This window comes from Bradyrhizobium sp. Ghvi (genome assembly GCF_900115265.1).
In the GTDB taxonomy this organism is placed as follows: Bacteria; Pseudomonadota; Alphaproteobacteria; order Rhizobiales; family Xanthobacteraceae; genus Bradyrhizobium.
This window is the reverse complement of record NZ_FOVU01000010.1, coordinates 173,015-230,685: the sequence shown is the minus strand read 5'-3', so window position 1 is coordinate 230,685 and position 57,671 is coordinate 173,015. Positions and strand designations below refer to the sequence as shown.

The 57,671-nt window shown below is 60.3% G+C and carries 53 protein-coding genes (2 of these 53 running past the window's edge); 20 read left to right on the top strand and 33 right to left on the bottom strand.

The features are described 5' to 3' along the window. From BM374_RS30285 to BM374_RS30270, 3 genes are all read right to left on the bottom strand, one after another. Positions 1-310: the 5' end (the start) of a WcaI family glycosyltransferase gene (locus tag BM374_RS30285; RefSeq protein ID WP_092301199.1), read on the bottom strand. 998 nt of this gene lie to the left of the window's left edge; 310 of the gene's 1,308 nt are visible here — the first part of the coding sequence; the start codon lies at positions 308-310; the stop codon falls past the left edge of the window. 58 nt (positions 311-368) lie between these two features. Further along, complete coding sequence (locus tag BM374_RS30280) at positions 369-1,343, bottom strand: GDP-L-fucose synthase family protein (protein ID WP_092301196.1); 975 nt, start codon at positions 1,341-1,343, stop codon at positions 369-371. A gap of 754 nt (positions 1,344-2,097) precedes the next feature. After that, on the bottom strand, positions 2,098-3,129 hold the full coding sequence (locus BM374_RS30270; RefSeq protein WP_244552752.1) for an ABC transporter substrate-binding protein: 1,032 nt from the start codon (positions 3,127-3,129) through the stop codon (positions 2,098-2,100). Between the two features lie 355 nt (positions 3,130-3,484). Between BM374_RS30270 and BM374_RS30265 the strand changes: the two genes are divergently transcribed. The 8 genes from BM374_RS30265 (at position 3,485) to BM374_RS30225 (ending at position 13,616) form a co-directional block, all read left to right on the top strand. After that, complete coding sequence (locus BM374_RS30265; protein ID WP_244552751.1) at positions 3,485-4,852, top strand: undecaprenyl-phosphate glucose phosphotransferase; 1,368 nt, start codon at positions 3,485-3,487, stop codon at positions 4,850-4,852. An 81-nt stretch (positions 4,853-4,933) separates the two neighbouring features. Further along, positions 4,934-6,121 carry an AGE family epimerase/isomerase gene (locus tag BM374_RS30260; protein WP_177248630.1) on the top strand — a complete coding sequence of 396 codons (1,188 nt, stop codon included), beginning with the start codon at positions 4,934-4,936 and terminating at the stop codon, positions 6,119-6,121. A gap of 37 nt (positions 6,122-6,158) precedes the next feature. After that, positions 6,159-7,571 (top strand): D-glycero-beta-D-manno-heptose-7-phosphate kinase, encoded by a 1,413-nt coding sequence (gene rfaE1, locus BM374_RS30255; RefSeq protein ID WP_244552750.1) that lies wholly within the window; start codon positions 6,159-6,161, stop codon positions 7,569-7,571. Positions 7,572-7,867: 296 nt separating this feature from the next. Further along, the gene (locus tag BM374_RS30250; protein WP_177248629.1) at positions 7,868-8,623 is read left to right on the top strand and encodes a glycosyltransferase family 9 protein; all 756 of its coding nucleotides are present in this window, start codon (positions 7,868-7,870) and stop codon (positions 8,621-8,623) included. A 140-nt stretch (positions 8,624-8,763) separates the two neighbouring features. Then, positions 8,764-10,017, top strand: coding sequence for a lipopolysaccharide biosynthesis protein (locus BM374_RS30245; RefSeq protein WP_143270279.1), 1,254 nt, complete (start codon positions 8,764-8,766; stop codon positions 10,015-10,017). Continuing rightward, positions 10,014-10,724, top strand: a complete 711-nt coding sequence (locus tag BM374_RS30240) for an SGNH/GDSL hydrolase family protein (protein ID WP_092301075.1) — start codon at positions 10,014-10,016, stop codon at positions 10,722-10,724. The genes BM374_RS30245 and BM374_RS30240 overlap by 4 nt, the downstream gene beginning before the upstream one ends. 230 nt (positions 10,725-10,954) lie before the next feature. After that, entirely contained in the window at positions 10,955-12,175 is a 1,221-nt protein-coding gene (locus BM374_RS30235; RefSeq protein WP_092301072.1) for a glycosyltransferase, read from the top strand. A 1,174-nt stretch (positions 12,176-13,349) separates the two neighbouring features. Further along, positions 13,350-13,616: a hypothetical protein gene (locus tag BM374_RS30225; RefSeq protein WP_092301069.1), complete on the top strand. Its 267-nt coding sequence runs from the start codon at positions 13,350-13,352 to the stop codon at positions 13,614-13,616. On the opposite strand, the gene BM374_RS30220 is transcribed toward BM374_RS30225, so the two are convergent. From BM374_RS30220 to BM374_RS30185, 8 genes are all read right to left on the bottom strand, one after another. Further along, positions 13,613-14,872 carry a hypothetical protein gene (locus BM374_RS30220; protein WP_210188606.1) on the bottom strand — a complete coding sequence of 420 codons (1,260 nt, stop codon included), beginning with the start codon at positions 14,870-14,872 and terminating at the stop codon, positions 13,613-13,615. The genes BM374_RS30225 and BM374_RS30220 overlap by 4 nt on opposite strands. A 104-nt stretch (positions 14,873-14,976) precedes the next feature. Then, the gene (locus BM374_RS30215) at positions 14,977-16,914 is read right to left on the bottom strand and encodes a right-handed parallel beta-helix repeat-containing protein (RefSeq protein ID WP_092301066.1); all 1,938 of its coding nucleotides are present in this window, start codon (positions 16,912-16,914) and stop codon (positions 14,977-14,979) included. A gap of 486 nt (positions 16,915-17,400) precedes the next feature. Continuing rightward, positions 17,401-18,201, bottom strand: a complete 801-nt coding sequence (locus tag BM374_RS30210; protein ID WP_092301065.1) for a hypothetical protein — start codon at positions 18,199-18,201, stop codon at positions 17,401-17,403. Further along, positions 18,201-20,450 carry a polysaccharide biosynthesis tyrosine autokinase gene (locus tag BM374_RS30205; protein WP_092301063.1) on the bottom strand — a complete coding sequence of 750 codons (2,250 nt, stop codon included), beginning with the start codon at positions 20,448-20,450 and terminating at the stop codon, positions 18,201-18,203. The genes BM374_RS30210 and BM374_RS30205 overlap by 1 nt, the downstream gene beginning before the upstream one ends. A 260-nt stretch (positions 20,451-20,710) precedes the next feature. Further along, a complete protein-coding gene (locus BM374_RS30200) occupies positions 20,711-21,328 on the bottom strand; it encodes a hypothetical protein (protein WP_092301060.1) in 618 nt (205 codons plus the stop codon). A gap of 148 nt (positions 21,329-21,476) precedes the next feature. Then, positions 21,477-22,955 (bottom strand): O-antigen ligase family protein, encoded by a 1,479-nt coding sequence (locus BM374_RS30195; RefSeq protein WP_092301057.1) that lies wholly within the window; start codon positions 22,953-22,955, stop codon positions 21,477-21,479. A 66-nt stretch (positions 22,956-23,021) separates the two neighbouring features. Next, positions 23,022-23,504: a hypothetical protein gene (locus tag BM374_RS30190; RefSeq protein ID WP_244552749.1), complete on the bottom strand. Its 483-nt coding sequence runs from the start codon at positions 23,502-23,504 to the stop codon at positions 23,022-23,024. Between the two features lie 292 nt (positions 23,505-23,796). Beyond that, complete coding sequence (locus BM374_RS30185) at positions 23,797-24,999, bottom strand: polysaccharide biosynthesis/export family protein (RefSeq protein ID WP_092301051.1); 1,203 nt, start codon at positions 24,997-24,999, stop codon at positions 23,797-23,799. A gap of 302 nt (positions 25,000-25,301) precedes the next feature. Here BM374_RS30185 and BM374_RS30180 point away from each other — a divergent pair, with 302 nt between their 5' ends. The 3 genes from BM374_RS30180 (at position 25,302) to BM374_RS30170 (ending at position 27,634) form a co-directional block, all read left to right on the top strand. Then, positions 25,302-25,841, top strand: a complete 540-nt coding sequence (locus BM374_RS30180; protein WP_244552748.1) for a hypothetical protein — start codon at positions 25,302-25,304, stop codon at positions 25,839-25,841. A gap of 75 nt (positions 25,842-25,916) precedes the next feature. Continuing rightward, positions 25,917-26,192: a hypothetical protein gene (locus BM374_RS30175; protein ID WP_092301045.1), complete on the top strand. Its 276-nt coding sequence runs from the start codon at positions 25,917-25,919 to the stop codon at positions 26,190-26,192. Between the two features lie 179 nt (positions 26,193-26,371). Continuing rightward, positions 26,372-27,634 carry a hypothetical protein gene (locus tag BM374_RS30170; protein ID WP_092301042.1) on the top strand — a complete coding sequence of 421 codons (1,263 nt, stop codon included), beginning with the start codon at positions 26,372-26,374 and terminating at the stop codon, positions 27,632-27,634. 12 nt (positions 27,635-27,646) lie between these two features. On the opposite strand, the gene BM374_RS30165 is transcribed toward BM374_RS30170, so the two are convergent. Beyond that, on the bottom strand, positions 27,647-28,276 hold the full coding sequence (locus tag BM374_RS30165) for a transglutaminase-like cysteine peptidase (protein WP_092301039.1): 630 nt from the start codon (positions 28,274-28,276) through the stop codon (positions 27,647-27,649). A gap of 192 nt (positions 28,277-28,468) precedes the next feature. Here BM374_RS30165 and BM374_RS30160 point away from each other — a divergent pair, with 192 nt between their 5' ends. Together BM374_RS30160 and BM374_RS30155 are read left to right on the top strand one after the other, a co-directional pair. Continuing rightward, complete coding sequence (locus BM374_RS30160) at positions 28,469-29,206, top strand: metallophosphoesterase family protein (protein ID WP_092301036.1); 738 nt, start codon at positions 28,469-28,471, stop codon at positions 29,204-29,206. Positions 29,207-29,383: 177 nt separating this feature from the next. Further along, positions 29,384-29,929 (top strand): hypothetical protein, encoded by a 546-nt coding sequence (locus BM374_RS30155; protein ID WP_244552747.1) that lies wholly within the window; start codon positions 29,384-29,386, stop codon positions 29,927-29,929. A 33-nt stretch (positions 29,930-29,962) separates the two neighbouring features. Here BM374_RS30155 and BM374_RS30150 read toward each other — a convergent pair whose 3' ends face one another. Together BM374_RS30150 and BM374_RS38105 are read right to left on the bottom strand one after the other, a co-directional pair. Beyond that, positions 29,963-30,388 carry a hypothetical protein gene (locus BM374_RS30150; protein WP_244552746.1) on the bottom strand — a complete coding sequence of 142 codons (426 nt, stop codon included), beginning with the start codon at positions 30,386-30,388 and terminating at the stop codon, positions 29,963-29,965. A 169-nt stretch (positions 30,389-30,557) separates the two neighbouring features. Next, the gene (locus BM374_RS38105) at positions 30,558-30,797 is read right to left on the bottom strand and encodes a hypothetical protein (protein WP_143270277.1); all 240 of its coding nucleotides are present in this window, start codon (positions 30,795-30,797) and stop codon (positions 30,558-30,560) included. 502 nt (positions 30,798-31,299) lie between these two features. On the opposite strand from BM374_RS38105, the gene BM374_RS30140 reads away from it, so the two are divergent. Further along, the gene (locus BM374_RS30140) at positions 31,300-32,358 is read left to right on the top strand and encodes a hypothetical protein (RefSeq protein ID WP_092301031.1); all 1,059 of its coding nucleotides are present in this window, start codon (positions 31,300-31,302) and stop codon (positions 32,356-32,358) included. A 40-nt stretch (positions 32,359-32,398) separates the two neighbouring features. On the opposite strand, the gene BM374_RS30135 is transcribed toward BM374_RS30140, so the two are convergent. The 4 genes from BM374_RS30135 to BM374_RS30115 all read right to left on the bottom strand — a co-directional run bounded on the left by BM374_RS30135 (position 32,399) and on the right by BM374_RS30115 (position 35,579). Continuing rightward, a complete protein-coding gene (locus tag BM374_RS30135; protein WP_244552745.1) occupies positions 32,399-32,740 on the bottom strand; it encodes a hypothetical protein in 342 nt (113 codons plus the stop codon). A 28-nt stretch (positions 32,741-32,768) separates the two neighbouring features. Further along, positions 32,769-33,185 (bottom strand): hypothetical protein, encoded by a 417-nt coding sequence (locus BM374_RS30130; RefSeq protein WP_092301174.1) that lies wholly within the window; start codon positions 33,183-33,185, stop codon positions 32,769-32,771. Positions 33,186-33,236: 51 nt separating this feature from the next. Further along, complete coding sequence (locus tag BM374_RS30125) at positions 33,237-33,518, bottom strand: hypothetical protein (RefSeq protein WP_092301028.1); 282 nt, start codon at positions 33,516-33,518, stop codon at positions 33,237-33,239. A gap of 1,419 nt (positions 33,519-34,937) precedes the next feature. Next, positions 34,938-35,579, bottom strand: coding sequence for an NUDIX hydrolase (locus tag BM374_RS30115; protein WP_092301022.1), 642 nt, complete (start codon positions 35,577-35,579; stop codon positions 34,938-34,940). 391 nt (positions 35,580-35,970) lie between these two features. On the opposite strand from BM374_RS30115, the gene BM374_RS30110 reads away from it, so the two are divergent. After that, positions 35,971-37,563, top strand: coding sequence for an EAL domain-containing protein (locus tag BM374_RS30110; protein WP_092301019.1), 1,593 nt, complete (start codon positions 35,971-35,973; stop codon positions 37,561-37,563). Between the two features lie 177 nt (positions 37,564-37,740). Beyond that, entirely contained in the window at positions 37,741-38,106 is a 366-nt protein-coding gene (locus tag BM374_RS30105) for a VanZ family protein (RefSeq protein WP_092301016.1), read from the top strand. 50 nt (positions 38,107-38,156) lie between these two features. On the opposite strand, the gene BM374_RS30100 is transcribed toward BM374_RS30105, so the two are convergent. The 13 genes from BM374_RS30100 to BM374_RS30040 form a co-directional block, all read right to left on the bottom strand. Further along, positions 38,157-38,603, bottom strand: a complete 447-nt coding sequence (locus BM374_RS30100; protein ID WP_092301013.1) for a CHRD domain-containing protein — start codon at positions 38,601-38,603, stop codon at positions 38,157-38,159. Positions 38,604-38,895: 292 nt separating this feature from the next. Then, the gene (locus tag BM374_RS39575; RefSeq protein ID WP_244552744.1) at positions 38,896-39,042 is read right to left on the bottom strand and encodes a hypothetical protein; all 147 of its coding nucleotides are present in this window, start codon (positions 39,040-39,042) and stop codon (positions 38,896-38,898) included. 106 nt (positions 39,043-39,148) lie between these two features. Further along, the gene (locus tag BM374_RS30090) at positions 39,149-39,595 is read right to left on the bottom strand and encodes a hypothetical protein (RefSeq protein ID WP_092301010.1); all 447 of its coding nucleotides are present in this window, start codon (positions 39,593-39,595) and stop codon (positions 39,149-39,151) included. 150 nt (positions 39,596-39,745) lie between these two features. After that, positions 39,746-41,464 (bottom strand): methyl-accepting chemotaxis protein, encoded by a 1,719-nt coding sequence (locus BM374_RS30085; RefSeq protein ID WP_092301007.1) that lies wholly within the window; start codon positions 41,462-41,464, stop codon positions 39,746-39,748. A 5-nt stretch (positions 41,465-41,469) separates the two neighbouring features. Next, positions 41,470-42,558, bottom strand: a complete 1,089-nt coding sequence (locus BM374_RS30080) for a protein-glutamate methylesterase/protein-glutamine glutaminase (protein ID WP_092301004.1) — start codon at positions 42,556-42,558, stop codon at positions 41,470-41,472. A 17-nt stretch (positions 42,559-42,575) separates the two neighbouring features. Then, positions 42,576-43,430: a CheR family methyltransferase gene (locus BM374_RS30075; protein ID WP_092301001.1), complete on the bottom strand. Its 855-nt coding sequence runs from the start codon at positions 43,428-43,430 to the stop codon at positions 42,576-42,578. Positions 43,431-43,567: 137 nt separating this feature from the next. Further along, a complete protein-coding gene (locus BM374_RS30070; protein ID WP_092300997.1) occupies positions 43,568-45,367 on the bottom strand; it encodes a methyl-accepting chemotaxis protein in 1,800 nt (599 codons plus the stop codon). A gap of 67 nt (positions 45,368-45,434) precedes the next feature. Further along, complete coding sequence (locus tag BM374_RS30065) at positions 45,435-45,917, bottom strand: chemotaxis protein CheW (RefSeq protein ID WP_092300993.1); 483 nt, start codon at positions 45,915-45,917, stop codon at positions 45,435-45,437. Between the two features lie 34 nt (positions 45,918-45,951). Further along, a complete protein-coding gene (locus tag BM374_RS30060; protein WP_092300990.1) occupies positions 45,952-47,652 on the bottom strand; it encodes a methyl-accepting chemotaxis protein in 1,701 nt (566 codons plus the stop codon). A 39-nt stretch (positions 47,653-47,691) separates the two neighbouring features. Continuing rightward, entirely contained in the window at positions 47,692-48,153 is a 462-nt protein-coding gene (locus BM374_RS30055) for a chemotaxis protein CheW (RefSeq protein ID WP_177248628.1), read from the bottom strand. Beyond that, a complete protein-coding gene (locus tag BM374_RS30050) occupies positions 48,153-50,297 on the bottom strand; it encodes a chemotaxis protein CheA (protein ID WP_092300985.1) in 2,145 nt (714 codons plus the stop codon). Before BM374_RS30050 ends, BM374_RS30055 begins: the two co-directional genes overlap by 1 nt. Next, the gene (locus tag BM374_RS30045; protein WP_092300982.1) at positions 50,294-50,659 is read right to left on the bottom strand and encodes a response regulator; all 366 of its coding nucleotides are present in this window, start codon (positions 50,657-50,659) and stop codon (positions 50,294-50,296) included. Before BM374_RS30045 ends, BM374_RS30050 begins: the two co-directional genes overlap by 4 nt. Continuing rightward, positions 50,659-50,982: an STAS domain-containing protein gene (locus BM374_RS30040; RefSeq protein WP_092300979.1), complete on the bottom strand. Its 324-nt coding sequence runs from the start codon at positions 50,980-50,982 to the stop codon at positions 50,659-50,661. Before BM374_RS30040 ends, BM374_RS30045 begins: the two co-directional genes overlap by 1 nt. Before the next feature lie 287 nt (positions 50,983-51,269). Here BM374_RS30040 and BM374_RS30035 point away from each other — a divergent pair, with 287 nt between their 5' ends. The 3 genes from BM374_RS30035 (at position 51,270) to BM374_RS30025 (ending at position 55,424) form a co-directional block, all read left to right on the top strand. Continuing rightward, a complete protein-coding gene (locus BM374_RS30035; RefSeq protein ID WP_092300976.1) occupies positions 51,270-52,346 on the top strand; it encodes an HD-GYP domain-containing protein in 1,077 nt (358 codons plus the stop codon). A 239-nt stretch (positions 52,347-52,585) separates the two neighbouring features. Continuing rightward, a complete protein-coding gene (locus tag BM374_RS30030) occupies positions 52,586-53,254 on the top strand; it encodes a hypothetical protein (protein WP_092301171.1) in 669 nt (222 codons plus the stop codon). Between the two features lie 19 nt (positions 53,255-53,273). Then, on the top strand, positions 53,274-55,424 hold the full coding sequence (locus BM374_RS30025; protein ID WP_092300973.1) for an adenylate/guanylate cyclase domain-containing protein: 2,151 nt from the start codon (positions 53,274-53,276) through the stop codon (positions 55,422-55,424). Between the two features lie 41 nt (positions 55,425-55,465). On the opposite strand, the gene pobA is transcribed toward BM374_RS30025, so the two are convergent. Continuing rightward, positions 55,466-56,638 carry a 4-hydroxybenzoate 3-monooxygenase gene (gene pobA / locus BM374_RS30020; RefSeq protein WP_092300970.1) on the bottom strand — a complete coding sequence of 391 codons (1,173 nt, stop codon included), beginning with the start codon at positions 56,636-56,638 and terminating at the stop codon, positions 55,466-55,468. 50 nt (positions 56,639-56,688) lie between these two features. Here pobA and BM374_RS30015 point away from each other — a divergent pair, with 50 nt between their 5' ends. Further along, positions 56,689-57,591, top strand: coding sequence for a helix-turn-helix domain-containing protein (locus tag BM374_RS30015; protein WP_092300967.1), 903 nt, complete (start codon positions 56,689-56,691; stop codon positions 57,589-57,591). 4 nt (positions 57,592-57,595) lie between these two features. Here BM374_RS30015 and BM374_RS30010 read toward each other — a convergent pair whose 3' ends face one another. Next, positions 57,596-57,671 carry the final stretch of an SPW repeat protein gene (locus BM374_RS30010; protein WP_092300964.1) on the bottom strand. It continues 314 nt past the right edge of the window, so 76 of the gene's 390 nt are visible here — the last part of the coding sequence; the start codon falls outside the window, past its right edge; its stop codon occupies positions 57,596-57,598.

The window sequence follows — 57,671 nt, the reverse complement described above, 5'->3', positions numbered from 1 at the left end:
GCGCCTCGAAAAGCACTGGCGCCGCGCTCGTAAGCGCGAATGAAGCGTGATGGACCAGTCGTCTAACGCCAGAGGGATGTCCGGGCACATAAATCGGCGTACGCGTTACTCGAACTCCGTCGACATCTCTCGATCTGAAGTACGAAGATTTGAACGCCGCAGGGATTTTCCAGGCGGGATAGTAGGGCGGCGCAGTAATAACCCTGACTTCATGGCCCTCTCCGACGAGGCTCTCACAAAGCTCGGTGTTGTACTTCGCCACGCCGATGAGATCCGGCGCATAATTGATGCCGACCAGCAAAATGCGCATCAAGAACAATCCAAATTGAAAACTAAACTATACACGGCCCCAACGGCCCCACATTCGATCAGCTGGCCGCCGGGACCTCCAGATGGCGGCCATACCCTTTCAGAAAATCTTCGTACGCGCTCGCGAGCCCGGAGCGCAGCGAGGTGTTTGCACGCCAACCAAGCGCACGAATCCGCGAACTGTCGAGCAGCTTGCGCGGCGTGCCATCAGGCTTCGACGTATCGAAAAGGAGTTTGCCCTCGTAGCCTACGACTTCCGCCACAGCTGCAGCGAAGTCTGCAATCGTGAGCTCATTGCCACTGCCGACATTAATCGGCAGATCGCTCGAATAATTCTTCAGAAGGAAAATGCAGGCATCTGCAAAATCGTCGACGTTGAGAAACTCGCGGAGCGGCGTGCCCGTGCCCCAGACGGTGACTGTCGGCGCCTTGGCAAGCTTGGCCTCATGGAAGCGCCGGATCAGCGCCGCGGGTACATGGCTGTGGTCGGGGTGATAGTTATCGCCACGACCGTAGAGATTGGTTGGCATCACCGAGATGAAATCATCTCCATACTGCCGGCGATAAGCCTGGCACATCTTGAGGCCAGCGATCTTAGCAATCGCATACCATTCGTTGGTCGGTTCAAGCGGACCGGTCAACAGTTCGCTTTCAGCAATCGGCTGCTTGGCATACTTGGGATAGATGCAGGACGAACCGAGGAATAAGAGGCGCTGCACACCAATCGTGTGGCTTGCTCGGATGACGTTGAGCTCTACCTCAAGGTTATCGCAAAGGAACTCGACGGGAAAATTGTTGTTGGCTGCAATGCCGCCCACCTTCGCAGCGGCGTGGACCACGACTTCGGGGCGATTGGCTTCGAGCCACCTCAGCGTGGGCTCCTCCTTGGTAAGATCGAGCTCGCGTCGATCTGCGATCAAAACGGTGCAATTTTCGGACGCAAGCCGTCGGACCAGCGCTGAACCAACCATGCCGCGATGTCCCGCAACGAATACGCGCTTACCCGCAAGATCGTAGTTTGAAACCCCTGTCATCAAGCCCTCTAGCGACGCTCTTCCGCTGAACACCACGTCACGCGTGATATCCAAATTCGGTAGGCGCCGTGCAATCACATTACAGCCTCAGCCCAGGCAACCCGGTAACACAATCTTCACCGTGCGGCAGCCTATCCCACCCCGCGATAGTATTCATGGTGAACGCAGGTCACGCGCACAAAAGAACGGCACGCGATGAAGCAAAAACGAGCAAGGCAGCTACGCTAACTACGCAGCTGCCTTGACAAAGCGATGATACGGCCAGCCGCTGGTTAGTAAGCCCGACGCAAGACGGGGCCAATCGGCGCGCAGACGCGCTCCATGTACCAGCCATAGGGTGTTTCGACGCGCACGAGCGGACAATGATGCCGCGGGACAAAACCGTAAGGGTAAGGTTGCGCCCAGAAAGTAATCGGGGTGACATGGCCCTGGCCAGTCAACAGAGCCGCTGGCGCCGGCATCTGCATTGCCGCGCTCGCCCCGCTCGCAGCAAGAAACGAAAGAGTCGCAGCAAAAAGCCCCGCCTTCATAATCGTTTTGAACATAGCCAAAAGCTCCTCGACCCTGCGGAGCTACTCCATGACCGCAATTTCCTCGTCAGGAACGTCCTGACGGGCCACGATCGGTGGAGCACACCGCGAACCAGCCCAAATAACTGATTAACACTAGCAAGGGTACAGGCGGGATGGCAACTGAACGAGTTCGACAGATGGCGCTTTGAGGCGATATGGCGCAGAACTGTGGCTTCTCGGCCCTACTTCTCCCCGCTCCAGGCCGCCGGCGTCCCGAGGTCAGGTGAACGGCGGTATACATCCCGGAGAAATTGGTAGTCGACCGTTTGAGCCAGGGGCACTTCTTCTTCGCCCAGTTTAGCGAAAATGAGGATGTCCCGCAGGGTTCTCCAGCGGCTTTCGTCGTAATCAGCAATACGCCCCCCCGTTGGCAACACCAGGGCTCGCTGCTGCTGCAGCTCGAACCTCAGTCGCGCGGAATTCAGCCTCACGGGGTCAGCACCGGCGAGAACGGGCACGCTGCGTGCATAGTCTGAGTAGACAAATTGCCATCCGCGGATGAGGCCCTGCAGGACGTCGGCAATTATGGATGGCCGTTCATGGACGACATCATTGCTAGCGAAGTACACCAATCCAGGGACATGGATGCCGTAGTCTTGTGGTTTGATGACATTCAGTTTGACGAAGGCCGGACTAGCGGGATCCGGTTGCTGGTCGATCGCAGCGATGATCGCATCCACATCCCCGGCCCGCAAGGCATCAAAGCTATCGCGCTCGGGCACCTTGGTGATCTGGCTTCGCGGGAGCCCGAGCTGCGCCATCATGGCATCGAAAACGACATCTCCCTCGCTCGCCCTGCGATACCCCACCCGCTTCCCCACCAAATCGGCGGGCCGCCGCAATCCCGAACTTTCGAGGGTGAAGATTGCAACAGAAGTGTCCAGAAAGCTCGCGGCGAAGGCAGTCACGGGAACACCTCGCCAAGTTGCCAGCAGAAACTTCTGGCCGCTCGTCACGCCGATGGCATGTTGGCGTGCAATGGTCTGGACGAAATCAGGGTCTTCGGGTTGGGCGGCCAATTCAATACGGGAGGAAAAGTATCCCTGTTTGGAAGCGCTGAGTTCGCCGGCAAATCGCGCCCCGTATGGCCCATCCAGCAAAAGCTTGACCTCCGCGGCCTTGGGAGCGGTCGGTGCCTGGATTGGTCCCACGTCGGGTCGCAGAAGGAGAAGTACTGTCCCCACCAGCGCCAGGGCAACAAGGCCAATGGCCAAGGAGCGACTTCCGAGCGGCCGGGATCGCCGCCGTGACTTGGTTCGAGGCAACGCGAAATTCCTAACGGGTTGTGAAATTTAACATATCAACCGGGGCGAGATGGGCTACAATCGGGCCTGTGGGGTAAGGTTAATTTTTCCTACTCATTGTTTTAGCAGCGATTTTGCCCGATAGCACGGCGGCATTGGACAGTGAATTTTTAGGTCAAATGGATTTGGCAGGATGACAATTCTTTCCACTCGACCGGTCCCACTCCCTGATTCTGAGACGGAAATTCGCGTTCTCAAGCAAGCGCCGCTTGCTTCCACAGGCTTTTCACTGAATTGGCTGCGCCCTGTGCTTGTCGAGCGACTGGTGGCGATCATCGATGCCGCTTTGATTGTGATCAGCGGCATTGGGTGTGCGATCGGTTACCACCTCGCAACAGCCGGCACCGTCGGCAAGGCCGACGTCTATGCGGCGGCGAGCGTGCTGGTTGCAATAAATTTCACCCTTCTAACTATCGTGCAGCACGGCTATCGCCTGAAGACCGTCACCAACCTGCCGCGCAGTTTCCGGATGACGCTGACGACGTGGACTGGCGTGTTCGGCGCGTTGCTGGCGATCGCCTTTACGATGAAGGTCAGCGAGGAATTCTCCCGCGGCACCACGATCTCGTTCTACCTGATTGGCCTTACCATGCTGCTGGCCTGGAAGGCCGCCGCGGCGCGCTGGACGGCGAGGGCCTTGCGTACCGGCGCCTTCGCCAACGGACGGGCGATCATGATCGCCGAATTCGGCTTGGCCGCGTCCTCCAATACGATCTCCGACCTCGGCCGACACGGCTACCGGCTGATGCGGATCATGGAGATCCGCGCCAAGGATCTCGCTTCGCCCCTGCTGCTCTCCTCGCTCGCGCCGCGCTTCGAGGAACTGGTCGCCTATGCGCGAGAGGAGCGGATCGAGCACGTCTTCCTCCTGATGAACTGGAGCCGGCAGCATGCGATCGACAGCATTCTGGACGCGCTGAAGATCCTGCCCTTGCCGGTGCATTTGGTGCCGGACGCGCACGCCGCGCGCTTCCTGCGCTATCCACTGGTGAGCACCGGCAACACTTTCACGGCCGAGCTGCGCCGCGCGCCCTTGTCCTGGAAGGAACGCGCGCTGAAGCGGGCGCTGGATCTCGTGGGAGCAAGCCTCGCGCTGATCGTGTTCGCGCCCGTGATGTTGATGACTGCGATCATAATCAAGCTCACCTCGAAGGGCCCAGTGTTCTTCCGGCAGACCCGCAACGGGTTCAACGGCCGCGCCTTCAAGATCTTCAAATTCCGCACCATGCGCGTGCTCGAGGACGGCCCGACCATCGTGCAGGCACAGAAGAACGACCCACGTGTCACCGCCATCGGCAAATGGCTGCGCAAAACCTCGATCGACGAGCTGCCTCAACTCTTCAACGTGCTCAAGGGCGACATGTCGCTGGTCGGCCCCCGCCCCCACGCGGCCGCCCACAATTCGGAATATGAACAGATCATCGGCAATTACGCCTTCCGCCACCACGTCAAGCCCGGCATCACGGGTTGGGCCCAGGTTAATGGTTATCGCGGAGAAACCCAAAGCTTGCAGTTGATGGAGAAGCGGATCGAATACGATCTGTGGTACATCAACAATTGGACCCTGTGGTTGGACTTGATCATACTTTTCAAGACAACCCTCGTAAGTTTCGGCCAGCGCGCGGCCTATTAAAAAATCACAGAGGATCTCGGCACGTCGGTTTGCTGTCAACAGCAGCCAAACGACCTGCCAGTAATGCAAATGTGTAGCACTTTGATCAAACAAGCCGAGAAGGGGCGAGACTGGGTTGTGAATTGTGCCGCGCCCATCTGGTTCAACAACGGAATCGATTGGAAGCAAGGCGGCTTCTATGATGCGCTTGAGCTCACGACGCTCGCAAACGGTGCGAGCCGAAAACGCCTAAGAACCGCGACGCGACAGATCTATGTCTTCTCCGAGGCCTGCCGGATGGGCTTCCATGAAGGAAAAGCTGCTGTCGAACACGGTTTGGAGTTCTTGTATTCCAAAGCACAAAGTCCATCCGGCGGCTATCTCTCGCATTTTGACTTGGACTGCCAACCACGGTCGAAAGACCAGGACACCTACGATCTAGCTTTCGTGCTGTTCAGCCTCGCCCATTCCTATCGGCTGCTGAAGCGAGAACGAGAGCGCCAAGAGGCACTTCTCCTCGTTGAGCATCTCAACACCCACCTCCGTCACCCGATCGTTGGTTTTCTGGAAGGTTCGCCGCATCAGGAACCAAGGCGGCAAAATCCACATATGCACCTGCTCGAGGCGAGCCTTGCTTGGCTTCCGTTCGACGAAACGGGAAGCTTCAGGCGCCTGGCCGACGACCTCGTGTCCGTGTTCGAGCGGCACTTTTGGGACCCGGCTTCAGGAGCAATCGGTGAGTACTTCGACGACTCGCTATCGCGCCACTGGGCCGCGTGCAAGGTCGTAGAGCCAGGCCATCTGTTCGAGTGGATCTGGCTTCTCACGCAATATCAGCAGGCGACAGGAAAGCCTCAGTCCCACTTGGATCAGATCTATCGATTTGCTCATTCGTCCGGAAAAAACATAAAGACCGGTCTCCTGTTCGGAGAATTGGGCATCGAGGGGAATGCGCCCGGGGCAACTGTAAGGCTGTGGCCTCATGCCGAGTGGATCCGCGCAGAAGTCAGCGTTTTGGAAAGTGCATCGTCCAACCACACGACAATGCTCGAACAAGCAACCACCGCTCTGTGGCGCTTTCTCGATGCCGCTCCTGCGCCCGGGCTCTGGGTGGAACGGCATGACGGCTCTCGCGATCAGTTCATCCTTGAGCCTGCGCCCGCAACCTCCCTCTATCACATCGTGGGCGCATTTTCGGCGCTGGCGGACTCTGTAGCAGCACACATCCCAAAACCAGGCTATCACGCCGCTCCTCAGGAGATTCAGGCATACGATGTCCACAGTAGATAAGTTTTCATCCGTACGAGTGTTGTGCATAGGCGACGTGATGCTCGACCGCTTCATCGGCGGGGACATCAAGCGGATCTCTCCAGAGCGCCCCGTTCCGGTGATATCGATCAGGAAGTCTGAGAAGATCCCCGGTGGCGCAGCCAACGTCGCCCGAAACATAAGCTCTCTCAGCGGCTCCTGCACGCTGATCGGCTTGATCGGCGATGATGAGGCCGGCAGGACACTCATGGGTGAACTCGAGCGCGACACGCGCATTTCGGTTCAGTTCGTGGCATCTGCCGCGCGTCCGACTACCGAGAAAGTCCGCTACGTCTCGCAAGGACAACATGTCATTCGCGCCGACATCGAGAGCGACGAAGATCTGCCGCAAGCTTTGGAGCAAGAACTGCTCAATCTTATCTCGCGGATACTGCCGGGCCACGATGTGATCGTGCTCTCGGACTATGCGAAGGGCGTCCTGACCGACACTGTAATTCGGCGAACTGTCCAGCTTGCACAAGAAGCAAAGATACCAGTCCTGGTCGATCCCAAATCGCAGCACCTCGAGCGATATTCGGGCGCGACCGTGATCACGCCTAATTCCAAGGAACTGCTTGCTGCAACCGGCATCGACCCTGCACTCGACCACGACTCCGCCGTTCGGGCCTGTCACAAGGTCTTGAGCAATACGACCATCGAAAGCATACTCGTCACCCGTGCCGAAAAGGGCATGACGCTCCTGTCCCGCAAGAAAGAGCCGGTCCACATCAGCGCTACGGCGCGCGAGGTGGCCGACGTGGTCGGCGCCGGCGACACCGCAATTGCCACGCTATCCTTGGCCGTCGGCGCCGGCGCCGAACTGGACGAAGCGGCGGCGATTGCAAACTGTGCTGCCGGGGTGGCGGTTGGCAAACACGACACCGCTACCGTCACGAGAAGCGAGCTTCTCGAGGCACTTTCCTCCACCCAACAATTCTCCGACAATGAAACATCACAGCGTCTTTTCCCCCTCAACGACGTCAAGTCGCGCGTCGCGCTGTGGAAGCGAGACGGTCTGCGAATTGGCTTTACAAACGGATGTTTCGATATTCTTCATGTCGGGCATCTGAAGCTCCTTAACTTCGCAAGGTCAAGTTGCGATCGCCTCGTCGTCGCCGTGAACAGCGACGAATCAGTTGGACGCCTGAAGGGCCCCACTCGACCAATCAACAACGAGACTGACCGGGCTCTTCTACTCGCCTCATTGAAGATGGTGGATGCCGTCGTGATATTTGAGGAAGATACGCCCCTCGAGATCATCGAATCCATCTGCCCTGACGTGCTAGTGAAGGGGGCGGACTACCAGATCGACCAGATCGTCGGCGCATCATTTGTGCTTGCCAACGGCGGTTCTGTCCTACGGAGCGAGTTCGTGCCAGGACGCAGCACCTCGAGCGTCATCGCGCAAATTGCCAGCGAGAGCACGAGATGATCGCAAGGCCTACTGTCCCGATGACTACGCCCCCTGACACTTTACTCGTGTACAGATTGGGAAGTCTTGGCGACACTATCGTTGCGCTTCCTTGCCTCCACAAGATTGCTCAGACCTATCCAAACGCCAAGAGGCTTCTGCTCACAAATATACCAGTGTCCACTAAGGCGGCTCCCGCCCAATCTATTGTCGGCCCAAGCGGTCTGATTCACGGCTTTCTATCTTATCCCGTCGGGATCAGATCCGCTTCAGCCCTGTGGCAACTATCAAAGCAAATTCGCGCCCTTAAGATCGACATGATGATCTATCTCATGCCGGCCCGCGGCCGGCTAAACGCATTCCGAGATTGGATCTTCTTTCGCCTTTGCGGTATTCGCAAGATCGTTGGACTTCCCACTACAGTTGACCTTCAAAACAACCGGATCGACCCCGAAACGGGCTTTCAAGAGCGAGAATGCGAAAGGCTTGCGCGCACGCTTTCTGCATTAGGGTCAATTGATCTTGCGAAAGCGGCATCATGGGATCTCCTACTAACTGAGCACGAGCTTAAGATTGGCGACAGGACCATCTCCAAACTGAACCATCCTTTCATTACAATCAACATGGGAGGAAAGGTGCTAGAAAATGATTGGGGAGCAGCACGCTGGCGCGAACTCATCGAAAGACTCTCCGGGCTATATGAAAACCATGGGTTACTCATTGTCGGCGCAGCCGAAGATGCCGAGCGAGCAAAGCTGGTTGCCTGCAATTGGCGCGGCAGTACTGTTAATGCCTGCGGTAAGTTGATGCCGCGAGAAACGGCTGCCGCCATGCGGTCAGCGACATTATTTATAGGCCACGATTCTGGCCCCCTACATCTTGCAGCTGCGATGGGGGTTCCTTGCTTGGGATTGTTCAGCGCACACAACCGGCCTGCGAAATGGCATCCATATGGCCAACAACATCGCTCCATTCACAGCATGAGCGGGATATCAGCAATAGGCGTAGATGAAGTCGTTCAAGCTGTCGTAAGCATGATGTCTGCACGAGTGCTAAACGAGCATCGCGCGTAGTAGACGTCCAATCCTGTCGCCCGGTGATCTCCTTGAGCCCCCTTACAACGTTTAGCCAAGTCAACACGAACCCCGCCCGGGGGCGATCATCATTCAGCCGACTGGCGTCCACGTTTGGAGCCCAGATCTACAACCAAGCGGTGACAGTAGGCATCCAGCTCGCGCTTGTCCCTGTGCTGCTGCACTATTGGGGCGCTGAGCGCTATGGCGTTTGGCTTCTGTTGTCCGCGATCCCGACCTACCTGACGTTCGCCGATTTCGGCTTCACGATGGCCGCCAAGAACGTCATGACAATCAAAGTTGCCGGCGGAGACCGATCCGGAGCGCTGGTGACCTATCAAAGCATCTTCATGCTGCTCAACGCGGTGGTGACAGGCATCCTCATCGTCCTCCTGCTCGGACTTCCGGCAATCAGGATCGACGCATTCTTTTCGCTGGTCTCGGTCACTGAAGCGACAGCCAAGATCGTTCTCTTCCTGCTCGCCACCAATGTCCTGCTTACCCAGTATCTGCTCTTGCTGGCGAGCGGCCTAAGATGCATCGGGAAACCCACGGAAGAAGTCGCATGGGGAGCATCCGCCAGATTGATGGAGGGCGTTGTTACGGCGGCGGCGGCAGCCTTTGGGGGCGACATCGTCGCCGCGGCGGTCGCGATCGTCGCCAATCGCCTGACATTCAACCTCGCCACCTGGGCCAGGTTGAGGGTCCTGGAGAGGTGGCTGGTTCTCGGCCGGCAACACGCGTCACTGGATGAGGCAAGGCGGCTGTTTCATCCATCGCTGAGCTTCATGCTGGTTTCGATCGGACAGGCCCTGACCATTCAAGGGCCCGTTCTTATCCTTGGCGCGATCGGAACCCCGGTGCAGGTAGTTATTTTCTCGACCGCACGAACGCTGGCGCGGCTCGGGACATCCGCCATCAACATGATCAACTTCGCCTTCACGCCGGAATACTCGCGCCTGTTCGGCATAGGGAAGCTTCAACAGTTTGCCAAGCTCGCCCGACTTCATCTTTGGGCGACCCTTGGATTGAGCGTTCTGTACATCGCTGCACTGAGCCTGACCGGACAGTGGATCATCGCGCTTTGGACCTCCGGAAAGGTGTCGGTGGATCAGACCTTCTTTGTGGTGCTACTTCTTGCCGTCGCTGCCGAGATGATCTGGAGTGCGGGGCTGATGCCGCTGGCGTCGATCAATCGGCACGTGGCCCTGTCTCGCGCGTTTTCAGGTTTAAGCCTCGTTGGGCTCGGATTTTGCTATTTTGCGGGCCAACACTACGGCAGCCTGGTCGCTATCGCTGCGCCGCTCATGGGACTGCATGTTCTTATGGTCATCATTACGGGTCTCCAACTGCTGTCATTTTCCCGCCTGATCGAATTGCGAGTGAATGAATGATGAAGTACGCGCGCCTCCCCGTAGTGGCATTGCTGCTCGTATCAGTTTCAGTAAATTGCGTGCTGGCCGGAGCCATTGGTTTCGGCATCACGACAAGGGCAGCCGCCTCGGCTCTCGTACATAAGATCAAGAGCACTGCAGGTGTTTGGGATGAGAGAGCCAACGATATTGAACAATCGAGCATTGCATGCTGGGGGGACAGCTTGACCGCCGGGACGGGTGCTAGTCTCCACGAAGATTATTGTAGTGTCTTAGCCAACCTTCTCTACCGCAACAGTTACAACGGTGGGGTCGGCGGAGAGACTTCGGGGCAAATCCGCAAGCGCATGCTCGAACGACCGGACGGGCTCGACGGTGGAATAACGATCATTTGGGCGGGACGAAATAACTATATGGAAACGCGAGAAGTCATAAACGACGTCTCGGCAATGGTGGCATCGTTGCCGAGGCAGGCGCGCTTTCTGGTGCTCGGAGTTATTCGCGGAGAATATCCTGGCGAACTCTCTGGACAATTGGGAGACACCAAAATTTCGGAATTGAACCGAGAGTTGGCCCACGCGTACGGCACTAGTTTCCTGGATATCCAACTACAATTCCCCCTCGCAAATGCTTCGACATATAGAGCAGATCAAATTCACCTAAATCGACTTGGATACTCGAAAGTCGCCACCGCGGTCGCTCAGATCATTCTCGATCGGAACTGGTAGTTGGAAATTCGCTCCATCCGCGGAGCATTCTTCGCTACCACTATTGCAGGCCGCGATGGCTGTATCCCGACGCGTCAAAGCTGGCCAATTGCCCGCTACCGCGATTTAAAGGCGACCAAATGAACATCACGCACAGTACAAACCTAAATTGGTCCGGATCTTGCGATCACAACTCTAGTGCTCGTGGCTGCGCAACTTTCCGTTAATAGAAGGTGAAGTGAGTAGATTCCTTGAGAATACTCCATATTATTGCCACAGCTGATCCACGCTACGGCGGACCCCTTGAAGGGATCATAAGGTCATCTGCTGCGTTGGAAAAGCTCGGCCATTTCCGAGAATTGGCTACATTCGACCATCCTTCCGATCCCTGGGTAGCATCCTTTCCGATCCGCGTTCATGCATTGGGTACACTTAAGAGCGAAATTCGAAGGCGATGGAAATGGTTGCCGTGGGTGCACTACGGCTTCACCACGAAGTTCGTTCCGTGGCTGAAACAGAACGCGAAAGGTTATGACGTCGTTATCGTAAATGGTATCTGGAACTTCACTGCGTTGGCAGCCCGACTCTCGCTCACATCATCCAAAGTCCCGTATTTCGTTTTCACCCACGGTATGCTGGATCCGTGGTTTCGGCGGGCGTATCCGGTCAAGACGCTACTCAAGCAGATATCTTGGTGGTGCAGCGAGGGTCCGCTACTTGCAAACGCTCAAGGAGTTCTGTTCACGTGCGAGGAGGAGCGCGTTCTAGCTAGAAACGCCTTTTGGCCTTACAATGTGAAAGAGTTTGTCGTCGGCTACGGCACTTCTGATGTTAAAGGGAACGCCGAAGCGCAAATTGCTGAATTTCGTGAACGAATTCCCGCTTTGACAAACAAGCGTTTCTTCCTGTTTCTCAGCAGAATTCATCCTAAGAAGGGCTGCGACCTTCTTATCCAAGCTTTCGCAAAGATTGCACCTCTGATCCCGGACATTGACCTTGTCATGGCCGGACCGGACCAATCGGGATGGGCGCCACAGCTAAAGAAGCAGGCCGCCGCGCTTGGCATCGCCGACCGTATTCACTGGCCGGGCATGTTGGAAGGCAACCGGAAATGGGGAGCCTTTCACGGCTGCGAAGCCTTTGTGCTTCCGTCACACCAAGAGAATTTTGGAATTGTCGTCGCTGAAGCACTTGCCTGCGGCAAGCCTGTCCTGATCACCGACAAAGTCAACATTTGGAGGGAAATCCAACAGGAAGGAGCGGGATTGGTTGCGAATGACGACCTGCCCGGGATCACCTCACTACTGGAAGCCTTTATTAGACTGTCTGACGCCGAACGAAACAAGATCCAAGTCTCGGCGCGCGACGCTTTCCTGAAGCATTTTGATATTGAACAGAACGTGACTAGGCTGCTGGATGTCCTTCGGCAGACGAGCGCGCCTGAAATGGCACCGCGCCCCCCAGAGAATTGAACGATGACATCATGCTGTTAGATGCAAGCCAAAGCAGACCAATGGAAGGCGGCCCGAGCTTTTCGCTCGGCAACCGCGTATTTCGGCTTTTTTGGATTCTTTCGTGGACCGTGCTGGCGCGCTGGACGCCTCCACCGCTTCACTGGTGGAGGAGACTCGTTCTCTGTTTCTTTGGAGCCAGAATCCATCCGACCGCACGAATTCACGCTTCAGTACGCGTTTGGTATCCTCCCCACCTCGAGGTAGGCGAAAATACAACCATCGGACCTCGCGTGATCTGTTATTGTCAAGATCGCATAACGATCGGAGATCGCGCGATCGTATCGCAAGGCGCTCACCTTTGTGCTGGAAGCCACGACATAAGCGACGAGCGCTTTCAATTGATAACCAAGCCCATCGTCATCGAAGATAGAGCCTGGATTGCCGCAGAATGTTTCGTAGGACCTGGTGTCAAAATCGGCGAAGGGGCCGTTCTGGGCGCAAGAGGAGTAGCGTTTAAGGACCTCAGTCCGTGGACAGTCTATGTAGGTAATCCTGCTCAACGAATAAAAGCACGAACGATTCAGGCCAAGCGCCGCTAGCACGCTCTGACTTGGGCTCGAGACCAAATGTGTTCGAAAAGCCGGCTTCTTTTTCTTATCAGACACCCCACGTTGCTCTTAGCCCCGGAAGATAGCAACTCGCTATCGCCCTTTGGGACACCCCGCTCAATATCAAGCCATTATCTTCCGCGGTCCTTGCCTGTTCTTGTCACTCCTGTTGAATTTCATTCTGGTGGCAGTGATTGAGTTCGGCGTGACATCTCGCGCATCTTTGCACCGCTTAACTCGATCGACCGAAGAGACGCTTCACTTCCGGCCCTCAGTCGTAAGCCTCGAAGAAGGAAGCGTACTCGCTTGCTGGGGTGACAGCATGATTGCGGGGATAGGAGCAGGGTTCAGAGAGGATAGTTGCGGCCTGTTGGCGGGGCTTTTGGGATTGACCCAGTAAATGCGGGAGTGGGTGGAAAAACTTCCACTCAGATCAAAGCTCGGTTTGACAGAAGACCGATGGGCCTGGATCACGGAGTGGTGCTGATCTGGACTGGACGTAACAACTACAGGGATTACGACCCTCAAGATGGATCTGCCCAACATGGTCAGCGGGTCTTCCTGATGGCGCGAGCTACTGAGTCATGGAAGTACTGAATGGAGACTATCCTAGAGAATACAGAGGTTCGGACGACTACAAAAGGCTGAGGCAGCTGAATTGGCCAACATCTTATAAGGACAGATTCATCAAGGTTCGCGAAGCCCTCATTGCCATTGCGTCGGCGACCGACGCGGATGACAAGTTGCGCGATTTTGTTCCGTTATCGCTGCGGCGTGACCATATTCTGAATGGTCGCGGCTATCACCGTGTTGCCGAAATCGCGGCCGAGCAGATAGGGGCTCGTCGCTAGCGCTGGGCGAGCCGAGTTTTCATATGCAGTCTCATCTGGAAGTGCCGAGCTACAGCCTGATCCAAGAGCGCAAGGCATATACCTAGATAGGGACTGCTGAAATACGTGATTGACGCTGACGCCGAATAGGCGATGCACACCACCAGATACAAAGCGCCGAAGAACACGACCGGCCTGCAGTTACGGGCGGAAACTGAGAAAAGATGGAGGGCGATCGTCAGCCACATCAGTGCATGGAGAGCCAGGCCAATCAGACCAAACTTGTGGAAGATCGCCACGTGCAGAAAGTGGACATTGTTGACCTTGTCCGCACCGGTGATTGAGGCGCTCTGGACCGAGTCGTCCCTGGACGCCGACATATCAATCGTTCGTCCCAGGCCGAGGCCGATGACATAAGCGATAGGCCCCGCCTCATTGACGTCGTCCATAACCTTATCAACTTCATAAAAGCGCTGCTGCGTGGCGACATGGCTCGATAGACTATCCCCCTGAATGAGAAGCACCGCTTCTCGGATATTTCGCGAAAAGCCATCGACGACAGCACGATCCAGCGAAAGAGCGACGAAATAGAGTAGTACGGGAACGATCGCGAGTGGCAGCAGCCGAACGAGCTGTCTCTGAAAAACTGCGGCCGCGAGTAATCCTACATAGATGGCAACGTAGCTAGCGCGGTTTCCCTCGAGTTGCCATGCGCCTGTTTCAGTGACCCCGATCAGAGACGAACCTAACAGAAGCCCCCCCAATAAGCGATATCGAGCAGGCAAAGGCCCGGAAAGAAAAAATACCACAAATGTCAACAGTAAAACGCTGTCCAATGATGAGGAAAGATCAAGAACCTTCGTCAGCAGCTTCACAATCAACATGAGAGCAGCACAGATCGCAAGAGCACTGACAAAGCGCTCGTCGGAGCCAGAATAGTCCGTATTCGAGTACGAGTTCTGTATCAGAACAGAAAGCAAGTTGACGGTAAAATAACCGAGCCAAGCCAAAATGTGGATGAGGCTGTTCTTCAACAGCAGTCCGATGATGGTCGCCACGACAACGAAAATGAAGTTTAACAGGTAAATCTTGCTCAGTGGCCCGCCCACCACGCCACGAACCCTTCCAAGAAAGAAACACTGAACGCTTAGCGCGGCGGCCGTCGTCGCCAAGTTGACGTAGGGAATAGACTCGAAGCCTCGAAGGTTCATCCCATAGGCGAGCACAAGACTGGAAAGAACACCGGTCATCGTTACGGCGAACAACATGTAACGCAAGAATTTCGTTCCGTCGCTCGACCCGACGAACGATTTTGGTTGAGAGATCATCGCACCTAAACCGTGTCCGAAATTGCGCTACCCATCGTGCCTAATCGAACTTACTAGTTAGCTTTGGAACGAAAAAGAAGACTTGAAAGCAATCTTTCCCTCGATACGGCCGCCTGGATTCTGTACTCGGAATCAGGATTCGGGCCTGTCACAACATTGTCTGTTGATTGCTCAACGTACTGAACCGCTTCACTCGCAACCTTCGAGATGGTGCCCCCGGCAATACTGTTCGCTCTAATCCGATTGCCCGTCGGGGCCCACATCCGGCGCTCGTCTATCCTCAGTGCCGGATAACGCTCCAGCGCTTCGGGCGAGCTGCTGATCACGCGCTGATAGCTCGACAGAAGAGCGCGGCCCGCCTCAGAGTTTGGTCCTTGCCACGTCAACCCTCTCCCGTCGATTGCCATCGCATAGGTGCCATCCATAATGAATTTGTTATCATGAACAAAATTGTCCTTCCCGCCCCCGATCAGGATGGGAGTCCTGCAGCGTTCAAATACATTGCCCTCAATTTCGACTCCACTAAATTGATCGTCCAAATATATTCCAATGACCAAGCTCTGGGCCGTACTTGGATTGCCAATATCGTGGATGTAGTTCTTCGCAATTACGTTACCTCTTCCAGTCCAGCTGCGGTCCAAGTACAGAGCTCCTACATCATCTGTCCACAAAGCAACGTTAGATATCTCGTTGCCTGTAATTCGATGGTCGTTGCCTTCCAATATGATGGCGGAGTGAGGTCCCCGCTCCACAATCGAGTTAATCACGGAATTTCCGACGCCCCGGATCTGGACGCCCGGGCGATAGCTGAAACTCTCCAAGCCGAAATCTTGGACAATCGATTCTTCGATCCTGTGTCCTGATGGCGTGAGCGTTTGATAGTCTCCGCCGATCACCGAGACTGCTGCTTCCGAGCTATCCCTGATGACGCAACGACGGATTACGTTGCTATGTCCGCCGTAAATGGAAATGGCGGTAGAACCCGAATGCCCTATGAAACAGCTTTCGAAGGTTATGTCGTCGGAATCGGAGATATCGACAACGTCTGCGAGCGTTTGCTCCATCGCCAGATTTTCGACTTTGATGTGCTTTGCATTCTTTATTACTATCAGAGTTTTGAGCATTGCAATTTCGTAAGATGCGTCAGGCTCACCGAGGATGATCGCTCTCTTCTGCCCCGCATCCAGAACGTAGGTATCTTTTTCGCTCAACAATCCAAGAGCGTTAAGTATTGAAAGACGAAACGAACCGCGCGTGGAGAGACCCGAGCCGCCAGATATCTCGTAGTCACGATCTGTCTCCGAGGCGACTAATGGAGCCGTCTCGTATTTCCAATCTGCGCTCCAGAACCCACCAATCCACACGTTCTTTTCATTTCGCAAGACATCGAACAAGACGTCAGGGAGTTTTAGATGCACGAGCTTGTCGACAGCATCGACGTGAGCTATCACTTCGCGGGTAAATCCAACTTGAGGCCATCGAGCGATCCTTAGGCGGTGACCCTCATGATACAGATCGAAGTTGCTCGATGCGCCTCTTTGATCCATGCCTCGCTTCGAGAGATCGATCTTGCCGATAAACCTGTTCACATCGAGCTCGAACAGACCAAGCTCCGGCTCGTGACCCAGCCATCGCTCCGGCCGACGAGAACTCGGTTTCAGACCAGCAACGACGATCGACCCTTTTAATTCCGTTTTCCCGCTCGCCGCTCCCCTTATGATCAGGGGAGCTTCCAGTGTTCCGGAGTCAGCGACGGATAGCTCCAACGGTGCTGTCAGCCGGATCGTGCTGGCCGGAAGATCCACGACAATCGCGTCAGCAGGGGTTTCGCGCCGATGTCTTCGGGCCTGCAATATTGCATCTCGAAGAGAGAGATCGCTCTGACGATCCGAAACATTGATATGGAACTCATCTGCCCGCACACTGATGGAGCCGCCAAAGAATGCTAGAAAGCCCCCAAGAATAATCAGCTGGTGTTTGACGCAAAACATCGGTTAGGCCTTGAAATTCCGTGGACCAGACATACGCAGGCGAGCCATGGCTCAAGAAGAACCGGCTGATCTAATTTTGAAAAAGACTGTACCGAAATGAGCTCTGATCGATCATGCTGCCTAGTATCACATCTTCGCGCCCAAATGACCCGACGCTGAAGGACTTGCAGCGATCGGTCTCAAGATAGCAAATCTTAACTCTGATCAGACGAGGACATCTGTTCTTTACACTCACCAGATGGTCGATCATCCGAGGATTCACCTTCTGCGTTCGAGATGCGGCCTCTACGTCCAAACAGGCTCGATTCAGAGCGTCGCGGATTACCTGATTGCTTGAAATCTCCGCTCCGCCTTGAATCCTGAGTCGCGCTGCTGAAGCGGGGGCGACACTCGTCTGAGCTGACACGGCCTCAAGGAAGGACGGAAGCACAGCCAACGTCAGGACCGCTAATTCTATAGTCCTTTTGCGAGGTCGAGTATTGTCCATTAGCGCCACAACCTCTCATCCAGATACACTCCGGGAACACTGACCTTCAGGCCCTCTCGCGATAGCTTCTTCGCAAACGCCTCCCGTGGAATGAGCTCCACATTCGCAAGGCTTCCCAAGAGACGATCCCTCTGCTCCCAACCCACGTCCATCAGGTTACGGGCGGCGGCTTCCGTAAAGTCGCTGTCGACCATCGCGGCAAACTCGGACACAACTGCAGCCTGCGACGCTTCGCTTAGGTTGTGAAATGCCGCGAGTGCCAAGCTGTTGCGCCGAAGGCTAATCCATCCCTCTAGGGGCCCGCTTGCGTAGGACTGGTCGAGAAAACCCGCCGTTCTGTTGTCGAAGCCGCTTCGCGTGATCTCCAAGGAATACAGCATGAGCCACAGAAAGGAGTCCGCCGGGTTGAGCGCCAAGGTGAACTTCAGCCGCTCATTGGCTGCGGCCGCGTCGCGGTCCGCCTGAGCCGGGTCCTGTCGCCTGATCGCCTCTTCAGCAATCCGTACCCGGACTAGGGTCTCCGCGCGCGGCAGATCACTGCGCTGGACGATCGGTTCGGGGCTAGCCAGCATCAACTCCAACAAGTCACTCAGCGTCGCCGATTTGAAGCGGTCGTCGGCCAGAATGCGCGCCGTCGCGTCTTTGGCCGGAGCTGCCGACCGGAAGGCCGGCAGCGTAATGGCAGACCAGATGACACCGGCAAGGCCGAACAACAGCAGCCAAGATCGTGCGCATACTTCGAGGCGCCAGCTTCGCAGGCTCCTCAGAAATAAGGGCTGGTTGCCCTTGGCGATGATCACTACTCCACACACCCATATCGGGCATAGTATTTCCGGTAGTAATAGCGGCCGTGGTAGGACTCATAGCGTGACAACAACTTGGTGTCGGCCTTGTTCAGCACGACGCCCAAGAGCTTGTCCTGGATTTCCGGCGCTCCGCGTAGGTTGTGCCGGACGACATCGATCTTGGTCTTGCCCCACTCTACCACGAACACGAAGGAGTCGACGAAGGGCGAGGTGACGCGAACGTCCACCACCGGCGCCATGGGAGGCATGTCGAGCACCACATAATCATATTTCGTACGCAAGACGGCCACGAGGTCGCGCATTGGCTTAGAGGCGAGGATCTCGTTGGTGTGCAGCAGTTTCGAGGTGGCGCCGGCGGGCAGCATCGCGAGCTTGGTCTGCGGATCGACGGTGATGACATCCTCGAGCTGCACCTTCTGCGCAACCACGTCGACGAGACCGGCCTGCGCCTCCGGCACCAGCGCGCGGGACAGCGAGGGATTGCGCAAATCGGCGTCGACCAGGATTACCCGCGCCCCGCCATGGGCAATCAGCTGCGCGAGGTTGGTCGAAAGCGTGCTCTTGCCCTCGTTGGGCAGGGTGGAGGTCACCGCCAGTACGCGGTTCTCGCGCACGATGGAGTTGAGGTCCACCGCCACTTTCAGCGAGCGCACGGCTTCCGAGAAACGCGATAGCGGATTGCCGACGACATAGCGCAAGAGATCTGGTTGCAGAGGGTCCTTCCTCGCGAGCTTGTCAGTGAGCGCCATGGAGGCGGGAACGCCGACGGCCGGCAGGATCGCGACGCAGTTAGAACCGAGCTGCTCCTCAATCTGTCCGGTGGTACGGAATACCCTGTCGGTGAGCTCGCGGGCCATCGCTGAACCGAACCCCAGCAACAGACCAGCGAGCACTGCTCCGGCAAGAACGATGAGGCTCTTCGGTGAGCTCTTGACCAGCGGCGCGGACGCCGCGCTGATCACGCGCGCCTCGGTGATCGGGAATGACTGCTGCTGCACGCTCTCCATGTAGCGCTGGAGGAAATTGTCATACATCGCCTGATAGCTCTGCGCGTTGCTCTCGAGCTCACGGAGTTGGATCTGCGCCTGGTTGGTAAGCTGCGATTCCGAGACGACGTTGGCAAGGCTCGACTTGATCGCCTCCTCGCGGGTCACCGCGATGTCGTAATCGCTTTTGTAGGATTCCTGGATGCGCTTGAGCTCATCCTGGATGTTCTTCTTGATCTCCGCCATCTGGGTGCGCAGGTTGACGGCCGCCAGATGGTCGCGGCCGTATTTGGCAGACCAGATCGATTCCTTGGAGGCCATGTCGACATATTGGCCGCGCAGCTTGACAATGGTGTCGTTCTTCAGCGCGTCGGTGACGTTGGCGTCTGGAACGTCCAGCTTGAGGATGTCGTTCAAGCGATCAAGGCGCGCCTTGGCCTCGGCGGTGGATGCATGCGCCAGCACCAGCTGGCTGTTCACTTCCGCGAGCTGCTGCTCGTTCATCAGCCGCCCGCCAGTGTCGACGATGTTGTTGGCGGTCTTGAAATCCACCACCGCCTTCTGCGCGACGGAAGCCTGCGTACGCAGCTCCTTGATGCGGTCCTGCAGCCAGACGCTGGCGCGGCGGGTGGCCTGATACTTCGCCTCGAGCTGGTCGACGATGTAGGCGTCCGCGATCGCGTTCGCGATCCGCGCCGCCTTGGCCGGATCCTTTGAGGTGAAGCCGATCTCCATCACATAGGTGAGGCCGAGACGCTTGATGGTGCGGCCCTTCTCAAAACGCTCCAGCGCCTTGCGCATCAGCTCGAACTCGGATGGTGCGCTGCTCGGGGAGAACAGGCCGATGACCGAGCCGACGACCGCACCAAGGAGCCCGCCGCCGCTCCCGGTAAACTCAGGATCCTCGATCAGGTGCAGATCGCGGATCACGGCCAGGCTGATGTTCTCGGATTTCAGGATCTCGACCTGCGTTTCGACGGTCGCGGGGTCGATCGCGACGTCGCCAAGCACCGATTGCTGCTGGAACAGCTGCACCTTGCGGGTGTCGATCACCATCGAGGCGGTTGATGTGAACATCGACGCGGCGGTGAAGAGGTAAAGCAGCGCCAGGATAATGCTGGCCGACACGATCGCGACTATAGTCGGAAACTGGCGGCGAATGATGTCGAGATAAAAACTCAGCGTCTGCGACGGGGAGCCATCGGCCTCGGGGAAATCACGGTTGATCTCCGAGGTCGGCTTGTTCACCTGCAACATCTAGCAATTCCTGAAATGAATCGATGTGTATGGATTGGAAGTCAACGGCCCCGCGGCGTGCGGAGCAAACCTGATGCCAAGCCCGCGCCACGTGAAAGCCTAGCATACCATCGCCGGTAGTTGAACGTCATTGATGCGACGCACAGTGCCAACGATTGCGTCATTTGCCGTGAACCTTAACGGCGCCAAAGCAAAACGGCGCCCAATGGCGCCGCTGTCGTAACGTCTCATGAGGCGGCCTTGAGGGCCCGGCTGGTCGATCAGTGCGGGCTCACGCTATTCGTTGTGCCGCCGACCGAACCGCTGCCGGTGCCGGTGCCGTTGTTCGCAGTCGTGTTGCTGCCGAACGTGACCCCGCCGCCACCGTTACCGCCGGTTGCGAAGCCGCCGTTACCGGTCGGCCCGCCTGCGCCGGTGCCGCCACCGCCGGCACCACCACCGGTCGCGGCGATCTGGACGTCGCCGGTCGCGGCCTGATAGGCGGCGATCACGTCGGCGTTGCCGGTGCCGGCAATCGCGGTCTGGATTTCATTGGCGAAGGCCTGGTCAGTTGATGCCGCCATACGCGCGACCTGGGCGAGACCGCCGACGATCGCCTTGATCTGGTCCTTGGTCGTGTTCGGGTCCTTCAAGAGCGCAATCAGGCCCGGGAGCGTGGTCGGATCGGAGGCGCCGAGGTCGCGCACACGCGAGATCATCTGCGGGCCACCGTTCGGATACAGCTGCAGCAAGCTCTGCGGCGAGGCCTTGAAGTCGGAAATGGTCTGAGCCGGCAGCTGGCGCTGCGGCGGATACACAGCGGCGCTTGCGGCTGTCGAAATCGTCGCGGCGAGGGCCGCGGCTACAGCCATGCGAAGCGCAATCTTAACAACGCTCATAAATACCTCCAAAAAATCAGCTGCCCCGATGTGCTTCCTCGGCTCGGGCAAATGGCTGTGCAGTGCAGGAAACTATCTGAAGGTGAGGGAACTGTCCACTTAATCTAAAGACTTCGTAAACACGCAACTGCTTCAAATCTAGACACTTTTATGAAGCTCGCGCCTCCGCCGGCAGGGCCCTTCGCCTCGCGCCATGGGCCCCCCTTCCCGCGGCTTGGCAGGCAATGGTCTCTTCGGTTGGGCGGACCTCAGCGGTGCGAAAGGACTGCGCCAGGCCCGCTCCGAATAGTGCAAAGAACGGAATGCTGTAGCCGGGGACCTGCAGGGTGAAGTCCAGGCAGGAATGCAGCAGCGAGAGGGTGGCGGTCGCTGCCGCCGCAAGGGGGATGATGGCGTCGCGTCGCCGCCCAAGCACGCCGTTCGCCAGGACCAACAGCATGATTGTCCAACCGGCTGCAACCAAAAGCGCCATGGGGATGCCGACCTCGGAGGCGAGTTCGAGCGGAGTGGAGTGCGCAGCATCCCAAACGCCGCGAATCGAGATATGGGGACTCCGGTACGGCGGGAAGGCCCATTGGAAAGTGCCCATCCCGGTGCCAAACCAGGGATTGTCGCCGATAATTCGAAGCGTGGATTTCCAGGCTTCGACGCGCCCCTCATCGACTAGGCCCTGGCTATCGAAGCGACTGGAGACCTGTCCGCCGAGCAGTTGGAGCAGCCCCAGCGCGATGACGACACCTGATCCGAGCGCAATCCAGATGCCAGTGCGCGGCGGCAGGTCCTTTCTGAGGAACACCGTTGTCGCAACGATCATCGCGAGCAGCGACAGGCCGACGCCGGCGCGCGATGTCGTCATGAACATCGCCATCAGGCAGATCAGCAGCGCCAGAAGCTGCGGCAGGATTTCCTTCGGCGGGATCTCACGCAGGTCGAGCGACAAGCGCCTCCATGCGATATGCCGTTCAGGAAGGCGGCGGCGGAAGTCCTCCAGGATCAACAGGATCCAGATCACGGCGCAGGAGCCGAAATATGCCGCCGCCGTGTTGCGGTTGATGAAGGTGCCGGTGACGCTGCCGAGATAGGCGGTCTTGTCCCGCCACAGGATCATCGTGGGCTCGATCAGGAACGACAGCACGCCGTAAAGGGCATAGAGCGCCCCTGATATCGCGATGACCCACAAGATGCGGCGGGCGCGCTCGCGCTCGGCGCCGACGCTGATGCCGAGGACGACTGCGAGGATGTTGGCGAGCGGTGCTCCCAGAGCAAAGAATGCCTCGTTCTTCACGATTGAAGCCGATGGCGCGATCGGCATCTGCAGGAGGTCTGAGGCCTGCTTCCAGATCGGCTGGAACGGCGCTGCCCAGGGATGATCGGACAGCTGCTCGTGCAGCACGAAAGCGTAGCCCGCGACGATGATTGCGATGCCCGCGAGCAGCCAGAGATGCGGCTTTCGCAAACTCCCCGTCGGCGCGAACATCGTGGCGACGCCAAGACACAGGCACCAGAATGCAATCGACAGATCATTGGTCGAGCCGAACGGAAACGGCGCGAACGCGACGACGAAGTACAGGATGAAGGCCGCAGGCAGGCTCCACGACCAGCTGATATGGGGAAGCCGAAGGCGCATTGGGTTCTTGGGCGGCGTTTCGCTTGTCGGCGTTGCTTGCTCGAGCTCGTATCCGAGCTTGAGCTCTTAGAGGAAACAATCGAACGGATAGATCTTCAGGTCCACGTTCAGGCGGCTGTTCCGGGTTTGCGCCCGGAAGGCGTAGAATACTCCAAGATCATCACTCCCCTGATCGAGTTTTATTCCAGGGGTTAATTCGTCGGGTGGCACCAGAAGCCCGATGTGCCTGACGATCGCAGAGATCTCGATCCGCCCCTCGCCCCCGCCAAAATGGCCGCCGAGCTGGGTGACCGTGACCTTCGGCAGACCGCGTCGTTGGTGACAGACCTCCTCCTCCCACAGCTTCGTCTGCTGGACCAGAAGTTTGTCCGCTTTGTCTGGAACGGTAATATCCAGGAAGAACGGGTGCAGCAGCCCGAAAAACCTGCTCTCCTTGGAATTCGCCGAGAGGCGGACGGTGAATGCGAGATCCCCCTTGGCGCCCTTGAGGTGCTGGAAAATCGGTGCGTCGGGCTCCGCGGAGACCACCACATCGATCCGGTGGCGCACGCCGAGCTCCCCAGGGGAGCCGAAGGCCTTCCCCAATGGGGCGAGCCCCAGGCCAATTGGGACGAGAGCCAGACAACAAGAGAATGCTCTAAAGCGCATGATGCCCCTTGCGACCGATGACGGGCGCGCCTTGCTCAGTGGCGCATTGATCCAAATCCCTGACCTCGCAATGCGATCAGTGTACCTCAGTCGAACCCGAGGCTTTGATCTCCGAACGAGCTCGGATCCCTAAACGAAAATGGCACCGGGACAAAACCCGGTGCCATCGATCGTAGTGCATCAGGTTGGCGTCTTACGGCGCCAGCTTGATGTTGTTGCGGAAGATCAGGGCATCGTTGGACAGGTTCACCGCATCCGAACCGGTCGCCATGATCACGCGCAGGTAGGTCAGGAACTTGGTAACTTCGACGTTGCGCGAGTTCGAGACGTAGATGATGTCCTGGTTCTTCATCATGACCTTGGTGGCGAGGAAGAAGCCGCCGGGGTCGCGCAGGTTTATGCTGAAGATGACCGGGATCGTCTCGGTGGTGTACTTGTTGACGTCGATACCGAGCTGGGCGGCGACATCACGCGGCTCGCGACGATAGAGGAACACGCCAGCCGGCTCGGCCTGACCATCGAGAAGACCACCGGCCTTGCCGACGGCTTCGCCGAGGTTGATGCGCCAGGCGTCGAAGTTGAATTCGCCGCTCTGACCGCTGGCGCCGAACGCCAGGAACTTCTGCTGCTCGCGGTAGACGTAGATGCTGTCATCCGGGCGAACATAGATGTTGTTCTCCGGCGCCATCACGAGGTTCTCGAACGGTACGGTCGCCCGCCGTCCGCCACGCTCCAGCATGACCCAGGTCTCGAAGCCCTGGCCCTTGATGCCGCCGGCGCGGGTGATGGCGTCGAGCACCTTGTCCTTCGCGCCCGCCGCGCTCGCCGGATAACGCGCCGGCGAATTGACCTCGCCCAGCACGCTGATCAGCTGCGTGCGCTGCGAGGCCATCGCCACGACGACCTGCGGCTCGATGGCGCGGTTGGAGATCTTGTCAACAATCGCGCGCTGGATTTGCACCGCGGTGAGGCCAGCGGCCTTGACCTGGCCGGCGTAGGGCACCGTGATAAAGCCGTCATTGTCGACGGACTGATCCGGGATGGTGACGAAGTTGCCGGGACGCACGCCGGCTTCCGCCGGAATGAACAGACCACCTGCGGCCGCTTCGAAGATGGTGACGCTGACCACGTCGCCGATCCCAAACACGATGCTGGCCGGAGGCCGCTTGTCCGTGAACGCACCCGCAAGCCCCTTCGGCTCGTGGGTGTGCAGGATGTTCACCGTGGCCGGATTGATCGGCACCAGCTCATAGGCTGGCGCATTCTCCGTCTGAACGTGATTGTTAACATCGTCGATCAGAGGGCCCGAGCCTGGATTGGTCGAACACGCCCCAAGCGCCAAAGCGATCGCCAGCAACGCCGGCTTCAACACATAGGTCTTGGCAATAGATGACATGAATCGCGCCCGAGGGTCCCCAATTGACGTAAATTGGTACGGCCTAGGGGGTGGTGCGACAAGTGTTCCCGGTGGTTAACGGAGCAATCGGTCGGCCACTGTGGCGCGCGGGCCACTGTTTGGGGCTTGGTTTAACCCTTTGTGACCATTTGTTGTATTTCGTGTGCCCGGTCGGTGAGCAAACCGCCCGACTCAAGGGCTTGGTGTGTTGATCGCAAGGCTTCCTGCGCTCGAGGCCGTCTGCTAAGTCTGGGCTGTTAAGGATAGGAACTCCCGTGTCTGGCCTCCTTCTGGCCCCGCTGTTGGCGGTCTCCCTCTTTGGCGCCGCCGATCGCGCATGGGCCCCGACTTGCCCTGGCAGTGCGGGGGCGTTCTGTCGCGGCGCTGCCGTGGTTGAGGTGGCCGCCCCTGCGTCCACATCCGTTTGGAAATTCACCCGGACGCAAGGGACCAAGGAGGGCGACACCTTTGCCGCCATCACCAAGACGGCCGACACAACCCAATCCGATCCGGACTTTGCCGGCCTGATCGTCCGCTGTGCGCCCAAGGGCAAGGTCGACGTGCTGGTGGCGTTGATCCGGCCCTTCCCGCCCCGGAGCCACCCCAAGGTCACGATCGCCGCGAGCAATGGCGGGACGCTGACGGTCGAGGCCAGCATGGCCGCGGCCGGCGCCGCTGTCTTGTTGCCCGACGAAGTCTCGGCCTTTGCATCCGGCAAATGGCAGACGACGCCCTCTCTGGCCGTCGCGGTCAAGGAAAGCGACAGCGAAATCAAAGGCGTGGTTAGCCTGACGGGCTTGCGCGAGGCCTACAACTCGCTAGTGGCCAATTGCAGCCAATAGGCCAAATTTAGCCATACACCTTAAGGGTCCTTTTAGGGTGGGGAACCTAAGCTCCGGAGCAGGGGAGTGCTTCGGATGACCGAGCTTTTGATTTTCAGCTTTCTTGCAGGCGCCGTCTTGGGCCAACGCTTTCGCGTGCTGATGCTGCTGCCGGTGACCTTTGTCCTGGTGCTGACCGTGCTTCCCGTCGGCCTGATGACCAGCCTCGGCTTGCTCGGAGGTTTGAAGGCCGCCGCATTCGCAGCCATTGCTCTGCAGGCCGGTTATCTGTTCGGCTCCGGCGCTCGCTTCGCCCTCGCGGCCACCAGGGCCGCCCGCGTGTTCGCGCGGCCAGCCAAAGCTGCGCGCTGATCCCCGTTAGCTGAGCTGCTCGATCGATCTCCTTTCCCTGGCCTTCACGATAATCCTTCGCGAGCGCGCGAAGAGTTTGAGGCGAAGCTGTTCGCAAAGGGGCAGACCTTCTGTTTGAAACCAGGCCGACCGCTTGTATGGTGACCTGACAGGTTCAGGAATCCTTTCGAGCGCGCCGTTTGTCCCTCGCTTATTTTGCCCTCATCATTGCCGTTGTTTCCGCATCATTTCTCGAAATTGCCGGTGCCAAGTTTGGTGCGCAGCTCGGGATGATGGCTGCGGCGCTGAGCTTGGTGTCGGCTGCCTCAAGCACACAGAAGTCCGACTATGAGCACTATCGGCGCGCCACGTCCTGGGGCCGGTGGCTTCTGGTCGCCATTCCGCTCGGCATTGCCGCGCAGCTCGTGCCTGTTTGGTTGGGCTTGGCGCATCCAATCTGGACCAGCACCCGTGATGCCCTGGGCGGTTTGCTGCTAGGGTCGATCACGGCCGATCTTGGGTTGACGCTGAACGCTTTGATGCAGGCCGTAGCTGCGGTCTCCTTGCTCGGGGTTACGATCGCAGTGGTCCGCGACCGCGGCCGCGCCGAATTGGTGCTATTCGTGCTGAGCGGAACGACAGCCGTCGCAGCCCTGGCCCTGGACCTTCATCGCCTCTCGCCTGGATTGATGCCGGCAACGCCCGCTGATCTGGCGACCACCATGGCCGGCTTCGGCATTATGCTCAATATGGCCGTCATGCAGCTCGCCGCCGAGCGGGCCGAGACGCGTCACTCGCTGCTGCGCTCCGTCGCGATCGGTCTTTGCGGTCTCCTCGGCGCATTGGTCAGCGCGATCGCGATCTTCGGCTTCTCCGGCGCCAACAGCGCGATCGCAGCCAGCTTCGGAATTGTGCTGATCCTGTTGATCCTGGTGATCCGCCGCCTGGACCTATCGGCATTGGCCGCGGGCGCGCTTGCTGCGGCCGGGTTGATCGGAGCCGCGATTGTGCTGACATTCTTGTTCGAACAGACCTCCGGACCCGTCCTGTTGCGCCTCGTCCCTGACGTCGGGACTGAAACCAGGGCTGCGCTGGAGCGGATGTTGTCGGACACGCGATGGTTCGGTGCGGGGGCGGGGACTTTTTCGGCCGTAGGTGCAATCTATCAGAGCGAAACGGCGGGGGCTCTGTCGGCACCGTCGACCGCAACGGCGATCTTCGCGGATATGGGCTGGATTGGCTTGCTGGTCGCCGGCGTGATGTGCCTACTGGCCTTGATCCGCTTGTTCACCGGCGCGTTGCAGCGCGGACGCGACTCGTTCTTTCCGACGACTGCCGCAGCCTGCCTTGTGTTTGCGCTCGTTCAGAGTTTTGCGGGTCCAGGATTGCTGCGTCCGGCAGCAATCCTTTGCTTTTCGATGATCCTGGGACTCGGGCTGTCGCAGAGCGTCAGCACGCGATAGACTAAGGGATCGTCACGCGTCGCGATCGCCGCTCAGTGACGCCCAATAGTACGGGTTCTTGGGCGTCTGGATCCGGACCCAGCGATAGGATTTCTTCGACCACGGCAGGATATGCGTGGTGAGGTTGTCCAGCACGAGATCACCTGAAGTCGTGCGCACCACCACGACGAGATGGTGTTCACCCCAGGGCACGATGACCTCGCTCAACAGCACCGAGCGCGCCGGGAAGCCCTTGGCAATCAGATCGTGGCGTTTTGTCACAGCATAATCGTTGCAGTCGCCGCTGGTGGGATGGAGCAACCACTTCTCCCCGCGCAACCCTTCCAAATTGGCCTCGGGGCGGATCGAGGCGTTGACGTCGCGGTTGACCTCTTGAAGCTGCGCCAGACGCTCGGGCGTCAGCTTCAGGCGACCGCCCCGGAACGCGACACGCTGCGTGGTCGGCTTACACTCGTCCTTGTACTTGAGGCAAAAGATCGTAAACGCCATCGGTGCCAGCGTCGGCTGGTCGAACTTGATGTGCTGGATCGCGCCCCGCAGCGCCGACGGGGCGCCAACAAAGGCCGCCTTCGCGCTGTGCTGCACCCCTGCAGTCACCGCAACAGCGGCCACGGCCGCCAGGAATTTTGCAACTTTGCGCATGTCGCGCTCCCCCGTTCTTGTTGGGGAGACGCTACGCGAGACCTCTTGAAATACGGCTCAAAGGCCGCGCGATCCTTTAATCAAAATGCGAGCGCATCGGTGGGAAACAATTAAGAATACCGATCTGTGACGTGTTCTGCTAAGAGCGCATACGATGACGCTCGTGACGGCAGATGCGATTCGACCGACCTGATGGGCCTTTCCAGACGCTTTACCAAGAAGATCAAGCCTCGGCTGCCCGATGGCGTGCGCATCTATGCGATCGGCGACGTACATGGACGTGCCGATCTGCTTCAGTCGCTGTTAACCGTCATCGACGCCGACCTTGCCCGATCCACCCCCGGGCGAGCGATTCAGGTCTTTCTGGGCGACTATGTCGATCGCGGCCCAGACTCGCGCGCCGTCCTTGATCTGTTGATCGAGCGCTCGAAATCACACGAGACGGTTTGTCTCAAAGGCAACCACGAGGTCTTTCTGCTCGAGGTCCTGAAGGATCCCGCACGTCTGCAGGAGTGGCGCCACTACGGCGGACTTCTGACGCTGGTGTCCTACGGCATCACGCCAACGATGAACCCCACGGCGGAACAGCAGACCGAGTTGATCGAAGCATTGAACCGCGCGATCCCGCCCGAGCACATCGCCTTCCTTCAACAGTTGCGCTCGTCCTTCACCTGCGGCGACTTCTTCTTTGTCCACGCCGGCGTCAAGCCCGGCGTCGCCCTCGACCGGCAAAAAGACGAGGACCTGCTTTGGATCCGCGAGGAATTTCTCGAATCCGAGCGGCGCTTCGGCAAATATGTCGTGCACGGCCATACACCGGTCAGCGCCCCCGACATCCGGCCGAACCGCATCAATATCGACACCGGCGCCTATGCCACCGGCAACTTGACGCTGCTGACCATCCAAGGCGATAGTCTGCTCGCAATTTAAGGGTGGTTGCCGCACTGCTGGTTCAGCCTCGCGGCATCGCATGGTTTTTCGGATTCGATTGTGAACCGCATCGTCCTGCTTCGTATGATCGGAATCTGCACCTCGCTTGTCCTGGCCCTTTATGCAGGCTTGGCCTTCTTCAGCGATCTCGTACGGCCAGAGTTTCGAGCGGGGGATTTGTCCTCAGCTGTGATTCCGGCCGACAACGCCAATTTGACAACCGCCGGGCTCGCAACCCCCTTCTCCTTCGACGGCGACCTGCTTGCGAACTTTGCCTCCGCGAAAGCTGCCAACGTTCTCCATCATCCGGCATCCGATGCGGCCAAACGAACCGAAGAGAACAAGGCGGCTCAGGATGCCGTCATATCAGCGCTGAAGCTCTCACCGATCCGTCCCGCATTGTGGCTCACGCTCAGTACGCTCGAGGCGCAAATGGGGGAGCCGACCACGCCTGCGTTGAAGATGTCCTATCTGACCGGGGCAGTGCCTGTTGACGTTGCGTTTTCGCGCATCCAAACGGTGACATCGAGCGCGGCTGCCGCCGACGATGAGATCAGGCTGCTGGCTCAGTCCGATATCCGCTCGGCGCTCGCCAACCGCGCTCGCTACGCTCCGCTTTTGATCGCTGCTTATGTGCAGGCAACCCCACAGGGCAAATCGTTCCTTTTGGAGTCCGCGCAAATGATCGATCCCAAGTTCAAGGAGATCTTGCTCCGGTACTGACCACCGAAGCGCGCGTTGATCCGCTCGCCGCCCTCAGCGTCCCGGCTTCGGCGCAACGGGCACGAAGTCCTGCTCACGACGCGGCTGGTCGGTGCGACCCTGATAGATGAACATGCCCTTTTTCGTGGTGACGATGTCGCCACGCTGCAGACTTTCGTCATTGAGAATACGTTCGGTCGCGACGAGATCGGGATCTTCCGGGACAGGCTTGTAGAGTTCTGGATGCTCGCGACGCTCTCGCGAGACTTCCCTGGCGCGCTGCCTGGCGTCCTCGATCCGCTGCCGCCATTGATCGCGCGTGAGCTCCGCCTCGCTGGATGGAAGGTAATCGTTGATGGAAGGTTCCGGCTCGTCTTGCGCCAGGCAAGACATCGGATCAACAAGACAAGCTCCGAGACCGCCTGATGTCCCGACGAGGACACCAAGCAGCGCGCTGCGGAGCGCTCCAATATTTAACAACAGATGACGCCGAGGGGGATGCACCGTGGTGTCTCCTGGAACTGATCACAAAATCAAAAATCGAAAAACAACCCCATGCACAGTAGCGGCAACACTCCGGGTCGAGAGGATACCGCTTTTCCGAAATAGATTGACCCGTCGGGCAAAACAGGTGCAGTATGGCATCGTCCTAATACCGAGCTGAGCCGCTGCCCCGTGTTCTATTCCCGTAGTAGGGGTGGGCGCGTCCGCCTCTGGTGATCGGCGGCTGAATCTGGCTCGGGATATTCGGCGTCGCCGTGGTGGGCGATGGCTGCGACGGATTGACAATAATGACGTTGCGATTGGGCGTCGACGGGTCATTGACACCCTGGGCCCAGGCGGCGGCGGGCACGACGAGCGCGATCGCGATCAAAGCCAAACGTTGCATGCGATATCTCCCGATCAGCAACGTCAGGGAGGCGATTACGGTTCCTTCACGGTTCCGCGGGGGCTTACTGCCGTGGCACGGCGACGAGCTTGCCATCCCTCCAAACGCCCTGCGCTGCTGTTCCGCTAGGCAAAGTGCCCGGCGCCAAATTCCGGATCGCAGTGGGCCGAGATGCCTCGGTTGTCTGGGTCTTCTTTGGGGTGGGGGTCGTGATGATGCTGGTGCTGGTCAGATTGGCCTTATCCTTGACCCCCTGCGCATGGGAAGGCTGCATCAGGAGGGCCAGAAACGTGAGTGCCAATAAATTGCCGCGCATGATCAAACACCCGAATGAGAAGCTCGCCGGAATGTCACAGGTTTTTGCCCAAAAGCAAGCGCCTTAGGCGTGGTCCGACAAAGGCTCTCGCAAGCTTGACTATGAGGGGGACCGCCTCGGAGAGGCCGGGTCTGACGCGGAAAAGCCTAGCGAAACAGCCTTATCCGGGTTACTTGATCGGCCGTAATGAGCGACCCCGGCGACACTGCGGCCAACGCCCCGAAGACGCGAGAGATCAAGGCCGGGTTTGTCCGCCTTCTGTCGGATCGAATCCGACAGACCGCCGCCGATCCCCAGCAGATGCGGGAGATCGTCTACGAGCTGGCCCGCGTCAAGCTGCTGGAGCAATTTACTCACGCCGAGGCGCGGGAATCACAGGATCTCCAGCAAATCCTCGAACGCGCAATCGAAGAGGTCGAGCGATCCTTCAAACTCAGCGGCGCAACAACGCGGCAAGAGGCCAAGCGAAGCGGAGGCTTCACATCTGTCGTTCGATTGGCCGTTCTGCTCTTGCTGATTGCGGCCGCAGGGATCGGAGTGGCCTCTTGGCCGAAGGTGAAGACACAGTTGGCCGCATTGTCGCAACTGGTGGGGCGACCGCCCGCGTCCCAGGATGTTCAGCCTCAGCAAGCGACGCCGCCGGCGCCACCCCAGAGCGAGACCGCGGAACGAACGCCGGATAGCCAAAAAGAATCGGCGCCGCCGGCACAACCCTCGATGCCGTTGCCAACCACGTTTGGGGTCTACGCCCTGAGCGAAGGCCGACTCCAGGAGCTCAAGTCAGTCCCTGGAAAAATCCCGGATCGACGCGTTGCGATATCAGCGGCGATCACCGCGCCGAGCGCAACCACGCTGCAGAGCGGGGACGTCAGGTTCATCGTATTCCGCGCGGATGGAGGGATGGATGCAAGTGTGACCGAGGTTCGGGTGGTTGCGAAAGTCTCACGAGCGATGGGTGTTGATGCCAACGGCAAGGCCGCCATGGTCAGCGCCGGCGATGCCTGGGTCATCCGCAGCATGTCCTACCCCTACAAGGTAGGACCCGTCGAGGATCAGCCAAGAATGCTGTTGCTGCAGCCCGAGCAGGACGGCTTCACGTTAGCTCCCGGCCGCTACGTCGTCGTGGTCAAGGGCATGGGCTACGACTTCACGGTGGCGGGCACCGTCACCGATCCCAATCAGTGCGTCGAGCGCATCAACGCGACGAACGGCGCGTTTTATTCCCCCTGCCCGCCACCTCGCTAGGCCAGGCGCGCCACGATGAGCGGCTTTCCGCGTATCCTGCCTATTTGGTAGACTTGCTGTCCTTGGGCGCATCGGCCGGCGCGTCGTCAACCTTGCCGTTGTTCGCGACACACTTGTTGAAATAGTCACGCCGCTCCTTCGCAGAGCCTTTGGCGCTGCCGGCGGCCGGATTGCCGACTTGCTTTGGAGGAAAAGCCTTCGCGGCCGCCGCGTCACAGGTGCGCGCCACTTCGGCGGTAATGGCCGACGCCGCCACGGGAGCAACCAGCGCGAACAGACACGCCAGTCCCAACAACCTGGGCATTTGTCTAACGGGCACCTGCTCGCTCCTTCGATTCATCAACGCGTGGCGGACCATATCAAAAGGGATCGAAACGCCCAACGACAAAACAGCCCTGAACAGATGAGCACTAGCTGTTGGGCTCTGGCGGCTTGAAATCGGGGAAGCGCGTCATCATTGCAGCCTTGACGAATTTCAGGTGCGAAATCGTGCTGGCGAGCTCTTTGAGCCTGCGCTGACCGTTGGAAATATCGGCGGCAAAGAGGTCCTGATGATGATTGTCCAGCGGCTCCCGCTCCAGATATTCGTCGGTGCCGTTACCAATGGTGACGGAAGCGCGGGCAAGGGCGTCATCGACACGCCGATTGAGGCCGGCCTGCTCCCTTTCCGCCTCCTGCAGGGCGGTATCGAGCGCTGTCATGATCGCCTCGATCCGGACGCGATCCGTCTCGGCGTCGCGCTCGGCCGAGCGGGCTTTGAAGCCCTTGTCCTCACGCCGGGAAGAGAGAAGGTTGTGCGCGCGCCCCCTCAGGAACAGCTGGAACATTTGGGCCATCCCACGTTCGGATTTAAAGCCGCTACCATCGGTCAAATACGGTTAATAAAGTTTGAAAGCTGTCGGCTGCTCGGCTCGACTTTGCGTGATCCAGGTCCGCCAAGCCCCCTCATGCTTGCGGTAAAGTTCGAGCCACCTCACCTCGTTTTCACCGGCGAGGCCTTGACCGATGTCACTGGTTGCCGGCGTCACGTCACCTTCGATCGACGACAGATCCAGCGCCTCAAATTCCGCCGTTTCGTCCGACGACAGCCCGATCAGAACGCGCCGCCCCTGCGCATCGACGAAATATCTGCGCGGCGCATGCCGCTTTTGCTCAATCATTGCGACGGGCCCTCACCAAGAATCCAGGGGCCGGAGAGTCCTTCGAGCCGTCGACTATAAATACTCACAAAAGCGATCAATGAGACTGCGCCAACAATCAGGCCCAGCAAGGCAACAAGATACGCCATCTACGATTCCTTACGCACGCCTCGCAATTCCAGACGTCTTCAATTCTCGCAATCGGCTTGTAAGCTCTAAACTCCTCTTCTGCCGCACTCAACGGGAGTGGTGAATTAACCTAACCGAGCGTGGTTTACGAGGGAGGGCTTCGGTCGGCGCCGATTGAAGCAGGAGTATAGGGCGCATAGAGCCGATACCGCGCCGATCTCCTGCGAGATCGCCATCCTCGCACGGCATAGCCACAGCCAAATCCGATCGCAAAGATCGACGACAAAAACAGAATTGCTATCATTGGAATGTTCCTTCGGTCTCGGAACGCTCCTCCCGCCGCATTTCATCGTGCAGACGTGACGACTTCAAGATCGGCATCGCTGAAACTTTTGTCAGATGACGCTGAAATTTGTGCAACAGGCCGCATCGAGATTACCCGCAACTGAGGGCGATGACGACCTGTTCAACCGGCGCGATGCCGGCCATCCGGAGATGCCCGCGGATCAACGAACCTAGCAACATTGAAAGCATGTCGATCACGGCATCCTCGACGTTCTCGCTGTGACTGCGCGACGAAGTCTCGGCCCGAGCCGCATTCGCGATTCGGCCCTCACCGCTTCGGGCCTGATCGTCTCGGCGGCTGCTCGAGCGCGGATGTGGCAAGGGCTGCACGCGGATGTTGGAGTGAAGTGACCGTCCCCGCGACAGCCCAAACCAACATGGCGATAGAACAGTCGCGGTTAGGAATGCTTGCACACGTGCAAACGATCCCGATCGAAGAAATTCCCGTGGTTGTACGGATCGCCAGGCGCCGATTTCATCGCGGTAAGGTTGAGTAGTTAGCTTAATTCTGGTTGTTTGTTGCGCGCTTCCCCTGATCGCATATGCATCTTCACACGGGCTCCCCCAAGCCCGGCCCCACCCAAGCAAAGCCGTCGAGCGAACATGGGTCCGCTTGGCGGTTTTGTCGTTAGGTCGATGCGAGAGGAATTTTTCGGTTATGGCGCGGAAGCCTTGGTCGTTCAAGGAAGACCGCCGGCTCATGGAGCTGGCCAAGTCTTCGACGTCACTGGAGGAAGCAGCGAAGCAACTCGGACGCTCGCCTGACGCGATCAAGCGCATGGCTTTGCGCCTTGGTCTGTCGTTGAAGCAAAAGACGCGTAGGAAAAGCTAGCCTTCGAAGCACGGCGCCCGGATGGCGTTGCGTCGTCGCCGTCTCGAGATCTGAGCCATTGCCAAACTTGCACAGCGGTGGTCGGCTTGGATGCGCAATGAGATCGGGCAGATCCGTGGCGCAGGTCCGACACGCTAAAAGGCCAAAAGCCCTCTTGCAGACGCCTGGGCCAGCACACCCAAATGAGTAAGCTCGCCGAACTCTCCCGATAGAACCAGCGGGCGAAGCTCGCTCTGCAGGACCGGGATGACCTGGACACCCGACTCTTCGACAAAACCAGCTGCACGATCGCCGGTTCTGACGAAGAACGAGTGCGTCGCATTGCTGATCCGACTTGAGCAGGTCGCCGATAGGCCGATGCGCTCGATACTGATGGTGGGATAGCCGGTCTCTTCCAGAAGTTCACGCGCGGCCGTCGCCTGCGGATCTTCGCCGCGGTCAACCATTCCCGCCGGCAATTCCAGCGAGAAGCGCTCGATCGCCGGACGATATTGGCGCACCAGGAGAATTCGCGAGTCGGGCGTGACGGCCAGGACGGCCACGTAGTCGGGTTGCGCAATCGCATAATAGGTTTCCGCGGCAGCCTCGCGCGAGAAACGCACCTCCCGAGCGATGACCTCCAACCATGGCGAGATCGTCGTACGTTCGGCCTTCAGAATTTTCGGTAGATCCCGGACCATCCGGCCTCCTTTGAAGACACAATTTGCAGTGGCATCGCGGTGCAGGCCTGGGCCCGACGGTAGATATTCGGATTCCAGCGCATCCGCCTGGAACATAGACGGCACTTCAGCGTTGACGCCAACTTGCTCGCGAGGTCCTGCCGTGCTGCATCTTGCCACTGCCGTGATACTGATATGGTTGGCTATCAATGTCGCCTTTGTGGTCTTGCGATTGCGGGCGCGGCGCCCCCCCCCCTGTTGGCGGCAAATTGAGCGGCACTGTCGCCCCCAGTTATCTGAAGCGATGATTTTTCACCGTCGCTCTGCGGCCGTAGGCGCCCTTAAGTGCATGAGGCCGCGGGGCTTTCTTCCTGGAACCAGAAGCGCCGATCAGTGCCGCGACTTCTTGGCGGACCCCATTCCTGAACTCCTCTGTTCGATTAAACCCTATCTTAGCGCGTCCTGACTAATATCCATCGGGAAGCCCCTCAATTTCCGCGCTGGCAGGATGAGATTACAGCGACCGACCTTTACGTTTGTGGCGCTTGTGCTTGCGAGCACGGTGGCGTTCGGGCTGGGTGGGCATTTCGCGGCAAAAGGCGTCATCAACCACCAGCAGGCCCATCAGCTCGATGAACTCACTGAGGTCGTGCTGCGGCGGGCCGAATTTGCGGTTGATTTTGCCGCTGCAAGCCTCGACCAACTCGCAAGGCGAGACCTGGCCAGCTGCGCGCCGGCGGCGTTGCAGGCTATCCGGCTCCTCGTCTACCAGAGCTCGACCATCAAGGACGTCCGTCTGGTCAATCCGGACGGCTCGGTGATCTGCTCAGCCTATTCCGAAACGCTCGAGTTCGACAAAGGATGGGTGGATCGCCGCGACATGCTCTCCTCGCGCGACAAGCAGCTGTCTCTGTTCCGTGTGGAGCAGTTCGGAGGCGACGCATTGGGCGTGCTGAGAGACATCAACGACAGCTCCGCCCTGGTCGCCATTGTCGGCATCAACGCAACCTTGTTCGACATCATGCCCGCCGAGCTGCGCGCGCACAGCGAGGTCGTCCTTGGCTTGAGCAATGGCGAGAAGCTCGGCGAATTCCAAGTGGATGCCGAAAGGTCTTTGCAAGAGCCGATCAGCTTCGACAAGAATTCGGCGCGCCTGCCACTTCATGCGACGATCCGGCTCGAAGGCGCAGTCCTCTCGAGCTGGAACAGCGAAGCCTACTGGCCCGCGCTCGCCCTAGCCCTTGGACTTGGCGCACTCTTCGGCTTCCTGCTGGCACGCAGCCGGAGGCTGGAAGGTCCGGTCGCAGATCTCGATCGGGGACTGGCCGCCCGCGAATTCAAACCATACTACCAACCGATCTTCGAGCTTACGACGGACGAGATCAGAGGCTGCGAGATTCTGGCCCGCTGGTTACGCCAGGACGGATCGGTGATACCGCCGATGAATTTCATTCCGCTCGCCGAATCCAGCGGACGCATCCAGGCGATGACCTGGCAGATATTGGAATCGGCACTCTCCGACCTGAAGCCACTGCTGAAGGCCAACAAGAATTTCAAGCTGTCATTGAATATCGTACCAAACCATCTCCTGAGCACAGGCTTCGTGGAGCGGCTTCGCCGCACGGTCCTGGCGGCAAAAGTATCTGCTCGCCAGATCGTCGTCGAAATCACCGAGCGCGACGAGCTCGACGATCTCGCGCGCGCCGCGGCCGTCGTGTCCGAACTGCGCGACCATGGCTTCCGCGTCGCGATCGACGACGTCGGCGTCGGCCATAGCGGTCTGTCGCGGCTGAAGGGATTGGGTGCCAACACGATCAAGATCGACAAGTTCTTTGTCGACACCATCACGGTGGATGCGTCCACGACGATGATCGTGGAAATGCTGGTGGCGCTCGCAAGGGACCTCCAGATGACCGTGGTCGCGGAAGGCATCGAGACGGAGGATCAACGCCGGGCGCTGATTGCATCCGGCGTGCAAGAGGGCCAAGGTTACCTCGTAGCGGCGCCACTGCCGTTTATGAAGTTCAGCGAACTGTTCGAGAAGCGTCGCGTTGCGCAGTCGGGCGAGGCTGTGGGCAACGATTCGGCGTTGGTGGCCTAAGCCTTCCGTGCGAACAGGGCGGCACGGCAAACGTCCGTGTTTCCTCCAGCCTTTGTAGACCGAGGCGCTTCGGCTTGAGACGATCGGTGGCGCCGCCCCCTGGATTGGCGCGAAGGGAGCTTAACGATATTTTCGTCTTTCGGAGCGGAGCATCTGTGAACCAGCTATGCTGGTATCATGCGTCGAAATCATTTCCTTGCAGCCGCAGGCATCTGCCTTGCGCTCATCGTCTACGCCACCCTGGCAAGGTTGGCGGGGCGACCCGCGCTGATGGGACATCACGAGGCCTACTGGGTCGTCGTGATCGAGCGCTTCAGTGCCTATGGGCTGCTCGGCTTTCTCCTTAGCTTCCTGTTGCCTGGACGGTTCGCTCTGGCTTGCTTTCTGGTTTTCGCCGTCGCTGGCGTGCTGGAGATCATGCAGGCATTCACGCCCGACCGGGATCCAGGCATTTTCGACGTGCTGCAAAAAGCGGCGGGCGGTACTGTGGGCGTCATACTTGCCCAGACGATCCTGGCCTTCTTGCCCCGGCCGCCATCATAAAGCGCACCGGCGGTTCAGGCGAGATGAGCACCGCCGCAAGGGATTGATCCCTACTTCACCATCTGCCCACGCAGCTCCCCACCGGGGTTCAGGCTGGTGTGGATGTTCGCGTACCACTTTCCGGCCAGTAGATCCGCCGCCTGATTTTCGGTGAGTGTTGCAGTGCCCTGGATCGGGCTCACGACTGTCTTGAAGGGCAGCGCGATGCCGGCGTTTTTGCCGGTTTCGCTGGGCCCGTGGAAGTGTGCCCCCATCGCGGGGCCCGACAGGCCGGCAAAAGTGATCGTGTAGGTCAGGGTTCTTGTTTCCGTATCATAGCTCGCTTCTGCCTTGCCCGAGCCGGATGAATTGTTCGGTGGCACTTCGTTGCTGCCCTTGAGGTCGGCTTGCAGCTTCACCACCTCGGCGCTTGCTGGAGCGGCCTTCGCGATCAGCAGCCCAAACAATGCGGCCGTCCCCAATAGCGTCGCGTAGATCCGATAGCCGCTTTTCCTCATGGCCCCTCCTACGGGCGCTTTGGCCCAGTTTGCGAGAACACCGGCCGCAGCCGGAAACTCCGGATGGGGATTTATGCCTGATTCGGAACAACCAACACGCGAATCTCAGGCCCAACGCCACAAAAGTCGGTCACACCAGAGCGCTGCGCAGCAGCTTATGCGACCCCGCGCCTGCCACAAGTCTCATTTGGCGTGAGAAGTTCCGCCATCTGGCGGTGCGTGGCCTGGAGCGCCTCGATCGCACGGTCGAGGTCAAAATCCGACTCGCGAATAGAGGCAAAGAACTTGGCCGTCAACGCCAGGTCAGTTTGACCCGCGTCGCACCATCCCGGCTCTTGCGGCGGTCGAGCGACAGATGGATGGCCCGCAATCTGGCCTCACTGCCGGTGCACTCACAAAGCGTCGCGAGTTCGTCATAGGTCATCCAGATCTGAGGCATTTGATTTCCATCATCTTGTTTGGCCGCAGACTAGGTTTCGATGCTTAAAAGCCTTTGTTGGCGAGGCGCGCTTTTGCGTTTTCGCTGCGATAGCGTCAACGCAAGACTAAGATGCGGGCGGCCTGGAGGGTGCGAATAGATGATGCGGCTGCGACCGGCCGTCGAGGCCCCGCGGCAGCTTGGCGGCGTTGAGCTGCACGATCGCGCACTTCGCGTCGGCTGGTCGCGCATCTTCCTGGCTGTAGATCAGAGTGGCCTCGAACTTGATATCCGGCGCCTCTTTGGCCCTCCCCGAGCATGTCGCCATGGCTCCGCTACATGCCCCTGACAGATCGACCTCGACCGCATCGGGGCCAAACACGCTCGGCGGGCCATCGGTGTGCCGTCTCACGGTCAGAACGGCCGTGAAGCGCTGCTGATCAACCTCATAAGAGCCGCCATAGGTGAAGAAGCTGTCGCTGCCCGAGATCCGCCCATCGACCAACTCCACAAGGCCCGTGCCCTGAGCGCGCGGCGTCCTGAACCAGACCGCGTATTTGCCGTCTCTCAGCATGAAGAATGTCCGCCGCAAATTTCAAACCTATTTGCGACCAACTCTGGGGGCGCGACAATGACCGATGCGCCGCGCATTTCGCAACGGTTAACGCCCTGCAAAGCCAACCCGTCAAATTGCCAGCGCTGAACGGACCGCTTCGGCGGCGAACTAAAACAGTTCTATGCCGTCATCTGCCGGCTCTATCGGCTCGGCCCGGCGTGCGGCAGCGCTCGACGCAAGCCCGAGGGACTGCAGAAACTCCCGGTGAACGTCGCGCTCGCGCTCCATCGTGTAGCGCGCGAAGAGATCGTCGAGCAGCGCCTCGTCCTGCGGCTGCGGTCGATGCGCGCCTGCGCTTGCGGCCTCGAGCCGCGCAGCGACGGCGGGCAACGTCGCAGAACTCTCACCGAGCGAACTCATCAAGCCTTGCGCCGAATTCAGCAGGCCTTCGAATTCGGCGCCTTCATCGACGAGCCGGCTCATCAGCTTGCCGAGCCGTTCATTGCCGGCCTCGACCTCGCGCAGCGCCTTAAGGATCTGCGGCTCGAGATTGGCGAGCCGGGTGGGATCGCCCTGGACGCGGAGCTCCTTCAATTCGTTGGCGGACCGCTCGATGCCATCGAGGACGGGCCGCAATCGTCCGGCGCCGGCCGAAACTTGGTCGGCAGTCGCCTTGAGCTCGTTGGCGATGACGACGAAGGCGCTGCCGCGGCTGCCGAGATGGCTCGCCTTGAGGCCCGCGTTCATTCCGATCAGCGTGATATCGACCGTGGCTTCGGCCAAGCCCGCAATGGCTTGCCGGAATTTCGCCAGCGTATCCTCGACGACGGCCAGTGCCTCGTCGACCGATCGGCCGGCGCTCTCGCAGGTGGCGATCAGGGTCGAGGCCTGGGCCAGCGTCTGTTTGATACGGGTCAGGAACGACGAGGAGCCGTTCTCGCCGCCAAACAGGGAGCGACCGTGACCGACGACCTTGCCCGCGTCATCGAGGATATCCGACAGCGTCCGGATGATCTGGCCGATGTCGCCGCCGAACTCTCGCTGGGCGTCCCTGAGCTGGGCCGCCTGCAGCCGGACGATCGCATGCACGCCGTCTTCGCTTGCGAGCGGCGCCGGAACGAGGCTCGGCTCCAAGCCGGACGAATGGCGCAGGCCATGGCAGACATGTTCCAGGCGTTGCCGCGTGCTGTCGCCGGCCTGCAAGGAAATGATCGCGCCGCCGACCGCCTCGGCAATCTTCCGCGTGCTGCCGCTGGCGAGATCGGCGAGATGGCTGCTTTTCCTGCGCTGGTCGCGCAAGCCGGAATAGGCCGCACCGAGTTCGGCGCTCTCTGCGACGAGCTGGTCGCCGTAGCGGCTCTCGAACTCCTTCTGCCGGCCGGATGCGGTGGCGACCGCTTCCGACAGACGCTGCTGATCCCGCGCACAGCCCTCGATCGAGCCTTGCACGGCCTTACCGAGATCGTAGGCCTCCTGCGTGAAGGCGAGAAAACCCTCACGATCGCCTTCCAGCGACGCCGCCTCGATCCGCGCGCTGCGCGCGATGATGGTGATCATCTGGATATGCTTGAACAGCGGCTTCAGCAGCGCAGACGCCTCGGTCGTGTTCTTGCCGATCATCGCCAGGAGCGCACTCTCGGCCGGCAGCGCCCGCGCCAGCTCGCTCAGCCGCGCCGCGATTTCCTGCAGCGCGGTTGCGGCTCCCTCGATCTCGGCGCCGGAGAGTTCCCCGGAAAGAGTGGCAAGACCCTGATTGAGCTCCTTGAAGATGACATGGCCGCGACCGAGCTCGTTGCCGACGCGCGCAAACACGTCCTCGATGCGCGACGAAACGTTCTCGACCGCGGCGATCGCATCAGTCAACACGCTGGTGGGAGTGGCAGCCATCCGGATCAGCCCGCAGCCACGTGCCCGGCTTGGTACCAGTGCATGATCTCGCGCGGAATCTGGTGCAGCGCGACCACCTTCTCGACCCCACCATGTGCGATGGCTTCCTTGGGCATGCCGAACACCACGCAGCTCTCCTCGTCTTGCGCCCGGGTCGATGCGCCGAGCTTGCGCATCTCCAGCATGCCGCGTGCGCCGTCATCGCCCATGCCCGTCATGATGACCCCGAGCGCGTTGGCGCCGGCATGCTGGGCCGCGGAGCGAAACAGCACGTCGACCGAAGGACGATGCCGCGACACCGGCGGGCCATCCTTGATCGCGACCTGATAGCGCAGACCGATGCGCTGGACCAGCATGTGGCGGGCACCCGGCGCGATGTACGCGCAGCCCGGCAACACCGGCTCGCGATCCTCCGCCTCCTTGACGCGGATCTGGCAAATGCTGTCCAGACGCCTGGCGAAGGCAGAGGTGAAACCCGGCGGCATGTGCTGGACGATCAGAATGGGTGGACAGTTCGCCGGCAGCATTTCGAGAACGTCGTTGAGCGCTTCCGTGCCCCCGGTCGACGCCCCGATGCACACGATACGCTCGGTCGTCGGCCGAACCTTGCCTTGCACCGGCGGCGGGATGATGGCGTCGGCCGTCAGCTTTTTCTCGATCATTCGTCGTTCCGAGCGCGGCCGCACCCGTGCGCGTGCCGCCGACTTCACGGATTCGCGCAGCCGCGTCGAGCACTCGAGCAACGCCTGCCTCGTGTCGATCTTCGGCTTCGGCACGATATCGACGGCGCCGGCCTCGAATGCCTCGAACATGACGTTCGAGCCTTCCTCGGTCAGCGAGGAGCAGATGATCACGGGAATCGGACGCTGCGCCATGATCTTGCGCAGGAACGTCATGCCGTCCATGCGCGGCATCTCGAGATCGAGAATCATGACATCGGGGATTTCGTCCTGGAGACGCCGCGCCGCCACGAACGGATCGGAGGCCGTCGCCATCACCTCGATCTCAGGATCCTCATTGAGTATTGTCTGGAGAATTTGGCGGACCGACGCCGAATCGTCCACGATCAGCACGCGAACCTTTTCCCTGGGCATATCGAGCGTGCCCCCAATCAGACCTGGAAAATGGTTGGCTGAACTTGCTTCAAGCCAGGAACCGAGCTGTGAACCATCGACTCTGAATGCCCGACCAGCAGATACCCTCCCGGCCGCAGATGGCTGCAAAGCTGTTCGACGACCTTTCGCTGCGTCGGCTTGTCGAAATAGATCAGCACGTTGCGGCAGAAAATCATGTCGACATCCCGGTCGACGGGATAGGACGAATCCATCAGGTTCATCCGCATGAAATGCGTCATGCGCCGCAGTTCCGGCACGATCCGCACCTCGTCGCGCGACTTGTCGCGCGAAGACAGGAAGTACCGCTTCACGAACGGCTCAGGCACCGGCGCGAGCACGTCGCGGCTGTAGATCGCGGTCCTGGCGAGACGCAGCACCGCAGTCGAGATATCGGTTCCGAGGATGCGGTACCGAAACCGCGATCCGGTCCGCGTCATGTCGTCGAGCACCATCGCGGTGGTGTAGGCTTCCATTCCGGTGGAGCTCGCCGAACTCCAGAATTTCAGGTTCGCATTGCCGCTGCCGTGCAGCTTGAGCAATCTCGGGATGGCAATCTCCCGCATGAAGGAGAAATGCTGCGGCTCGCGGAAGAAGTCGGTCTTGTTCGTCGTCACCACATCGATCAGATGGGTAAGTTCCGTTTCAAAATGGTCCACCTCGAACAGGTTGTCGACATATTCGTTCAGGTCCGCGAAATTCAGCGCGCGCACGCGTTTGTGCAGGCGCCCCTCCAGCATCAGCCGCTTGCCCTGCGGCAGCTTGATGCCAACCTGGCCCTCGATCAATTCGGCAATGGTCCGGAAATGCCGGTCCGACAGATGTACGGCCATGTCCTGCACGGCGGGCATCATGTCCGCCTGCCCTGACCCCGAGGGCCCGCTTGGAGTGAATGTCGGGCCAAACGGGCCATCTTGAATCCTACGCGTCCACGCAACAGAAGACAGTCAGGTCCGCCTCTGAACGGGGGCGGACCCATTCCCGGAAAATTTCAGCGCTGAAAATCGGCGTCCCGATCATCCTCGCCGTCGTTCATATCGAAAGCAAAGCCACCGCCGCCCGCGACCTTCATTGCGCGCGCCGGCTTGGCCTGGGGCTTCCGGGCAGGACGCTCGGCCGCGGCCATGGTCGCAGCCTTGGCGCGGAGCTGATTGACGGCACGATCGATCGGCGCCGGGTTCTTGCCGGCCTGCTCAATGCGGAAATAGGCGATCGTCGACTGCAGCTGCTCGGCCTGCGAGGCAAGCTCTTCCGAGGTCGAGGAAACCTGCTCGGAGGCGCTGGCATTCTGCTGGCCGACCTTGTCGAGCTGCTGGATCGCCTGGTTGATCTGCGCCGAGCCGACATCCTGCTCGCGGCAGGCCGCGGTGATCTCCTCGACCAGTTCCGCTGTCTTCTTGATATCGGGAACGAGCTTGGACAGCATGGAGCCTGCCTCCTGCGCGACCTTGACTGTTTCGCCCGAGAGAGTGCCGATCTCGGCAGCGGCGGCCTGGCTGCGCTCGGCCAGCTTACGGACCTCCGACGCCACCACGGCAAAACCCTTGCCGTGTTCGCCGGCACGTGCTGCCTCGACCGCCGCGTTGAGCGCGAGCAGATCGGTCTGGCGCGCGATCTCCTGGACGATCGTGATCTTCTCGGCGATCGTCTGCATCGCATTGACCGCACGTCCCACCGCGGCACCGCTGGCTTCGGCGTCCTTGGCCGACTGCGCGGCAATCTTCTCGGTCTGGTTGGCGTTATCGGCATTCTGCTTCACGTTGGAAGCCATCTCCTCCATCGAGGACGACGCTTCCTCGGCCGATGAAGCCTGCTCGGTCGCACCTTGCGAAAGCTGTTCGGCGCTGGCGGAGAGCTCCTGGCTGCCGGCCGAGACGTTCTGCGCCGCGATGAGAGCTTCCGACACGATTTGCCGCAGTTTCTCGACCATACGCTGGAGCGCGAGACCGAGCGTGTCCTTGTCGGATAGCGGCTTGGCCTCTACGGTGAGGTTGCCCTGCGCGATCTCATTGGCGACGGCGGCTGTAGCGTTCAGGTTCTTGGTCATCGCATTCAGCGACTTGATGAGATCGCCGATTTCGTCGTTGCTGGACTCGTCGATCTTCTTGCTGAGGTCGCCGATGGCAACTGCATCCGCCAGGCCGACGGCGCGGCTGAGCGAGCGGCTGATGTTGAGCGCAATCCAGACAGCTGCCAGGACGGCGATCACCAGCGACGCGAGCACCAGGCTGATCAAAATGATCTCGGCGCGGCTGCCCTCCACCCTCGCCTCCGCGCTCTCCTCGGCCATCGTCCTCTTGACGTAGTTGATGTAGTCGTTCGCGGCATTGAGCGCGGATGTGGTGGCCTTCAGGCCTTCATTCATCGAATGGTCGGTCGCTCTCGCCTTGTCCTGCTTGGTCAGCTTGAGAGTCTGGTCTTGGACGGTGTTTGCATTGGCGTAAGCCGCCGAAAACACGTCGAGCATCTTCTTGCCGGCCTCGCTTGCGCCGACATAGGCCTCGTCCTTGATCTTCTGCACGTGCTCGCGCTGCTCGACGATCTGGCTCGCAAACTTGTCCTGCTCGGCGTCGGTTGGCGCCAGGATGGCGTTCTTCTCCGCTCGAACTTGGAGCAACACGCTCGCCTGCATGTCCCCGACCTTCGCCAGACGAGCCGCCCGTGCCGACAGGTGTTCGGTGGTCGCCACGGTGTCGTTGAGCTTCAGGTAAGCGACGCCACCCGCAATCATCGAGAGCAGGATGACGACGCCAAATGTACTGGCAAGTTTAGCTTTGACGGTAAATCTCATGATCAGCCCCGGTCTTCCGATTTAACGATTGATCTGCTTACGCATGACGCTGCACTGACTGTCCAATTCAGGCGGCGCGCGATGCATCATCGCCGCGCCCTTCCGGCATCTCGTCGTGAGCCATCAACTTGGCCAGATCAAAGATGACGACGAACTTCTCGCCCTTGCGACCGATGCCGGCGGCATAGTCGGACTGCCATTGACCGCCCACGTCGGGCACAGGTTCGATCGCCTGCTCGTCGATATCGGTGACCTCGAACACGCAGTCGGCGACGAAGCCGACGCCGACGAGGCGGTCCTTCATCGGCACGTCGAGAATGATGATGCGGGTCGCCTCGGTCGCTGCCACATTCGGTAGGCCGAGCTTGGTTCTGAGGTCGACGATCGGATAGCCCGAGCCCCGCACGTCGATCATCCCGAGCAGGAAGCTCGGCGCATGCGGAAGCCGCGAGATCGGCCGCATGTCGAGAATTTCCCGCACGTTGCGGATGCTGATGCCGAACGTCTCGCCGGCGAGTCCGAGCGTCAGATATTGCGAGGTTGCGGCCATTGCTAGGTCCGGGGTCAAATGGGTTAAGCGGTGCTCAGCGTTGAAACTCGGCGTCGCGCTCGTCTTCGCCGCCGTCCATGTCGAAGGCAAAGCCACCTCCGCCGCCGGCGGCCTTGATCGCGCGCGCCGGCTTACGCGCGGGCACGGGCTTTTTCGCGCCACGCTCCGCCGCCTGCATCTGTCCTGCCTTGTTGCGCAGCTGGGTGACTGCCCGGTCGATCGGCGCGGACGCAGCGCTCTCGCCACGGCCGGCTTGCTCGATCCGGAAGAACGAGATCGTCGACTGAAGTTGCTCGGCCTGAGAGGCGAGCTCTTCCGAGGTCGATGACACCTGCTCGGACGCGCTGGCGTTCTGCTGGCCGACCTTGTCGAGCTGCTGGATCGCTTGGTTGATCTGGGCCGATCCGACGTCCTGCTCGCGACAGGCCGCCGTGATCTCCTGGACCAGTTCGGCTGTCTTCTTGATGTCAGGCACCAGCTTCGACAGCATGCTACCGGCGTCCTGCGCGACCTTCACGGTCTCGCTCGACAGTGTGCCGATGTCGGCGGCCGCGGCCTGGCTGCGTTCGGCCAGCTTGCGCACCTCGGAGGCGACCACCGCAAAGCCTTTGCCGTGCTCGCCGGCGCGGGCGGCCTCGACTGCGGCGTTCAGCGCGAGCAGATCGGTCTGACGCGCGATTTCCTGCACGATGGTGATCTTCTCGGCGATGGTCTGCATCGCCTGGACGGCACGGCCGACGGCGATGCCGCTGGCTTCCGCATCCTTGGCCGACTGCGCCGCGATCTTCTCGGTCTGGTTGGCGTTGTCTGCGTTCTGCTTCACGTTCGAGGCCATTTCCTCCATCGACGAGGACGCCTCTTCGGCGGACGAGGCCTGCTCGGTGGCGCCCTGCGACAACTGTTCGGCGCTTGCCGATAGCTCCTGGCTGCCGGCCGAGACGTTCTGGGCGGCGGTGAGCGCCTCGGCGACGATCTGCCGGAGCTTCCCGACCATAGCGTTCAGCGACTTGACGAGATCGCCGACCTCGTCATTGCTGATGACATTGATCGTTTGATTGAGATCGCCGCCCGCGACTGCACCAGCGAGACCGACGGCACGTCCGAGCGCCCGGCTGATCGAGATCGAGATCCACAGCGCCGCGGCGACCGCAACCGCAAGCGAGATTCCGATCAGCGTCATCAACATGAGCTGGGCCTGGTGGCCTTCTTCCTTCGACTGGACGGCCTGTTCCGCCATCTGCTTCTTGGTGTTCGCGACATAGGCACCGACAGCATCGAGGGCGTCGGCAACCACCTTGCGGCCTTCGCCGACGGAGCGTTCGGTTGCCTTGACCTTGTCCGTTTTCGCCAGGCGGATGGTCTCCTCCTGGTAGGCATTCATCTTGCCGAGCGCGACGGCGAAGACATCCAGCAGCTTCTTGCCCTGTTCGCTTGCGAGGGCGTAGACCTCATCCTTGCTCCTCAGCGTCTGCTCACGACGATTGGCGGCGTCCGCATTGTACTGCTCGTATTCGTTCTCCTGAACCAGGATGGAATTCTTTTCGGCCCGCAGCTGAAACAGGATGAGCTTCTCGATCTCGGCCGCCTTCTCCATTCGCTTGGCGCGCAAGACCATGCTGTCGGCGGTCGTCATCATATCGCCGAGCTTCATGTAGGCGACCCCGCCGGCGACCATGGACAGCACGATGATCAGACCGAACGCGCTGGCCAGCTTTGCCTTGACCGTGAATCTCATCTTCAGCCCCTGCCCCTAAGCCCCTCGCGGAGCTTGATCTCAATTCAGGATGCGTTCCATGTTGGGAACGATGACGAACTCTTCACGCCACTTCGCGATGAAGCGGATGAACTCCGGCTTCCAGTGCATGCCGACGCGCGGCGTCTGCTGCACGTCGGTCTGCGAAATTTCCGTGACTTCGTAGACTTTGTCTGCGGTCACGCCGACCAGCACCGGTTCGTTGTCGAGCTCGATCTCGACGACGACGATACGCGTCTCGGCGGAGTCCTCGAGCTGCGGCATGCCGAAGCGGATGCGCAAATCAGCCAGCGGAATGACGTTGCCGCGCACGTTGATCACGCTTGGGACGAAGGACCGGGCGCCCGCGACCTTCGTCACCGGCACAGGATCGATGATCTCGCGGACGAGGCCCGCGTCGAGTGCGAATTTTTCCTCGCCGAGGCCGATCATGACGACCTGCATCGCACCGGCCCGGTGTTCCATCGCCAAACCCTCGGTCATCACGCCGCCTCGCTGATATGCTGCTTCTCGACTTTCGACTGGGCCAGCGTGACGAGCTGCGCCACGTCGAGGATCAGCGCCGCCGTGCCGTCGCCGAGGATGGTCGCCCCGGAGAAAATCGTGACGTCCGAATGCAGCTTGGAGAGCGACTTGATCACGGTCTGGTGGTTGCCAATGATCTGGTCGGCGACCAAACCGACGTGAGTTTCGCCGGTCGAAATGATGATCGTCTTCTGGTGTCGATCGGGCGCGCCCGACGACGACATGAGCTCGCGCAGGCGGAGGAAGGGCACGAGGTTACCACGCACGTTGAGGAAGTTGCGCCCGCGGGACCGTTCGTCCTCGGCGGTCAGCTCGATGCATTCCTCCACGGCCGACAGCGGGATGATATAGCGGCCCTCGCCAACGCGGATCAGAAGACCCTCGATGATGGCGAGCGTCAGCGGCAGGCGCAGCGTCACCGTGGTGCCCTGACCCGGCCGGGTCGACAGATCGATCGAGCCGCGCATGTTCTCGATGGTGCGCTTGACCACGTCCATGCCGACACCGCGACCGGACAGCGCAGAAATGGTCTGCGCCGTGGAGAAGCCCGGATGGAAGAGGAACTGATGGATCTCGTGATCGGACAGCACGGCGCCGGGGGCGATCAAGCCCTGCTCCTCGGCTTTCGCCCTGATGCGTGCGGTGTTGAGGCCGCCGCCATTGTCCTTCACGGTGACGAGCACCTGTGCGCCGGAATGCACGGCGGCAAGCTCGATCCGGCCCTGCTCGGTCTTGCTGTTGGCAGCACGCGTTGCGGTGTCTTCGATACCGTGGTCGATGGCGTTGCGGATCAGGTGCACCAGGGGATCGGCCAGGCACTCGATCATGGTCTTGTCGAGCTCGGTATCCTCGCCCGAGGTGACGAACTCGACCGGCTTCGACAGATCGCGCGACAGGTCATGGATCAGGCGGCGGAAGCGACCGAACAGCGAGCCGATCGGCACCATGCGCGCACCCATCGTGGTATCGCGCAAGGACGAAGCGAGGCGCTCGATCTCTTCGGCGATCATCTTGATCGAGAGGTCTGAACCTGCAGATGCGAGCTGGGTCAGGCGCGCCTGCGCGATCACGAGCTCGCCGACGCGGTCCATCAGCTCGTCGAGGCGCTCGGCCTGGACGCGGACGGTGGCGATGCCGCGATCGTCGCGCTTGGCTTCTGCCTTGGGTTCGGTTTTGGGTTCGGTCTTGGGTTCGGTCTTGGCTTCCGTCTTGGGTTCGACCTTCGATTCGACTTTGACTTCCGGCTTCGCTTGCGGCTTGGGCTCCGCCTTTGCGAGGGGCTGCTCGACAACGGGGACGGCAACGGCATCGACGGCCAGTGCCGGTATCTCGGCCGCCAGGGCCAACCCCTCGTCGAGGAGCTGCAACAGCGGTGCCGGCGCAGCCGCCTCGACATGCTCCAGCGGCGAAAACGTCAGCTTCATTTCGTCCGAGACGAACATGAAGACGTCGTCGATCGCGGCCTTGTCGCAGGCCGCGTGCAGCTTGACGTCCCACTTCAGATAGCAGTCTTCCGGCTCCATCTCGTCAAGGAACGGAACACCGTCGGTGATCGGCACGACGAAGCAGGGGCCGAGCTTGCAGAGATCTTCCAGCAGATCGAGCGGATTCGAGCCGTTGCGCAGAATGTGGGACTCGAATTCCAGGAAGAGGTGCCAACCGGCCTGCTTGCTCTCGGCGGGCACGAGCGGCGCTTCCGCGAGCTCGGCGAGGGGAGCGGCCGGCCGATCCGGCGATACGAAGCGCTTGAGGTCGTCGAGGATGGCTTCACCGATGATATCGTCGGTCGACTGCGGATCCTCGATCAGCGCGCGGATATAGTCCTTGGCGGCGAGCGCGACGGAGATCAGCTCCTGGGTCGGCCTGATCTCGCCCTTGCGCACGCGATCGAAGGCGGTCTCGAATTCGTGGGTGAAGGAGGCGACCTTGTCGAAGCCGAACATGGCGCCGGAGCCCTTGATGGTATGCAGGGCGCGAAATGCGGAATCGACCAGCTCGCGGTCGTCGGGACGCTGACCGAGGTCGAGCAGGGCTCCTTCCAGAACCTCGAATAGCTCGCTCGCTTCCTGGCGGAAGATTTCGGTCGGGTCCATCGCACTCATGCGCGCACCAGTTTTGCGACGACTGCGAGCAGTTGCTCGGGCTTGAAGGGCTTTGTGATCCAGCCGGTGGCGCCTGCGCTCTTGGCTTCCTGTTTCACGGTGTCGTTGGATTCGGTGGTCAGGAACACAATGGGCATGCCGACCGCGCTCGGCAGCTTGCGCAGCGCCTTGATCAGCTCGAGCCCGTTCATGACAGGCATATTGAGGTCGGTGATGACGAGATCGAGCTTGCCGGCTTGCGCCTTGGCGAGGCCTTGCGCGCCGTCGCCCGCCTCGATCACGCTGTGGCCGGCCGGCTCGAGCACGACCTTGATCATCTGCCGGATGCTGGGAGAATCGTCGACCGTGAGGATCGTGGCCATTAGACGCCATCTTTCTTGTGTGGGAAGTGCTGATCGATCATTGCCTCGCTGGCGAAACCGGCGCGGCGGAGAGTGTTGCGCAAAGACTGCGAGAACGACGTCAGCACCACCGGACGGCCCTGGGCCTCGCCGGTCTTGGCGGTCGACAGCAGAAGCTGGATCGAGGTCACATCGGCTTTGTCGACGCTCGAGCAATCGATCTCGAGCCGGTCCTGACGACCGAAGGCTTCGCGGATCAGGTCGTAGACACTACGGATCGCAGCGATGCTGCAATCTGCAGGCAGCCGTAGGGACCACTTCGGCTCAGTGACATCAGACGACATTCGTCCCCCAAAATGACTCGAAATTCCGCTGCGCACACGGCGCGAATCCCGCGCGATGACTATCTGCGTGGGAGAGTATGCAAACTCCTAATGGAGTGGCCCGTACAACTACGGGTCACAATCCCCGGAACTTCGCGTATGCATCCAAGCGTGCACGACCCGCTCAAACCTCGTGCATGGCGAGCAGCGTCGAGGCAGTTTGCCGCGGCGGGACATTTGCTCCGCGTTAAATCGCGCCGGCTATTCATTGAGATCACGCCTCGCCATCCGAACGAGCCCGGCCGCCGATGCTGACCCAAGCGCTTCTGGTTGATGACAGCCGCTCTGTCCTCAATTTCCTGAAACGTCATATCGAAACGGAAGGCCTCGTCGAGGCCACCGCGTTCCTCGATCCCGTCGAGGCGTTGGCTTGCGCGCGCGAGCGCGTCTTCGATCTCGTGCTTGTCGACTACGAAATGCCGCACATGGACGGCATCAGCTTCATCCGCGCGCTCCGCACGCTGCCGGGCTGCACCGACATTCCGATCGCGATGATCACCTCGCGGCAGACCGACGACATCAAAATGGAAGCGCTGCAGGCCGGTGCAACCGATTTCCTGCCCAAGGCACCTCAGAGCGTCGAGATGACGGTGCGTCTGCGGAATTTGATTCAGCTTGGTGCAGCCGTACGTAAGCTAAACGATCGCGCTGCACATCTAGCCAGTGAGGTCGCTGCCGCAACACGCAAGCTCGGCGAGCGCGAGGAAGAGATCATCCTGCGGCTCGCGCTCGCGGTCGAATATCGTGACAACGACACCGGCGAGCACACGCTGCGGGTCGCCCGCTACAGCCGGATCATCGCCGAACAGCTCGGTCTCTCCGCCCGACTCTGCCGGGACATCTATCTCGCCGCGCCCTTGCACGATGTCGGCAAGGTCGCCATTCCCGACAACATCCTGCTCAAGCCGGGCAAGCTGACCGACGACGAGATGGCTGTGATCCGCACCCATGCGACGATCGGCGAAAATATCCTGGCCGATTCCAGCTGCGAGCTGATCCAGCTCGGCGCGCAAATCGCCAAGGGCCATCACGAGCGCTGGGACGGTGCCGGCTATCCGAACGGCCTTAAGGCGGACGAGATCCCGGTCGCGGCGCGCGTGGTCGCAGTCGCCGACGTCTTCGATGCCCTGACGACGCGACGGCCGTATAAAGAGCCGATGCCGCTGGAATTGGCGCGTGACTATCTGATCGAGAACCAGGGACGGCAGTTCGATCCGGCCTGCGTCGAAGCCTTTCTGTCGCGCTGGGATGAGGTGCTGGGCATCGCCCCCCGGCAGGGCACGGCACCATTTCAGACACCAGGAGCGGCCAGCCCTTTACGTTAGGAGCGACCGGGAGCCGTCCGGACCAGAACCGCGCCGACGCCGTTGCGGCGGTGCGACTTCGTGGGCTGAGGCCCCGTTTTGCCGCAAGGTCGTTTTCTGCCATCAATGCTTTGAACCCGTTCCTGCCAGGGTGCACCAATACCAAGAGTGATTCTGATCACACGACCCAACCCGTTTTCTGCTAGGCTCGCACCGGGGCGAGGATGCGTCCTATATCGTTCGAACTGGATGAGAAAATCATGAGAAGCCTGATCGGCGCCATCTTCGGCGTGCTTTGCCTGAGCGCGCCGGCCGTCGCGGGGACCCCCGCCGCCATTGTCGAGGACGTTCAGGGCAAGGTCGAGGGCATCGAATTCATGGACTATGTGGCGCCCGGCAAGATCATCAAACTCGGCCCCAAGGCCGGCATCACGCTCAGCTATCTCAAATCCTGCCTGCGCGAGACCATCACCGAAGGCGTCGTGCTGGTCGGCGCGGAGCAGAGCACCGTGCAACTCGGCAACGTCCAACGTGTCAAAGTGCCATGCGATGCCAACGCCGCGCAACTCTCCGAACGCGAGGCGAACCAGAGCGCGGCCACCACGTTCCGCAGCGTGCGAGCCGAAGCTGGCAGCGCGCCGGCCAGGCTGCCGACGATCTACGGCGTCGCGCCGCTGATTCAGGCCAAGAGCGGCAGCACGCTGGTGATTGAACGCACCGACGGCCAGGAGCCCACGATCACGCTTCCGCTGAAGAATGATGTCATGGTCGCCAGAAAATTCTACGACCTTTCGAAAGCCGGCAAGTCGCTGACCCCGGGCGGCAGCTATCTCGCGAAGCTCGGCAACAAGCGCTACGCATTCCAGGTCGACGCCAGCGCGACAGCGTCGCCGACTCCGATCGTCGGTCGCCTGCTGCGGTTCGAATAGACGGCCCGCGACGGCAACGATGCGGCGGATCGGGAGGCGGGACATCGTTGCGGCGATCCTGATTGCGCTCGTTGCCGGCGCGGCTTTCACGTCTCCGCAGCTCCAGAGGCTGCAAGGTCTCTCGCTCGACATTCTCACGGCCTTGCGCTGGAAGCTGGTTGGCGACCGCCGCGATCCCGCGACATCGCCGGTCGTCGTCGTCGCGATTGACGGGGAGACCTACGACACCCCGCCCTTCAAGGGATCGCCGACGCAGACATGGACCCGCGAGATCGGACGGGTGCTCGGCAGCACCACCGACGGCGGCGCCAAGGTCATCGGATTCGACGTTATCTTTCCAAGCTTGATCGAGCAGTCGGAAATTCCCTTTGGGGATACGTCGTTCGGCAGCCGTGTGAAGGGATTTGACCGGGACTATCTGATCGCGCTGCGGCGCCTCTCCGAGGGCGGCAAGCTGGTGCTCGGTGAGAATCTTCGCAACGACCATCCGGACAGGCCCGATCACGCGCAGCAACTGGCGGTCAAAAACAACATTCGCGCCCTCAACGTCCATACCGATCCCGATAACGTCATTCGGCGGATGCCGCTGAGCTTTTTGATCGGGGGTCAGCCGGTGCCCGCCATGGCCGTCGAGCTCGTGGCGCGCTCGCTCGATGCAAAACTCGAGACCGGACCGAGCGGCGTGACGCGTTTGTCGGACTATGTGATCCCGAGCGCGGTGCCCAACACGCTCACGCTCAACTTCCGCGGCATGGGCCGCGACATCCCGACCTATTCGTTCGCCGATTTGCGCGCCTGCGTCGAAAAAGGAGATACCGGCTTCTTCCGCCGCGCCTTCAGCGGCAAGATCGTGTTGCTGGGCAGCCTTCTTACCTTCGATGACCGCAAGCTCACCTCGATGCATTTGGGCCGCGGATATGACGGGACGCCGGCGCCGCGATGCGCCCTGCCCGCGCCGGGGGACGCTAAGCAAAACGCCCGCAGCCAGATCGCCGGTGTCTTCGTCCATGCCACGGCCGTGCGAAACCTGATCGAGCATGATGCCGTCGTCGAGCTCGGCCCTCCGCTGCGGTCGATTCTGGCAATCGTGTTCGCGACGATCGTCGCCTGCGCGGCCTGCCTGCTGGCTCCGGCCGGCGCGGCGGTCGCCTGGCTCGGGCTCACCGTAACCTACACTGCTGTCGCCGTCGCCACATTCACGCATGCCGTAGCACTTCCGCTGACGGAGCCCGTGCTTGCGGGCCTCGCAGCCCTCGCCATGATGATCGGCTACCGTTTCGTGATCGCCGACCGCGAGGAGCGCTTCCTGCGCAAGAGCTTTGCGTTCTATCTCGCGCCGGAAGTCATCGACGGCATGGTTGCTTCCGGCAAGATGCCCATGCTCGGCGGCGAGATGCGAGACATCACCATGTTCTTCTCGGACCTCAGCGGTTTTTCCTCGATTGCCGAGAAGATGACGCCGGCCGAGCTGGTCGCACTGATGAACGACTATCTCTCCGCCATGACCGACATCATCGAAAGGCACGGCGGCTATGTCGATAAATATATCGGCGATTCCATCGTCGCGATGTTCGGCGCGCCGGCCGACGATCCCGATCACGCACGGAATGCGGTCGCCGCCGCGCTGCAATGCCGCGACCGGCTTGAAGAGCTCAACGACAGCCATCCCGCGTTTCGGGGGCGCGGCCTTGCCCACCGCATCGGGCTGAACAGCGGCGAAGCCGTGGTCGGCAACATTGGCTCGCGCCGGCGTTTCAACTACACCGTCATGAGCGACACCGTAAACCTCGCCTCGCGGCTCGAAGGCGCCAACAAATATTTCGGCACAGCGATCATGGCGTCCGAGATGACAGTGAACCAGAGCCGCAGCGCCTACACCTGGCGCGAACTCGACCTGGTCAGGGTTCAGGGTCGCGACGAGCCGATCAGGGTGTACGAGCCGCTCGCGAAGAAGGACCAGCAGACCCGGGAGCAAGGCATCCGCGCGGCGAATTACGCCAAAGGACTTGCGTACTGGCGTGCACGCGACTTCGCGAAAGCCGCCGAGCAGTTCGAAAGCAACGCCTGCGACGATCCGCCGTCGCGATATTTCGCCAAGCGTGCACAGGAGCTGGCTGAGCACCCGCCAGCGCCCGACTGGACGCCAGTGAATACGCTGGAAGGAAAGTAACGCTACTTGCCTCCTCTGCAGCAGGACTGCGAGGCCACCGCTCAGAACGGCAACCCCACATAATTCTCCGCGAGCAATCGCTGCGCCGCCTCGGACGAGAACAGGTACTCCAGCTCGGTCTGCTGGAGCCGGTCTTCATACTCGGAGCGATCGGGGAAGCGGTGCAGCATCATCGTCATCCACCACGAGAAGCGCTGCGCCTTCCAGATCCGCGCCAGCGCCTTGGCGGAATAGCCCTTCAGCCCGGAATCATCGCCATCCTGATAATGCGCCAGCATCGCATGGTAGAGATAGTAGATGTCGGAAGCGGCACTGTTCAGCCCACGCGCACCGGTCGGCGGCACGATATGGGCGGCATCGCCGGCGAGGAACAGGCGGCCATAGCTCATCGGCTCGGCGACAAAGCTGCGCAGCGGCGCGATGCTCTTTTCGATCGAGGGACCCGTGACAAGGCGCGCGGCGACCTCGCTCGGCAAGCGACGTTTCAGCTCGGCCCAGAATGCGTCATCCGACCAGTCCTCGACTTTGTCAGTGAGGGGCACCTGGACGTAGTACCGGCTCAGCACCTGTGAGCGGAGCGAGCAAAGCGCAAAGCCACGCTCGTGCTTCACATAGATCAGCTCGGGAGAGACCGGCTTGGTGCGCGACAGCACCCCTAGCCAGCCGAACGGATAGACCTTCTCATATTCGCGCAGCACGTCCTTCGGGATCGATTTGCGGCTGACGCCGTGGAAGCCATCGGCGCCGACGATGTAGTCGCAGTCGACCCGGATGGTCGCGCCGTTTGCGCGATACGTGACGTAGGGCCGGTCCGACGTCAGATCATGCGGCCTCACATCTTCGGCGTTGTGCACCACCTTGCCGCCGAGACGGTCGCGCGCCTCGTAGAGGTCGCGCGTCAACTCGGTCTGACCATAGACCAGCACCGAATTGCCACCGGAATGCTTGTGCAGATCGACATGGGAGAGCACGCCGTCATGCGCGATCTCGAATCCATTGTGGATCTCGCCCTCGCGGTCCATCCGCTCGCCGCATTGCGCTTCGCGCATCAGCCTGGCGAAGCCGTGCTCGAGCACGCCGGCACGGATGCGGGACAGCACGTGGTCGCGGCTGGATTTTTCCAACACGACCGTATCGATGCCCTTCAGGTGCAAGAGCTGGGACAACAGCAGCCCGGACGGGCCGCCACCGATGATACAGACCTGTACTTTCATTTTTCCGTCCTCCCGTCGGCACTTTTTTGCAGATTCCACGGCCCAGACCGATGGAGGCTTTCGCCATTGTCTTGTATTATTCGAACATGAGAACCACAGCCCCCGCCCCGGCCATCCGGGTCTACAACCTGTTCGGCGAGGCCGGCGACCTGCCCGACGTCGTCCATTGCGAGACGATCGCGTCCCGCTCGGTGCTGCATGACTGGACCCTTGCCGTACACCGACATGCGCGGCTGCACCAGGTGCTGCTGATCGAGCGCGGCGGCGGCGAAGCGACGCTCGACGGACGCGTGGTGCCCTTGAAGCCGATGCAGATCGTCAACGTGCCGGTCGGTCATGTCCACGGCTTCCGTTTCATTCCGGGAACCCAGGGCTGGGTGCTGACCATCGCTGCGGAAATGCTGGACGAGGCGCTACTTGCCGCCGAGGGGCTGCGCGGCGTGCTGTCGAGATCGGCCGTGGTGCGCGGCACGTCGCAGATCCGCGCCACGATGAAGCAGATCTTCGCCGAGCATGCCGCGCGCGATTTCGGCCGTGCGCATGTGCTGCGTGCATTATCGGCGGCGATGATCGGTCTCGTGGCACGTGCGCTCACGGGCGAGAGTGGCAGCGGCGGCAGCGCAGAGTCATATCTATTCCGTCGTTTCGAGGCCCAGCTCGAACAGCATCATCTGGAGCGCTGGACCGTGGCGGACTACGCCAAGGCGCTCGCGATCACGCCGACGCATCTCAACCGCATCACGCGCGCGGCGACCGGCGACACCGCCTCGCACCTGATCCTGAACCGGCTGATCCGCGAAGCGCGGCGCAACCTCGTCTACACCAACCTGCCGGTCTCGACGATCGCCTACGCACTCGGCTTCGAGGACCCCGCTTATTTCAGCCGGGTCTATGCTGCCGCCACCGGGCTTTCGCCGAGCGCCTTTCGCGCACAGCTCCACGGCGGAGAGTAGCGCGCTACTGTCGTGCCGCCTCGTGCCCGGACTCTGCGGACATATCCTCCGGATGCCTCTTCTCGTAGTGCAGGAAGAGG

Bases quoted from the DNA above. Each gene is read 5' to 3' on its own strand.
- BM374_RS30280 (WP_092301196.1), bottom strand. From the start codon at position 1,343: ATGACAGGGGTTTCAAACTACGATCTTGCGGGTAAGCGCGTATTCGTT.
- rfaE1 (WP_244552750.1), top strand. From the start codon at position 6,159: ATGCTCGACCGCTTCATCGGCGGGGACATCAAGCGGATCTCTCCAGAG.
- BM374_RS30250 (WP_177248629.1), top strand. From the start codon at position 7,868: ATGATGATCTATCTCATGCCGGCCCGCGGCCGGCTAAACGCATTCCGA.
- BM374_RS30240 (WP_092301075.1), top strand. From the start codon at position 10,014: ATGATGAAGTACGCGCGCCTCCCCGTAGTGGCATTGCTGCTCGTATCA.
- BM374_RS30225 (WP_092301069.1), top strand. From the start codon at position 13,350: ATGGAAGTACTGAATGGAGACTATCCTAGAGAATACAGAGGTTCGGAC.
- BM374_RS30215 (WP_092301066.1), bottom strand. From the start codon at position 16,914: ATGTTTTGCGTCAAACACCAGCTGATTATTCTTGGGGGCTTTCTAGCA.
- BM374_RS30205 (WP_092301063.1), bottom strand. From the start codon at position 20,450: ATGTTGCAGGTGAACAAGCCGACCTCGGAGATCAACCGTGATTTCCCC.
- BM374_RS30200 (WP_092301060.1), bottom strand. From the start codon at position 21,328: ATGAGCGTTGTTAAGATTGCGCTTCGCATGGCTGTAGCCGCGGCCCTC.
- BM374_RS30195 (WP_092301057.1), bottom strand. From the start codon at position 22,955: ATGCGCCTTCGGCTTCCCCATATCAGCTGGTCGTGGAGCCTGCCTGCG.
- BM374_RS30185 (WP_092301051.1), bottom strand. From the start codon at position 24,999: ATGTCATCTATTGCCAAGACCTATGTGTTGAAGCCGGCGTTGCTGGCG.
- BM374_RS30175 (WP_092301045.1), top strand. From the start codon at position 25,917: ATGACCGAGCTTTTGATTTTCAGCTTTCTTGCAGGCGCCGTCTTGGGC.
- BM374_RS30165 (WP_092301039.1), bottom strand. From the start codon at position 28,276: ATGCGCAAAGTTGCAAAATTCCTGGCGGCCGTGGCCGCTGTTGCGGTG.
- BM374_RS30160 (WP_092301036.1), top strand. From the start codon at position 28,469: ATGGGCCTTTCCAGACGCTTTACCAAGAAGATCAAGCCTCGGCTGCCC.
- BM374_RS38105 (WP_143270277.1), bottom strand. From the start codon at position 30,797: ATGCAACGTTTGGCTTTGATCGCGATCGCGCTCGTCGTGCCCGCCGCC.
- BM374_RS30140 (WP_092301031.1), top strand. From the start codon at position 31,300: ATGAGCGACCCCGGCGACACTGCGGCCAACGCCCCGAAGACGCGAGAG.
- BM374_RS30130 (WP_092301174.1), bottom strand. From the start codon at position 33,185: ATGTTCCAGCTGTTCCTGAGGGGGCGCGCGCACAACCTTCTCTCTTCC.
- BM374_RS30125 (WP_092301028.1), bottom strand. From the start codon at position 33,518: ATGATTGAGCAAAAGCGGCATGCGCCGCGCAGATATTTCGTCGATGCG.
- BM374_RS30115 (WP_092301022.1), bottom strand. From the start codon at position 35,579: ATGTTCCAGGCGGATGCGCTGGAATCCGAATATCTACCGTCGGGCCCA.
- BM374_RS30110 (WP_092301019.1), top strand. From the start codon at position 35,971: ATGAGATTACAGCGACCGACCTTTACGTTTGTGGCGCTTGTGCTTGCG.
- BM374_RS30105 (WP_092301016.1), top strand. From the start codon at position 37,741: ATGCGTCGAAATCATTTCCTTGCAGCCGCAGGCATCTGCCTTGCGCTC.
- BM374_RS30100 (WP_092301013.1), bottom strand. From the start codon at position 38,603: ATGAGGAAAAGCGGCTATCGGATCTACGCGACGCTATTGGGGACGGCC.
- BM374_RS39575 (WP_244552744.1), bottom strand. From the start codon at position 39,042: ATGCCTCAGATCTGGATGACCTATGACGAACTCGCGACGCTTTGTGAG.
- BM374_RS30090 (WP_092301010.1), bottom strand. From the start codon at position 39,595: ATGCTGAGAGACGGCAAATACGCGGTCTGGTTCAGGACGCCGCGCGCT.
- BM374_RS30085 (WP_092301007.1), bottom strand. From the start codon at position 41,464: ATGGCTGCCACTCCCACCAGCGTGTTGACTGATGCGATCGCCGCGGTC.
- BM374_RS30080 (WP_092301004.1), bottom strand. From the start codon at position 42,558: ATGCCCAGGGAAAAGGTTCGCGTGCTGATCGTGGACGATTCGGCGTCG.
- BM374_RS30075 (WP_092301001.1), bottom strand. From the start codon at position 43,430: ATGATGCCCGCCGTGCAGGACATGGCCGTACATCTGTCGGACCGGCAT.
- BM374_RS30070 (WP_092300997.1), bottom strand. From the start codon at position 45,367: ATGAGATTTACCGTCAAAGCTAAACTTGCCAGTACATTTGGCGTCGTC.
- BM374_RS30065 (WP_092300993.1), bottom strand. From the start codon at position 45,917: ATGGCCGCAACCTCGCAATATCTGACGCTCGGACTCGCCGGCGAGACG.
- BM374_RS30060 (WP_092300990.1), bottom strand. From the start codon at position 47,652: ATGAGATTCACGGTCAAGGCAAAGCTGGCCAGCGCGTTCGGTCTGATC.
- BM374_RS30055 (WP_177248628.1), bottom strand. From the start codon at position 48,153: ATGACCGAGGGTTTGGCGATGGAACACCGGGCCGGTGCGATGCAGGTC.
- BM374_RS30050 (WP_092300985.1), bottom strand. From the start codon at position 50,297: ATGAGTGCGATGGACCCGACCGAAATCTTCCGCCAGGAAGCGAGCGAG.
- BM374_RS30045 (WP_092300982.1), bottom strand. From the start codon at position 50,659: ATGGCCACGATCCTCACGGTCGACGATTCTCCCAGCATCCGGCAGATG.
- BM374_RS30040 (WP_092300979.1), bottom strand. From the start codon at position 50,982: ATGTCGTCTGATGTCACTGAGCCGAAGTGGTCCCTACGGCTGCCTGCA.
- BM374_RS30035 (WP_092300976.1), top strand. From the start codon at position 51,270: ATGCTGACCCAAGCGCTTCTGGTTGATGACAGCCGCTCTGTCCTCAAT.
- BM374_RS30030 (WP_092301171.1), top strand. From the start codon at position 52,586: ATGAGAAGCCTGATCGGCGCCATCTTCGGCGTGCTTTGCCTGAGCGCG.
- BM374_RS30025 (WP_092300973.1), top strand. From the start codon at position 53,274: ATGCGGCGGATCGGGAGGCGGGACATCGTTGCGGCGATCCTGATTGCG.
- pobA (WP_092300970.1), bottom strand. From the start codon at position 56,638: ATGAAAGTACAGGTCTGTATCATCGGTGGCGGCCCGTCCGGGCTGCTG.
- BM374_RS30015 (WP_092300967.1), top strand. From the start codon at position 56,689: ATGGAGGCTTTCGCCATTGTCTTGTATTATTCGAACATGAGAACCACA.